Here is a 57,671-nt window from a genome sequence, read left to right on the forward strand (position 1 = left end):
CACAGAGTTTTTCCACCAGCCTGTCGCGCAACAAAACAATATTGACCCGCTTGAAGCGCTCGACGATACGTTCATCCTGGGCAACGTTCATCAACATGCCCTCGACAATGCGCTGAATACCGGCGCGCTGCCCGAGGTCTTGATAAAGGCTGTCATCCTTGGGTGGCTGTTGGGCACAGCCCACTAGCAAGGCAATCATCAGACCCATCAACAGACGTTTCATCAGAAACTCCCCTGAATAGACAGATAAGTGCCGTTCTGGTTATCCAGCGTGGCGATTTCGCCCAGTCGTGCGTAGGCAAGGACAATCGACAAGTGCTTGTTGGGGAAATAGCCGACAAAGATATCAGCCCAGTCGCTTTCTCCGGCAAACGACAGGTTGTCCGGTTTTTCGCGATACTCAACCCCCATGGCCCAGCGTGGATTGAACAGAACAGCCACCGAACCTTCCTTGAGGACGCTGCGACTGTCGCGACGGTCGCCACCAAAGCCCAGCAAACCGGTTTCATTGGCGCGGCTGTAACGCACGCCACCGTTGACCACGACGTTGTAACCAAAGGCCGCCCCCATCAACAGGCGGCTGGCGGTCAGATAACCCTCGACGTCAGAATCACGCTTTGAGCCGATGAGGCTCGGAATCAGGAAGTCGTTCTGGTGTTTGTACTGAACCCCCAGAGAAACCTGAGGTAGGGAATCGTAGATCAGGTCGCCGAACAAGCGCACTTTAATACCGAAGACATCCTGGGTCAGGTTGTCTTCAGGCAGACTCAACTTGTGCTGCAAGGTGCCCAGATCGAAACGCTGGTGGGCATAGGACAACTCGACACGGTTACCGTAGGCCACCGCCATACCGGCCACATCCAGGGTGTAGTCGGGCAAATCGATATGCGTGGCAAACGCGCTTGCGCCCCACTCACCCTGTTCGCCATAACCGGTAATCACCGCCCACGGCGTGATCCCGCCGCCCGCTGCACCTTCTATGCTGCTGGCGCCTCCCGTAGCGATCAAACGACCGTTATCGGCCATGGCAAGGGACGAGAAAGCCCCCAGAAAGCAACCCAACAACAACGAAATTCTGTAGGTCATAGCTCAATTAACCATCAGGCTGGGGGGAGTCAGAGACGTGGCAATCCATGCCTCGAACGCGGAGGCGGTCAAAGGGCGACTGATGAGGTAGCCCTGAGCCGTATCGCAATGCCAACGCTCAAGCAAATCCAGGCTGTGCTGATACTCGACACCCTCGGCAACCACCTTGAGTCCCAGGTTGTGACTCATCTCGATGGTGGAACGCACGATCACAGCGTCCTCACTGGTTTCATCCAGGTTGCGAACAAAGGACTGGTCGATTTTCAACTCCTGTACCGGCAATCGTTTGAGGTGTGCCAATGAAGAGTAGCCGGTGCCGAAGTCGTCCACCGAAAGACTGATGCCGCAATCGCGCAAACGGTTGAGCACGAGCAGGGCTTTCTCAGGCTCGCTCATCACGGCGCTTTCCGTGATCTCGAAAATCAGTTGCTCGGCCGGTACGCCATAAAGGTTGAGCAGCGTTACAACGTGTCCGACCAGATCGCCACTGAGCAGGTCATCGGCAGAAATATTGACCGACAGCTGGATGACCAGGCCACGCTTGTTCCACTCGGCCAACTGGCGCATGGCTTCCTCAATCACCCAGTTGGTCAGCAACTGGATGCTGCCGGTACGCTCGGCCAGCACGATGAACTCGGCAGGCGATACATTGCCGAACTGCGGATGACTCCAGCGCAACAAGGCTTCGGCCTGACACACATGACCTTTGCTGATATCCAGCTTGGGTTGGTAATGCAGCATCAGCTCGCCATTCTGCGCAGCCTTGCGCAAGTCGCGGATCAAGCTGATCTGGCGCTGGTGAGCCAGGTCGCGACCATCTTCATAGATCTGCATGCGCCCCGGCAGGCTTGCCGCATCTTTACGGGCAATTGCTGCACGGCTGAGCAGTTCTTTGGGGGCATCACCGTTTTCGGGATAGGTAGTGATACCGATACAGCACTCAAGGGAGACATCCTGGTTATCCACACGATGCGGTTCGCTGAGGATACGCTGCAGGGTATCGCCCATGGCCACGGCACCATCGCTGGTGGTGTTATCCAGCAACAACAGGAACTCATCGACCGCCAGGCGGGCCACGGTATCACCGGAGCCCAGGGCATCCTGCAGTTGCCTGCTCACCTGGCGCAACAATTGATCCACACCTTCGGCGCCACTGCTTTCGTTGATCGACGCCATGTTCTCGATGCCCAGGTACATCAAGGCCACCGGGCGCTCCGCAGCAATCGCACTGCCCAGACGCTCCATGACCAGCGCCCGGTTAGGCAGACCGGTCACCGCATCATGCAAGGCGTTGTGCGCCAGTTGCCCTTCACGCTCTGCAATACCCTGCTGCATGGCGTTGATGGCGCCTGCGAGCATGCCCAGTTCGTCGCTGCGCGTCATCACCACCGGCGTTTCATAATCACCATCACCGATACGCTGGGCCGCCAGTGCCAGTTCCCGAACCGGAGTGGACACGCTGCGCGCCAGTGCCAGCGTACCTAACAAAGAACCAAACAGTGCCGCCAGGGATATCCAGAAGATCTTTTCATCCAGAGGCGCAAAGGCCTGCAAGGCCTTGTCCAGCGGGCTTTGCAGCAAAGCGATCACTTGCCCGTCGCTGGCCTGGCCGGTGTTGGCCAGCATCAGTGACTGGCTGAGAAAGTTCTGATTCAACTGCTCGGTGACGCGCATCTGCCCCTCGGACAAACTACGCATCAACTCGACCATGCCGGGGCGCAACGCCTCAGGCTGGGTACTGATCAACTCGCCAGGCTGGCCGTGCTCCACGGTCAGGAACGACACTTCGAGTCCACTGAGGGAGCGCAGCTCCTGAGCGATATCGTTATCGATGGCAAACCCCATCACGACACGTCCGATGGGCAAGGGAGCCAGGACCGTACTCTCAACCAGCAAGTGCGGTATGCCGCCGCCCGGGACGATCAGCACCGACTGTTTATTGCGCTTGGCATTACGCAATGCCTGGTCGTAGACGAACTTCGAGCCTTCAGGCACGTTGGATTCGGTACTGGAGATCACCGTACCGTCCATGCCCAGCAGAAACATGTCGCTGGCATTGATCCGCGCACCATGGTTCAACAGCACCGAGCGGATGGTCGATGAGTCCTCGCTGGCTACCGCGTCGCGGAAGCCGAAATCGGCAGAGAGTAATTGCACCGTATCGCGCAAGCGCTTGCCACGCAGCTCGATCAGGCGTTCAAAAACCCGACTGCCCACTTCCAGTTGCGCCTGAGCCTGAGTACGGACCGCATCGCCCGTCGCGATCTTGACGGCAAAAAACACCGCGCTGACCACGATAAGCAACAAAGCGATCAATACGCAGGCAATGCGCGCCTGAAAGCTGTTACGAAAATTCATCAATGAGCAGCCTTGTGGAAAGCTTCGCCAAACGCTCCCGGAGCGGGCCTGGCAGGTTTGTCTTCATTCTTGACCTCGACATCGAGGTTGAAGCGCTGGGTCAGGCCCGAAGCAGGAATATCGAACTCGCCCCCCGAAACCGGCTGCATGTCTTCAGCCTGAGGATGCCAGAGCGTTGCCACGTAATGACCGGCAGGTAACAGGTCAAGCTTGAGGGTGCCATTGCTGTCGGTCACACCGAACCATGGTTCGTCAGTGACATAGATGTAGCCGACCATCCAGTCATGGATATTGCAGCCAAGCACCACGACACCCGCCTTGTCGAACAGCAACGGCTCGGAAGGTGTGCCTTCATAGAGACGCAGCTCGAAGCGTTTTGCGGGGGAGAAGGAATAGACCTGGTGACGAATGTTGTCACTGTTGGGGAATTTGACTTGCGCGCCGGTGTGCACAGCCAGCACGCGCGGCGAAAACTCCTGGTCGCGCTGGTCCATTTCAGCCTTGCCACCGCTGACAGCACCTGCGGCAGGTCCTTTGAGCGTCAGGACCGCATCGGCAAGCGGTTTGCCTTGCTTGTCGAATACCTGGGCAGTCAATGCCGCAGCAGATGCATGTGCAGCGGACAACGCCAATAATCCAGTCAGGACAACTGAAGAAAATACTCTGGTCATACTCGATTCAATCCAAAACGGCAGTACTGATAACAAGAACGCCAGCCTTGGCATGGTTTTGCATGCAGATGAACTGTCGACCCATTAAGAGCACGCAACATCAGGCATTTGCCATCAAGCAATCAAACCTTAAAAAACACAGGGCAATGCCCTGCATATCATTGACTGATTGCCTCCTACTCACGCTATCGACCGCCCCCATTGAAACCTGAGGGCACTTGCCCCATCTAAGCATCATGTTCAATTTCGCAGGTGCCCTATGAGTGACCAGCAGAAAGACTCACAAGATTTGCCTGATGACGCAGCCGAACACACGATTCATCTGAGCTCCGACAGCACGTCCCTTGCTCTTCCAGGCCAGAACCTGCCGGACAAGGTCTACATCATTCCGATCCACAACCGTCCCTTCTTTCCGGCACAGGTTCTGCCTGTGATCGTCAATGAAGAGCCGTGGGCCGAAACCCTGGAGCTGGTCAGCAAGTCCGAACATCACTCGCTTGCGCTGTTTTTCATGGACACTCCCCAGGAGGATCCTCGCCACTTCAATACCAAGGCGCTTCCCGAGTATGGCACTTTGGTCAAGGTTCACCATGCCAGCCGCGAAAATGGTCGATTACAGTTCGTGGCCCAGGGTTTGAGCCGCGTTCGTATCCGTACCTGGCTCAAGCACCATCGCCCGCCTTATCTGGTAGAAATCGAATATCCGCAGCAGCCCAACGAGCCCACCGACGAGGTCAAGGCCTACGGCATGGCCCTGATCAACGCGATCAAGGAACTGCTGCCCCTCAACCCGCTTTACAGCGAAGAGCTGAAGAATTACCTCAACCGTTTCAGCCCCAACGATCCCTCGCCCCTCACTGACTTCGCCGCCGCCCTGACATCAGCCACCGGCGTCGAACTGCAGGAAGTACTCGATTGCGTCCCCATGCTCAAGCGCATGGAGAAAGTCCTGCCGATGCTGCGCAAGGAAGTCGAAGTCGCGCGCCTGCAAAAAGAGATCTCCGCCGAGGTCAATCGCAAGATCGGCGAACATCAGCGCCAGTTCTTCCTGAAAGAACAACTCAAGGTCATCCAGCAGGAACTGGGGCTGAGCAAGGACGATCGCAGCGCCGATATCGAACAGTTCGAGCAGCGCCTGGAAGGCAAGACCCTGCCGCCCCAGGCCCGCAAGAAAATCGACGAGGAAATCGGCAAGCTCAAGGTCCTGGAAACCGGCTCCCCCGAATACGCCGTGACCCGCAACTATCTGGACTGGGCCAGCTCTTTGCCCTGGGGCGTCTACGGCGAAGACAAACTGGACCTCAAGCACGCCCGCAAGGTGCTCGACCAGCACCATGCCGGGCTCGACGACATCAAGGCACGTATTCTCGAATTTCTCGCCGTGGGAGCCTATAAAGGCGAAATCAGCGGCTCGATTGTCCTCCTGGTCGGCCCGCCGGGCGTGGGCAAGACCAGCGTCGGACGTTCGATTGCCGAATCCCTTGGCCGTCCTTTCTATCGCCTGAGCGTAGGCGGCATGCGCGACGAGGCCGAAATCAAGGGCCACCGCCGTACCTACATCGGCGCCCAACCGGGCAAGCTGGTGCAGGCACTCAAGGATGTGGAAGTGATGAACCCGGTCATCATGCTCGATGAAATCGACAAGATGGGCCAGAGCTACCAGGGCGACCCGGCTTCCGCGCTGCTGGAAACCCTGGATCCGGAACAGAACGTCGAATTCCTCGACCACTACCTGGACCTGCGCCTGGACCTGTCCAAGGTGCTGTTCGTCTGCACCGCCAACACACTGGACTCGATTCCAGGCCCCCTGCTGGACCGGATGGAAGTGATCCGCCTGTCCGGCTATATCACCGAAGAAAAACTCGCCATTGCCAAACGCCACCTGTGGCCCAAGCAACTGGACAAGGCCGGTGTCACCAAGAACAAACTGTCGATCAGCGACAGCGCCCTGCGCGCAGTCATCGAAGGCTACGCCCGCGAAGCCGGTGTGAGGCAACTGGAGAAGCAACTGGGCAAGCTGGTGCGCAAGGCGGTGGTCAAGCTGCTGGACGAACCCGACTCAGTCATCAAGATCGGCAACAAGGATCTGGAGGCTTCACTGGGCATGCCGGTGTTCCGCAGCGAACAGGTCTTGTCCGGCACCGGCGTCATTACAGGCCTGGCCTGGACCAGCATGGGCGGCGCCACTCTGCCTATCGAAGCGACACGCATCCACACCCTGAACCGCGGCTTCAAGCTGACCGGGCAACTGGGTGATGTGATGAAAGAGTCTGCAGAAATAGCCTACAGCTACGTCAGTTCCAACCTGAAAAGCTTCGGCGGCGATGCGAAGTTCTTCGACGAGGCCTTTGTCCATCTCCACGTTCCGGAAGGCGCAACGCCCAAGGACGGCCCGAGTGCCGGCGTGACCATGGCCAGTGCCCTGCTGTCTCTGGCACGCAATCAGCCACCTAAGAAAGGCGTGGCCATGACCGGCGAGCTGACACTGACAGGGCATGTCCTGCCGATTGGTGGCGTGCGTGAGAAGGTCATTGCGGCACGGCGCCAGAAGATCAACGAACTGATCCTGCCGGAACCCAATCGCGGAAACTTCGAGGAGCTACCCGATTACCTGAAGGAAGGACTGACCGTTCACTTCGCCAAGCGCTTTGCGGATGTGGCGAAAGTGTTGTTCTGAAGGTTTGCCTTCGTGAAGGGTTTGCCCCCTTCACGAAGCTCAACCCGCGCTATTGATTGGCGCGTTGTTCAATATGCTTCCAGTCGACAATCTCGCCCTCTGGGGTATAACCGGCGACCAGTTCGCCGAGCATTTGCCTGACGCGGGGATAGTCGTCCGAGGACACCGCATCCAGAAGCAACGCCAGCTTGTCCTTGAGAACCTCCCACGGCAGGAAGTCTTCGTCAGCGCTCATGATCATGGGGTGACGGGTTGGCACCACGTTATCGCCGATCAACAGCTCCTCATAGAGTTTTTCCCCAGGACGCAGGCCTGTGAACTCGATGGCGATATCGCCATGGGGATTGCGTTCGGAACGCATGCTCAGACCCGACAGATTGATCATGCGCTCTGCCAGTTCGACGATCTTGACCGGTGCGCCCATATCGAGCACGAAGACATCGCCGCCCTGCCCCATGGAACCCGCCTGAATCACCAGTTGAGCCGCCTCGGGGATAGTCATGAAGTAACGGGTGATATTCGGGTGTGTCACCGTCAGCGGGCCACCGCTCTTGATCTGCTTGTGGAACAGCGGAATCACCGAGCCGGAAGACCCCAGCACATTGCCGAAGCGCACCATCGTAAAGCGTGTCTTGTTGACGTGAGCAACCTTGTTGCTGCCACTGAACAGGACCGGTGCAACCTCGCGACTGAGCGCCTGCAGGATCATTTCCGCAAGTCGCTTGGTACTGCCCATGACGTTGGTGGGACGAACCGCCTTGTCAGTGGAGATCAATACGAAATTGGCCACGCCAACCTGAACCGCAGCCTGAGCGGTGTGCAAGGTTCCCATGACATTGTTCAGCACACCTTCGGCACTGTTGTGTTCGACGATCGGCACATGCTTGTAGGCGGCAGCGTGATAGACCGTCTCGACCTTCCAGGTCCGCATCAGATCGACCATCTTCTCGAAGTAGCGCACTGACCCGAGAATGGGCAGGACTTCAACCTCCAGTGCCTCTTGCTGAACCTGCTTTTCCAACTCGCCGAAAATGCTGTAGAGGTTGAACTCGCTGTGCTCGACCAGCAGCAGCCGGGAGGGCTTGAGCATCAGGATCTGACGGCACAGCTCGGAGCCGATCGAACCGCCTGCGCCGGTGACCATCACGACCTTGCCGGTAATGCAGTGCTCCAACAGGTCATCCTGAGCCGATACCGAATCGCGACCCAGCAAGTCGGCGATGCCCACTTCCTGGATGTCATCGACCTTGACCCTGCCGCTGGCCAGATCCATGAAGCCGGGAACGCTGCGCACATGCAGCGGATAGCCTTCCAGGTACTCGAGGATCTCGCGACGACGCGCACGGGTCGCTGACGGAATAGCCAGCAGAATCTCCTGGGCACCGGTGGCATCGATCATTTGCTGAATATGCCGGGGTTTGTAAACCACCAGCCCGGCGATGGTGCGCTTGGTCACGCTGCTGTCATCATCGATGAAAGCCACCGGACGCATCATGCGCCCCAGACGCAAGGCTGCGACCAGTTGATTGCCCGCTGCGCCAGCACCGTAGATGGCGACTTTGGGCAATCCGTTGTCTCGTGACGTAAAGGGTACATGCTGGGAAGCCATGAACCAGTCACCCAGAAAGTACTGGCGCATGATCAGGCGCAAGCCGCCGATCATGATCAGGCTCAACCACCAGTAATTGAAAATGACCGAACGCGGGACCACCACTTCATGGTCGCCATACCAATACACCACAAGCGATACCAGCAACGCAGACAGGCTGACGGCCTTGATGATGGTGATCAGCGCATCGTTGCCGAAAAAGCGCATGACGGCGCGGTACATGCCAAAGCGGATGAAGATGGGGATGGTCAACACCGGCGCTGCGGCGAACAACCAGAGGTGATCGAAGAGGGAGGAGAAGGTCGCGTCAAACCCCAGCCGCACGACAAAAGCGAGCAGCAAGGCGCCCCAGACCAGCACAATGTCGGCGCCGACCTGCACGATTCGCTTGTTCTTGCGCGAAAGACCCAGCATTCGCGAGCGTAATTTCATCATCATCCCTCTACCTCCACCTGACTCCATGTCGCAATGTGCGGACTTCATGGTGTGCGGCGTCGTTGAAAACCATTTATCGCAATTTGGCTACAAGGCGCTTTGCCTGCTACCGCACTGAATTTGAATACTACTCCCCGACAAAAGCCGGTACAGGGCTATTTGCCTTGATGTTCCTGATAGTGACGGGCGACCGCCGACAAGGCCTGATCAACGCTTGTCACAGGCGTCCAGCCCAGTAACGAGCGCGTTTTCTCGATATCGACCTGCAAGAAACCGCAAAGACGCTGGGACAACGCACGCTTGCCCAGCGATCTGGCGGCCAGCACGAGCAAGGCAGACGGTATGGGCAGCAGACGCGCCGACTTGCCGAGTGCACTGGCCATGCGCTTGAGCAGCATGGTCGTCGACAGGTCCTCGCCATCGCTGACCAGGAATGTCTGGTTGGCAGCGGCCGGATGCGATGTGCAGGTAACGATCAGATCGACCAGATTGTCGAGGGCGACCAGGCTGCGTCGATTGTCGATGGCTCCGAAAGGCAACGGAACGCCTTTGTCCAGCCAGCGCATCATCGACAGAAAGTTGGCCTTCACTCCAGGACCGTAGACCAGCACCGGCCGGATGATCACCACCTCCAGCCCCGTCTGCTCGGCCAGAGCCCGCAATCCCTGTTCGGCTTCCATCTTGGAGATCCCGTACGGATCGATCGGAGCAGGCGTATCGTCAGCCCGGTAAGGCTGGCCAGGCAAGGTGCCCTCACCGTTGACCTTGATGGAGCTGATGAAGACAAAACGGCGTACGCCTGCCTCTGCCGCCTGACGCGCAAGATTCAATGTCCCTTCAACATTGACCTTGCGAAATGCTGCCAGCGGATCGGCTTCGGTGTCGTTCATGACATGCACGCGGGCTGCAGCATGGATCACCACCTGCACGTCCCGGAGACTGTCCTGCCACTGCGTCTGTCCATCCAGGCTGGAAACCTGGCAAAGCGTGGCACGCGGATCGACCTGTGCCGAAGAATCGCGTACGGCGGCAGTCACTTTATCGCCTCGCGTGAGCAGACTGGCGAGCAGTGCCTTACCGACAAAACCGGTTGCACCTGTCAGTAACACAGAAGAGGAACTCATGACTGACTCACTTTGCGAAGGGTAGCTTGACGAAAAAGGGTTTCCAGACGCATCAGAAGGTTGCCCTTGGCGTAGTGCTGCTCATAATAGTTGCGCCCTGCACGGCCCATGCTTTCGCGCTGGGTCTGACCGGCATCTGCAAGTGCTCGGGTAATCGCTGCCAGCCCCTGGGCATCACCGGAATCACAGGCGAAACCGGCACCTGACTCGTTGATCACCCGTGCAGCTTCACCATTGATCATTCCCAGTATGGGTCTTCCTGACGCCAGGTATGCCTGAACCTTCCCCGGAATGGTCTTTTCAAACACATCATTGGTTTTCAGCGACACCAGCAAGGCATCGGCCTGGGCAAACAGCCCTGGCATGGCTTCCAGTGGATGACGTCCCAGAAGGTGCACATTGTCCAGTTGTCTGCTCGCAATCTGCTCGGCAATCCACTCGCTCATGCGGCCATCCCCGACAATGACCCAGCGCACGACATTACTGGCCCGTAGCGACTCGGCAGCATCCAGTACGGCAGGGAAATCCTGAGCCTCGCCCAGATTGCCGGCAAAGACGACCGTGAATACATTCGGGTCCGGCTTGATCAAATCACACAATGGCGGCGATGAAGATGAAAAATCGTCTTCGGCCCAGCTTGGAAAGTAAACCAGGCGATCATCGGTAATCGGTCGGGTGCAGTAGCGCCTGACATTGTCCAGAAAGCCATGGGATTGCAGCAACAGATAATCGGTGCGGTTGTAGATCCACGAAACGACCTTGCCGATCAACCCCAGCAGCAAAGGCTGCTTGAGCACACCGACTGCACGCAGGGTTTCGGGCCACAGATCCAGCACCCATACAAACACCGGCGCACGCTTCAACCGCCCAATCACCAGCGCCGGAATGGCGGCCATGACAGGCGAGACGGCATACACGAAGATCGTATCGAACTTGCGCCCACGCAGCTTGAAAGCACCCAGCGTCGAAGCGCTGATGAAGAACGACAGGTAGTTGAGCACCAGAGTCAGACTCCGCTTGCCACGCGGGACAAGCGGCACCCTGATGACTTCGGCACCGCAATACTGACTGAATCCTTCAGGCTTCTCGCGGTAGCTTTCAAATACCTTGCCTTCAGGGTAATTCGGCAACCCCGTCAAGACGGTGACTTCATGCCCCTTTGCCGAAAGATCGCGGACCAGATCATTGATCCGCATGTTCTCCGGCCAAAAATACTGCGTTACGACAAGAACTTTTAACGCTTTTTCAGCCATTTCTACCACTCGGATCAGTAACGCTTCCAGACAACACGGTTCACGTAGTCGGTGTAACTGTGCAGGATACGCACGACCTTGTCCGAGACGTTGGGCATGCTGTAATCGCCCACCAGACGCAGACTGCGTTCGTCACCACGAGACTGACTGTCGAGAATGTTCAAGCCCTGCAGTACGCGCTCGGTTTCCAGCCCGACCATCATGGCCGCAGCTTCTTCCATGCCTTCAGGACGCTCATGAGCTTCACGCAGGTTCAGTGCAGGGAAGTTCAGGATGGAAGCTTCTTCGTTGATCGTGCCGCTGTCGGACAGTACGGCTTTCGATTCGAGCTGGAGCTTGTTGTAATCCTTGAAGCCCAGTGGCTTGAGCAGGCGCACATTGGCATGGAAAGTCACACCCATGGCGTCAACCCGCTTCTGGGTACGCGGGTGGGTGGAGACAATCACCGGCAGGTCGAACTGCTCCGCCACGGTATTGAGCACGTCCACCAGCTTGAGGAAGTTCTTGTCCGAGTCGACGTTCTCTTCACGGTGCGCACTGACGACGAAGAACTTGCCAGGCTCAAGCCCCAGACGGGTAAGAACGTCCGAATTGTCGATACCTTCACGGTAATGACCCAGCACTTCGAACATCGGGCTGCCGGTCTTGATCACGCGATCCGCAGGCAGACCTTCGCGCAACAGGTAATCCCGGGCGATGGTGCTGTAAGTAAGGTTGATGTCGGCCGTATGGTCGACGATGCGACGGTTGATTTCTTCCGGAACCCGCATATCGAAGCAACGGTTGCCCGCTTCCATGTGGAATGTCGGGATCTTGCGACGCTTGGCTGGCAACACGGCCATGCAGCTGTTGGTATCACCCAGCACCAGCAGAGCTTCAGGCTGGATTTCAGCCAGCACGCGGTCGACAGCGATGATCACGTTACCGATGGTTTCTGCACCACTGGCACCGGCGGCATTCAGGAAGTGGTCCGGCTTGCGGATGCCCAGGTCCTGAAAGAAGATTTCGTTCAGTTCGTAATCGTAGTTCTGGCCCGTGTGGACCAGAATGTGATCGCAATGCTCGTCCAGTGCAGCCATGACCCGCGACAGACGAATGATCTCCGGCCGCGTACCCACGACAGTTACAATTTTCAGCTTTTTCATTTCAATATCCTGTCAACAGCGGCTCAGGCTTCAGTACCGACGGGGCGCGCATAAGTGTCCGGGTGTTCCCGGTCAAAGATTTCATTGGCCCAGAGCATGACGATCATCTCGTCCTCACCGACATTGGTGATGTCGTGGGTCCAGCCGGGTACGGTTTCAACGATCTGCGGCTGTTCACCGGTAGTGAACAACTCATAGAACTCGCCGGAAACAATATGGCGGAAGCGGAAACAGGCCTTGCCCTTGATGACCAGAAACTTCTCGGTCTTGGAGTGGTGGTAGTGACCGCCACGGGTAATGCCCGGATGCGCAGTGAAATAGGAAAACTGCCCGGAGTCCCGGGTCTTGAGCATTTCCACGAACACGCCACGCGGATCACCATGCTTGGGCACTTCATAAGTGAAGCGGTCCGGTGGCAGGTAGCTCAGGTAAGTCGAGTACAAGGCTCGCACCAGACCCGTGCCGACCGGCTCGGTGATCATCGTCTGGCGACTGTCGCGGAACACATGCAGCTGCTCGGCCAGTTCACCCACAGAGATCGCGTATTGCGGCTCGACATTCACAAAAGGCGTACCCGCCAGCTTGCCATCCATGACGGCCAGGAAATGCCTGACCACGTCATCGATGTAGACCAGACTGATACGCGCCTGTGGATCGTTGATGCTGATCGGCAAGCCGCGGGAAACGTTGTGGCAGAACGTTGCGACAGCCGAGTTATAGTTCGGTCGCGCCCATTTACCGAAAACGTTCGGCAGGCGAAACAGGTGAACCGGCACGCCATGGCTGGCATTCAGAGCCAGGAGTGCGTCTTCGGCACCGCGCTTGCTGCTGCCATAGGCATTGTCCAGCTCGGCCTGGCTCGAAGAGGTGTACAGAATCGGCACCTGACGACCACTGCTCACGATCGCATCGCACAAGGCACGAGTCAGGTCGGTATTGCCGGTCTGGAACTCCTGCGGATCCTGCGGACGATTGACGCCCGCCAGGTGAAAGATGAAATCCACCTGTGCAACCAGCGCTGGCAGGCTGTCCAGAGAGTCGTCACGGGTAAAGCGCAGAACCTGCACGTCGGCCCGTTCCCCGAGATGGGAAACAAGATTCTGGCCAACGAAACCATTGGCGCCCGTAATCAGAACCTTCATCTTCACTCCTCCGGCGTAGCGTGCTCGCCACGCTGGATGGCGCGCATGAAGTCCAGTTTGAGCAACAGACGCTGCATACCTTCGACATCCAGGCGCTCGGTATTGTGCGAGTTGTAGTCTTCGGTGCGAGAAATCTTGGTTTCGCCCTGCTCGACGAACTTGGCGTAGTTGAGGTCGCGCAAGTCTGGCGGAATGCGGAAATAGTCACCCTTGTCTTCGGCACAGGCCATTTCTTCGCGGCTCAGCAGTGCTTCATACAGTTTTTCGCCATGGCGAGTACCGATCACCTGAATCGGGTGATCCGGCTTGCCCACCAGTGCAGTCAGCGCCTTGGCCAGGACTTCGACGGTCGCCGCCGGAGCCTTCTGTACGAACAGATCACCGTTGTTGCCATGCTCGAACGCATAGAGCACCAGGTCGACAGCGTCGCCCAGGGTCATCATGAAGCGGGTCATGTTCGGGTCGGTCAGGGTCAGCTCTTTACCGGCACGAATCTGATCGATGAACAGAGGAATCACAGATCCGCGCGAAGCCATGACGTTGCCATAGCGGGTACCGCAGATGACGGTCTTGTTATCGTCGACATTGCGCGACTTGGCGACCATGACCTTTTCCATCATCGCCTTGGAAATACCCATGGCGTTGATTGGATAGACGGCCTTGTCGGTGCTGAGGCAGACAACGCGACGAACTTCGTTCTGGATAGCCGCTTCCAGCAGGTTTTCGGTACCGATGACGTTGGTCTTGACCGCTTCCATCGGGTGGAATTCGCAGGACGGAACCTGTTTCAGGGCGGCGGCGTGGAAAATATAATCGACACCGCGCGTAGCATTGAGCACGCTCTGGTAATCACGCACATCGCCAATATAGAACTTCAGCTTGCTATTGGCATAGCGCTTGCGCATGTCGTCCTGTTTCTTCTCGTCACGACTGAAAATACGGATTTCCGCAATATCACTGTCGAGGAAGCGCTTGAGGACAGCGTTGCCAAAAGAACCGGTACCGCCAGAGATGAGAAGTTTTTTTCCGCTAAACATAATAATTCCTGAAAATGAGGCAGGCTGTCCTGGGATTAACGAGACTTCAAGGTCGAAAAAACCAATTTGTCTTACTGCTGAGCGCCGGGATAACTGATCGATAAAGCCCGATCAACGCCCTGAAAACAAAAAAGCCGCCCGCAGCAACGCCTGCTACGTCCATGCTGCGACCATCCTGTGCATATTGTCCAACGAACCGTCGTCGAGAGTCGTGAGCCAGATCCAGTGCTCGCGGCCGCTCGAAACCGACTGGTTGCGGCTTGCAAGGCAGCCGCTGTCTGTGGTCGATAAAACCGCAAATGGACTGCCATACAAAAAATCTGGGCGATTGTGCCACTTCCCTATCGAAATGCCACCTCATTCTAGACTTTACGCTGCCTGCAAGCCCCTCCTTTTCCCATACACACATTCAAGGCAGATCTACTTCAGCCTGTATTGGCTGAAAAGCAGGCTAAAGGACATCAGCATTACCTGCCCGCAGCACTGGAATGGCGCAAAACAATGAGGCTCTCGACGGACTGCAATCTATTCGTAACTCCATGCTTTATATCGGGAGATTGGATACGTTATCAAGGGCAGGAACAAAACCAGCAATGCGCTACAAATGCTGTATGAATTTTCCGAAACCCACAAAACTTCCCACTTTGCCGGCCGTAACGTCAATTGCCAGGCAGCACAGCTCTTCATCGTGCCCACACGTCAATGCGTTATGCTCCAGCATCGTCACGCAAAACCGGAACTTGCCATGACCCATGCCCGTCTACTCGCCCCTTTGAGCCTTGCCCTGCTGACCGCCTGCGCGCAAACCCCGAAAACCATCGTTTCAGTGGAAGCCCAGAGCGACTGCCCGCTGACGCTCAAGAGCGGACAAACCCTGATCCTCACTCTGCCCAGCAACCCCACCACCGGCTTTCGCTGGCAGATCCAGAATCCGGCACAAAGCGTGCTGCGCAGTCTGGGGCCTGAGGTTTATAAAAACTCGCAAAGCACGGAAATGGTGGGCAGTGGCGGGCAATCGGTATGGCGCTACAAGGCGACCGAGACTGGCACGGGGCAACTGGTGATGATCTACCAGCAACCCTGGACACCAGAAGCGGCTCCCGAACAGACTTTCGAGTGTGCAATCACCGTGAACTGAGGCGTTTTACGCGCTCTGTCAGACAGCACGCTCTGCCTCATGCATCCCGGCGACAACTTGGCTAGAATGCCCGCCTTTCAAAGCCTTCGCCGGAACCGCCGTGAGCAAAGAACCCGACCGCATTTTCGCCCAGCCATTGGCTCAGGTGCCTGACTTCGCCTTCAACGAGGATGTGGTACGGGTCTTTCCTGACATGATCAAGCGCTCGGTGCCCGGCTACCCGACGATTGTCGAGAACCTGGGTGTGCTCGCAGCACAGTTCGCCAGACCCGACACGGTGCTGTATGACCTGGGCAGCTCCCTTGGGGCCGTGACTCAAGCCCTGCGTCGGCATGTGCGCAGCGAGGGCTGCAAGGTCATCGCCGTGGACAACTCGGCAGCGATGGTCGAGCGCTGCCGTGAATACCTCAATGCGCAGAACTCGATGTTTCAGGAGTTGCTGCCGGTCGAGGTGATCGAGGGCGACATTCTGGCGTTACAGTTCCAGCCCTCTTCGGTAGTGGCCCTGAACTTCACCCTGCAATTCATTGCCCCGGAACAGCGACTCACGCTGCTAACCCGCATTCGTCAGGCGCTGGTGCCTGGCGGCGCCTTGATCCTCTCGGAAAAGCTGCGCTTCAGCGACGAGCAGGAACATGCCCTGCTGACCGACCTGCATATCGCGTTCAAGCGCGCCAATGGCTACAGCGACCTGGAAATAGCCCAGAAGCGCAGCGCCATCGAAAACGTCATGAAACCCGACAGCCTCGAAGAACACCGCCAACGTCTGTTGGCCGCCGGTTTTTCAAAGGTCGTCCCCTGGTTCCAATGCCTTAACTTTGCCTCGTTGATTGCCCTGCCATGATTGATCTCGCTCCACTTGTCCGCCGCCTTGCAGGCACGCCACTCGCTGAATGGGCCAACGGCCTGCAAGCACAACTCGACACCAAGATGGCCAAGGGGCACGGCGACCTGCAACGCTGGCAAAGTGCGCTGGATGCCCTGCCCGAACTCACGCCGGAGCGCGTTGAGCTGGCCGACAGCTTTACTCTGGAGGTCGAGTGCGACGACGAGACCCGCACTCAAGTGCGCAAGGCCTTGATGGGGCTTTCACCCTGGCGAAAGGGGCCGTTCGATGTGTTCGGCGTGCATGTCGATACCGAATGGCGCTCGGACTGGAAGTGGTCCCGCGTCTCGCCACACCTGGATCTCAAGGGTAAACGCATACTGGATGTAGGCTGCGGCAACGGCTATTACCAGTGGCGCATGCTCGGTGCTGGAGCCGAGAGCGTGATTGGTGTCGACCCCAACTGGCTGTTCTTCTGTCAGTTCCAGGCCATGCAACGCTATCTGCCGGACCTGCCGGCCTGGCATTTGCCCTTTGCTCTGGAAGACTTGCCAGCCAACCTCGAAGGCTTCGATACCGTGTTCTCCATGGGTGTGCTGTATCACCGCAAATCGCCTATCGACCACTTGCTGGCCTTGAAGGACTGCCTGGTCAAAGGCGGCGAGCTGGTCATGGAAACACTGGTGGTGCCGGGTGATGCGCAACAAGTGCTGGTCCCGGAAGACCGCTACGCACAAATGCGCAACGTATGGTTCCTGCCATCGGTCCCGGCGCTGGAGTTATGGCTGCGTCGCGCCGGATTCGTCGATGTCCGCTGCGTCGATGTCAGCACCACGACCGTTCTGGAACAACGCAGCACCGAATGGATGCGCTACCAGTCGCTGGGCGATTTTCTCGACCCCGAGGATCACAGCCGCACCATTGAAGGCCTGCCCGCACCGATGCGTGCCGTGATTGTCGGGCGCAAGCCCTGATTACCTGGCAGCCGCCACAATCAATGCCTTCATTTCGGCCACAGCAGCCTTGAAGCCCACGAACAGGGCATGTGCAACCAGCGCATGCCCGATGTTCAGTTCATTGATCCCTTTGATCGCCGCCACCGCTTCGACGTTGTGATAATGCAGGCCATGACCGGCATTGACGATCAGCCCCTGAGCCACCCCGAACGCCACACCATCGGCAATGCGCTTGAGTTCTTCTGCGACTTCAGCTGGCGTCTGAGCATCGGCATAGCGGCCAGTATGCAGCTCGATGGCCGGAGCACCGATGCGCCTGGAAGCGGCGATCTGCTGTTCGTCCGCATCGATGAACAGCGAGACTTCGCAGCCGATCTTCGACAGCCGCTCGACCGCCGCCTTGATCCGCTCTTCCTGACCGGCGACATCAAGGCCGCCTTCGGTGGTGAGTTCCTGACGGGTTTCAGGAACCAGGCATACATGGGCCGGACGAATACGCTCGGCGAAGGCGAGCATTTCTTCGGTTACGCCCATCTCGAAATTCATGCGTGTCTGCAGCACGTCCTTGAGCAGCAAGACATCGCGCTCCTGGATATGCCGACGGTCTTCACGCAAATGCACGGTGATGCCATCCGCGCCCGCCTCTTCGGCATCCAATGCGGCTTTCACCGGATCCGGATAACGTGTACCGCGAGCCTGACGCAAGGTGGCAACGTGGTCGATGTTAACGCCAAGAAGGATGCGAGTGCTTTGGGTCACGGGTGTCTCCTGAGATTTGATCGAAGCAGGCCGCAGAGCATAAAGCCTGTTCACGGCTTGCGAAACAGTTCACGGCTTACTAATGGACGTCCGCCCAGATGCACGGCCAGTGCCTGACGCATCAGGCGCTTGGCAGCAGACAGCGCACCCGGAGCGCTCCAGTCGGCCTCGGCCATGGCCAGTAGCTCAACGCCTTGAAACAGTCCGGGCTGCAGCAGATAGACCCGCTCAAGCCCTGCATCCACTTGCAGGCGATACAAACCATCGGCAGCAAGCGGCTCGCCATTGATATCCACGTCCAGCGCAAAGCCATAGCCCAGATCGTCCAGCAGTCGCCATTCGAATGAACGCAACAGAGGCTCAAGAGGACGACCTTGCGCCAAGGCTGTCAGGGTCGCGGCATAGTGGTCGAAAACGGCGGGATGAGGATCTTCCGATGGCAACAGGCGAATCAGCAGTTCGTTGAGGTACATCCCACTGAACAAGGCCTCGCCGGACAACCAGATGGCTACGCCGGCACCTTCCATGCGCCCGACATTCTTGAGTTCGCCACGTCCGCGAAACTCGGCCTCAAGAGGTACGAAAGGACGAGCCAGCGTACCGGCCTTGCCACGAGCATTACGCAGCACGGCGCGTAAACGGCCTTGAGGCGTGAGGAAGTCGACCAGAGCGCTGTTTTCGCGATAGGCCCGGCTGTGAAGCACATAAGCAGGTTGGCCGGTTGGCGCGCTCATCGGGGTGGCTCGCAAGAAAGGAGATTCACCCGGTCACATTCATGACCGGGTGACAGGGCACTTACAGGTCGCCGTAGCCCAATGAACGCAAGGCGCGCTCATCATCGGACCAGCCGCCTTTGACCTTGACCCACAGGTTGAGCATGACCTTGGAATCGAACAGCAGCTCCATGTCGCGACGGGCATCGCTGCCGATGCGCTTGATCCGCTCACCCTTGTCGCCAATGATGATTTTCTTCTGGCCATCACGCTCCACAAGAATCAGGGCATGGATATGCAAGGTACGTCCCTGCTGCTTGAACTCTTCGATTTCGACGGTGATCTGGTACGGAAGCTCGGCACCCAGCTGGCGCATGATTTTCTCGCGAACCAGTTCGGCAGCCAGGAAGCGACTGCTGCGGTCGGTGATCTGGTCTTCCGGGAAGAAGTGATCGTTTTCCGGCAGGTGGGAAGCGATCAGGCCTTCCAGAGCATCGAGGTTATGCCCGTGCTGCGCGGAAATCGGCACGATGGACGCATTGGGCAACTGGCCTTGCAGCCATTCCAGATGCGGCATCAGATCGCCCTTGTCCTCGATACGATCAGTCTTGTTGATCGCCAGGATGACAGGGCCCTGCACGTACTGGACACGCTCGAGCACCATCTGGTCTTCGTCGGTCCAGCGGGTACGGTCAACCACGAAAATCACGACATCGACGTCTTTCAACGCAGCCGAAGCGGTCTTGTTCATGTAGCGGTTGAGGGCTTTTTCGCTGTTCTTGTGCATACCGGGGGTATCGACATAGATCGCCTGCACGGCGCCTTCGGTCTTGATACCCAGCATGTTGTGACGAGTAGTCTGAGGCTTGCGCGAGGTGATCGCCAGCTTCTGGCCAAGAATGTGGTTGAGCAGCGTGGACTTGCCTACGTTGGGGCGGCCGACGATGGCAACATAGCCACAGCGAGTTGCAGTTGTATCAGTCATGACCGTTCTCCACGCCCAGGGCAATGAGTGCTGCGGCCGCGGCTACCTGTTCGGCAATGCGACGGCTGACACCCTGACCTCGACTCTTTTCATTCAGTAAGGTGATCTCGCATTCGACGAAAAACGTCCGGCAATGCGGTTCGCCCTGGATATCCACCACTTCGTAACGCGGCAATTCACAGGCACGGGACTGAAGGAATTCCTGCAGTCGGGTTTTCGGGTCCTTGTTGGTATCGACCAGTGTCAGGCTGTCGAACTCGTTGGTCAGCCATGCCAGGACACGCTCACGCGCAACTTCCATGCCCGAATCGAGATAGATGGCACCGATCAACGCCTCAAGGGCATCGGCCAGGATCGACTCGCGACGGAAACCGCCGCTCTTCAATTCGCCGGAGCCCAGACGCAGATATTCGCCCAGATCGAAACCACGGGCCAGCAATGCCAGGGTTTCCCCTTTCACCAGACGTGCGCGCAAACGCGACAACTGGCCTTCGCGGGCCTGGGGAAAGCGCTCGAACAGTGCTTCACCGGCTACGAAGTTGAGGATCGCATCACCGAGAAACTCCAGACGCTCATTATTGCGGCCAGCAAAACTGCGGTGGGTCAGGGCCAGGATCATCAGTTCCTGATCCTTGAAGGTATAGCCGAGCTGACGCTCCAGGCGGCTCAAGGATACGCTCACAGTTTACCCACGCTGAATTGCTGATCGAACTTCATCACCAGATCGATATTCTGGATCAACGGCTCACGCTGTTCATAGTTCAAATGGGCGCTGAACTTGCCGTTCTGCACCGTCACCTTTAAAGCCTTGTTCAAATCCACATCCCGAATATTGTTGACCTGCATGTTTTTACCGACATAACTGTAAAAATCGTCGACCGTGGTGATTTCCAGGGCCTGATTGCTCTCGACCGACTCGATGATCTTCTTCATCGACATGTAGTCAAGATAGTGCGGGATCAGCTTGAAAGCCGTGCTCGTCACAAATGCGACAAGCGCCAGCGCAATCAGCCACCCCACGAACGACAAACCTTTCTGAGAAGCGGAAAACGTCATGTTTCGACCTCGACCCCAAGGATAGCCCGTTCACGCAACCGACATGACTTGTCGATCAGAAACGTTTCGGGCCAGCCCAAATGAGATACGGCGCTGCTCTAGCAGCGCCGCATTGATTACTTGATCAGTCCGACCCGTGAAAAGTTAGGGAAGTGACTGAGCTTGGGCTCCGGCCAGCTCATCCAGACAGCAAACGCCTTGCCGACGATGTTCTTGTCAGGAACCATGCCCAGTTCGTTCTTGGGAATGTTCGGATCGTCCCAGTAACGGCTGTCATTGGAGTTGTCGCGGTTGTCGCCCATCATGAAGTAATGCGCAGCCGGCACGGTCCACTCGCTGTCAGGCGGCGCACGGTAGCGGCTCATTTCCTGACGGATCTGGTGCTCGACATCGCCCAGCAGCTCTTCATAAAGCTCGGCACTGCCCAGAGTGCCCGGCTCGCTACCGATCAGCTTCTTGGCAACCAGCTCACCATTGACGAACAGACGCTTGTCGCTGGTGTAGCGGATATGGTCACCCGGCAGGCCCACTACACGCTTGATGTAGTTGACGCTCGGGTCGCTGGGGTAGCGAAACACCATGACGTCGCCACGCTTCGGGTCGCCGATCTGGATCACTTTCTGATCCAGCACCGGCAGACGGATGCCGTAGGAGAACTTGTTGACCAGGATGAAATCACCCACCTCCAGTGTCGGTTTCATGGAGCCCGAAGGAATCTGGAAGGGTTCGACCAGAAATGAACGGAGCACCAGCACGAGAAACAGCACCGGAAAGAACGATTTGCCGTATTCGACCAGCAAAGGCTCTTTGTTCAATTGCTCAACAACCGCGATGTCCGGCTGACTGACACTGCCCTGATAGGTCGAGATGGCAGCCCGGCGACGAGGCGCCAGGAAAACCAGATCGATCAGTGCGAGCACGCCACAGACAAAGACTGCGATGACCAACAACAGCGGGAAATTTAGTGACATAGGACCTGACTATTCCAACCTGAGCACTGCAAGGAAAGCTTCCTGTGGGATCTCCACGTTGCCGACCTGCTTCATGCGTTTCTTACCGGCCTTTTGCTTCTCCAGCAACTTGCGCTTACGGCTTACGTCGCCGCCATAACATTTGGCCAGTACGTTCTTTCTAAGTGCCTTGACGGTTGTACGCGCCACAATCTGACCACCAATGGCGGCCTGGATTGCCACATCGAACATCTGCCGCGGAATCAGCTCTTTCATTTTCTCGGTCAACGCACGCCCTTTGTAGTGCGCGTTGTCACGATGCACGATCAACGCCAGGGCGTCGACCTTCTCGCCGTTGATCAACACATCGAGTTTCACCAGATTGGCTGACTGGTAACGATCGAAATGATAATCCAGCGAAGCATAACCACGGCTGACAGACTTGAGACGATCGAAGAAGTCCAGGACCACTTCGTTCATCGGCAGGTCATAGCTCACCTGAACCTGGGTACCCAGGAACAACATGTCGTGCTGAACGCCACGCTTCTCGATGCACAGCGTAATGACGTTACCCAGGTGCTCCTGAGGCACAAGAATATTGGCCCGCACGATCGGCTCGCGCATGTCCTCGATAGCGGACAGGTCAGGAAGCTTGGACGGGTTGTCGACGTAAATCGTTTCACCGTTCTTGAGCAACAGCTCGAAAATTACCGTTGGCGCAGTGGTAATCAGGTCCAGATCGTATTCACGCTCCAGACGCTCCTGGATGATCTCCATGTGGAGCATGCCCAGGAAGCCACAGCGGAAGCCGAAGCCCAGGGCATCGGAGCTTTCCGGCAGGTATTGCAGCGAAGAGTCGTTGAGCGTCAGCTTTTGCAGCGCTTCACGGAAATCTTCGAAATCGTCCGAACTGACCGGGAACAGGCCGGCATAGACCTGAGGCTGAATGCGCTTGAAGCCTGGCAGCACATCGACATCGGGAGTGGAGCTCAGGGTCAGGGTGTCACCGACCGGAGCACCATGAATGTCCTTGATACCCGCGATGATGAAGCCTACTTCACCGGCCTTGAGGTCAACGGTCGCAGTGTGCTTGGGGTTGAACACACCCACGCTGTCGACCAGATGCACCTTGCCGGTGGATTTGACGAGGATCTTGTCGCCTTTCTTGACACGGCCATGGCGAACACGCACCAGGGAAACAACGCCCAGGTAGTTATCGAACCACGAGTCGATGATCAACGCCTGCAGCGGATCTTCGATATTGCCTTCGGGTGCTGGAATGGTCGCAACCAGGCGCTCCAGCACTTCGTCGACACCCATGCCGCTCTTGGCGCTGCATGCCACTGCATCGGTGGCGTCGATGCCGATGATCTTCTCGATCTCTTCCTTGACGCGGTCGGGATCGGCCTGCGGCAAGTCCATCTTGTTCAGTACCGGCATGACCTCAAGGCCCTGCTCGATAGCGGTGTAGCAGTTGGCAACCGACTGTGCCTCCACGCCCTGACCGGCATCGACAACCAGCAGCGCGCCTTCACAGGCTGCCAGGGAACGGCTGACTTCATAGGTGAAGTCCACGTGGCCCGGGGTGTCAATGAAGTTCAGCTGGTAGGTCTTACCGTCTTTGGCCTTGTAGTACAGGGTTACGCTGTGGGCCTTGATGGTGATCCCGCGCTCGCGCTCAAGATCCATGGAGTCGAGGACCTGCGCTTCCATTTCGCGCTCGGACAGGCCACCGCACATTTGAATGAAGCGGTCGGCCAGCGTCGACTTGCCATGGTCAATGTGGGCGATGATGGAGAAATTGCGGATATGACTCAAATCACTCACGGATCAACACTCAAAAAGGTTGCAGGCAGATTGCCCGCCGAAAAATAGCCGGGAATTGTACCTGAAGGAAGCAAGAGGCGTCACGCCCAGAGGGATACAGAACAATACCCATCCGGCAGACACCCACAAAAAAGGGCGGTATCGACCGCCCTTTTTCGTCAAACCTGCCGATTACTCAGCCAGTTTGAAGGTAATGAAACTTGCCCGCCCCTGACGCAGAACGCGCATGGAGACGGAACGATCCTTCGGAAGGCTCTTGGCGACTTCGGTGAATTGCTTCGCCGAAACGATGGCCTGATTGTTCAGGTGAGTGATGACATCACCCGCCTGCAGACCGATCAGTGCTGCCGGACCACCCTGCACTTCCTTGATGACCACGCCACCCTTGAGGTCGAAGCTCTTCTTCTGCTCGGCAGTCAGCTCGATCACCGAAACACCCAGGCGATTGCTGCTGCGCTCGGCTCCCGGGCCTGTAGCACCCATTTCCTGACCTTCGTCCGGCAGGGCGCCGACGGTGACGGTCAGATTCTGACGCTTGCCATCACGGATCACTTCAAGCTCGGCCTTGCTGCCATCCTTGAGATTGCCGATCAGGTGCGGAAGGTCTGCGGACATGACAATCGGCTGACCGTTGGCGCTGAGGATCACATCACCGACCTGCAGGCCACCTTTTGCTGCCGGGCCATCTTCAAGCACCTGCGCAACCAGGGCGCCAGCAGGCTTGTCGAGACCGAAGGATTCGGCCAGGTCCTTGTTGACCTCCTGGATCACTACACCCAGCCAGCCACGATTGACCTTGCCGCTGGCCTTGAGCTGATTGGCGACATCAATGGCCACATCGATAGGGATCGCGAACGACAGGCCCATGAACCCGCCGGAGCGGGTGAAGATCTGCGAGTTGATACCCACGACTTCACCGGCCATGTTGAACAGCGGACCACCCGAGTTACCCGGGTTGATCGCCACGTCGGTCTGGATGAACGGCACATAAGTATCGTTCGGCAGACTACGCCCCTTGGCGCTGACGATGCCTTTGGTCACCGAATGATCAAAGCCGAACGGCGAACCGATGGCCAGCACCCACTCACCCACTTTCAGCTTGTTGGAGTTACCCAACTTGGCGGTAGGCAGGTTCTTGCCATCGATCTTCAGGACAGCAACGTCGGTACGCGGATCGGTGCCGACCAGCTTGGCCTTCAATTCACTGCGATCGGAAAGGCGAACGATGATTTCATCGGCGCCATCGATCACATGGTTGTTGGTCAGGACATAGCCATCACCGGAAATGATGAAGCCCGAACCCAGGGACTGGGCTTCGCGCTGGCGATCCCCCTTCCCGGGAGCACGAGATCCAGGTGGCATGCTGCGTTCGAGAAACTCTCGCAACATGGGCGGCAGGCCTTCCATATCAGGAATCTGACCGGCGACCGCACGATCAGGCATTTTTTGACGGGTGCTGATATTCACTACCGCAGGCGAAGCCTGTTCAACCAGTCCGGTGAAATCCGGCAAGTCCTCGGCCTGAGCCACAGCGACCTGGCCGAGCATCATCACGGCGGCAATCAGCGAAACATAAGATTTCAAACGTGGTATCGACATACGGCTCCCGTTAACAACGAGCAAAGTTAAGCAGTACAGAGCGACTGGCTCAAAGACTCATGCGCCGCATAGGATGCGACACCTGGACCAGCTTTCCGGCCCCAGAAACGACAAAGGCCAGAGCTGCAAGGCTGTGACCTATAGAAAAAAACGAGAGTTTTTGCAACTTGCAAACCTCACCAAACATTTCAGTATCTCTGCCCAAGGCCAGGTGAACTGCGGTCTGGCGTGTTATCGAGCCCAAGATGAAACCTTTTATACATCCCGGGCATTGACATCATTTCCAACGTTACCTGTCAGGACAGGATTACTTGCTGGCCTGCATATCGGTGCTGCGCATGGACAGAGCCACATGCTCGGCGGTCCCCATGGGAATCTCGCCAACCACAGTCACCATCACGACACCACGCGGCGTGGTGAGCCTGCGCGACACGGCGACCGTAGGCCCAAGCTGGGTACGAATATCCGTCGTCGAGCCATCGCTCACCGACTCGATGAATACCGAGAAACGCGCCAGGCCATCGCTGTACATCAGGCTGGAGACCAGAGCCTTCGAGGCAGGATCCTTGCGGGCGGCACTGCTGCTGAGCTCGAAACCTGGCGGCAGCCATTCGGAGCGCCACGCAACAGGCGCGCTTGAAGGCTCAGCCTTGGCCTTGACGGCACTCACCGCCTTGCAATCGGAACTGGGCTGCAGCGACGCTGCGGAAGGTGCGACTGTATCGAGCTCGGTAAACTGGAAGCGCTCCAGCAACTGCCCTTTCTCGCTCAACAGAAGAGACTTCAGAGGCAGACCGGTTTCGTTGTCCACATGCAACTCGATCCCGTAGCGGTGCTGGTCCTTGGGCGTAATGGCCACAATAGTAGCCGCCCGACCTGCAACTCTGGACTTGCCGACAATCGTCATGTCGTACCAGGCCGAGAGTTTTTGGGTATCGAAAATACGCGCAGTAGAATCGGAGGGATTGGCAACGCCCGAAACAAGCGTGCCACTGACACATTGCGTCAGACCATCAACACGCAAGACTTCCTGGGCAGAGCCATCGAGCTGTAGCAGCCTCTCACTGACCTTACCGTTACCAACACTGTGCCAGATACGGTGAGTGGAGAAGCTGCCGTTACGTTCGTAAACGAAAGTACCCTGGTAGCTCTGTTGCTGATTGGCTTGCGCAAGACGCTTGAACATGTCTTGCGCATCATCGGCATGCGCGGGAAGGGCAAGCCATCCACCTAGCAGAAGCGGTAATAGCGGGACGGCTCGCATGCTCTTCCTTAACGGTTTTCCAGACTTGCAGCACGTGCGTATGGCAGCGCGCTTTCAGTGCCCTTCAACGCTGCTTCCTGAGCGTGCTGACGCAGATAACCTGGCAGACGCTGATCGCCTTCACCGGCCTGACCCTGCAAGACGCCATTGGCCATAGGGCCGGTCTGCTCGGTCGGTTCGGTATAGCCGGCCAGTACTGCCGGGCCTTTCACTTGCGGCACGGACAGGTTAGCTGGCTGCTGAACCTGCTGGGCCAACTGGGCACCGGCGATTTCGTCCTGGTTATAGAGACGAACACCTGCCAGAACGGCGACAGTTACCGAAGCGGCAACGGCCAGACGGCCCAGAGTGCGCCACGGGCCACGAGCGACCTTCAGCGGGCTGACTTCATCGGCGATTGCGGCAGATACAGCAGCCGAAATATCCAGATGAGGCACCAGCAACTCTTTATGCATGGCTGCACGGGCTACCTGATAACGCGACCACGTTGCACGTGTCTCGGCGTCGTCAATGGCATTCAGTACCCGACGTAATTCCAACTCATCCGCTTCGTTATCCATCACTGCGGACAGCGATTCCTGCAGGGCTTCACGACTCATGGCGGTTTCCTCTCTTGGCTATCGCCGCTGTCTCAGGATTCCTGCAACAACGGCTGCAGGGCTTTGTCGATGGCTTCCCGAGCGCGGAAGATCCGGGAGCGCACGGTACCAACGGGACATTGCATGACGCTCGCAATGTCTTCGTAACTCAGACCATCGAATTCACGCAAAGTTAGTGCAGTGCGCAAATCTTCCGGGAGAAGCTGGATGGTCCGATGGACAGTGCCCTCGATCTCATCCCTCAACAATGCACGCTCTGGCGATTCGATGTCCTTGAGGCCATGATCGCCATCGTAGAACTCCGCATCTTCAGACCTTACATCGCTATCTGGTGGTCGCCGACCGCGCGACACCAAATAGTTTTTCGCCGTGTTGATGGCGATGCGGTACAGCCATGTATAGAAAGCACTGTCACCGCGAAAATTGCCGAGTGCACGATAGGCCTTGATAAAGGCTTCCTGTGCAACGTCTTGAGCCTCATGGGTGTCGTGCACGAATCGCACGATCAACCCTAGAATCTTGTGCTGATACTTCAGCACCAACAGATCAAATGCTCGCGTGTCACCGCGCTGAACGCGCTCGACAAGCTGCTGATCCTCTTCCTGGGTTAGCATGAACACTCCTCGTTGAGCATGGAGGGGTGTTGCATCAGCCATTGTTCAGGCTTGCAAACATAGACTCGGGCTTTTCGCAAAAGTTCTCCCCTTCCAAGCAAGTTTCCTGCAGGCAGTGATTAGACCTGCACGAAAAACGCAGCTCGACCAGGGTCGGCTGCGTGAATAGTCTTGTCGCCGGTCCCACTGTCGATGATCGATCGACTTCGTGCAGACCGGCGCTGTTCCTTTATAGGCAACCCGCTATTGAGCATAGGCCCGATTAAAAGTTCCCATGCTCATTCACAGGCGCAAGACACCTTTCTCCCGGAATCAGGCCAATGCTGCAGCCCTGATAAGCGACTCAATGGAAAACGGTATGCATGACATCAGGGACTGGCGCACAATCCTGTGCCGCAATAGTCTCAGATTGCCATAAAGGCGAGGCTATTGTGCCGATACCCCCTTACTTATACTAGGGCCTGTTGCCGTTTCAGCACGAACTCCATGACTGCGCAAAACAAAGCATGTCCACCCGATCCGTGGCATAGCGCAAAACCATATTGAAATCACAGAACCTGATGGCCGCCAAAGGCAGAATTCATAGATGAGTCAACATTTTCAGCACGATGTACTGGTGATTGGCAGCGGCGCGGCAGGGTTGAGTCTGGCGCTGACCCTTCCCGGACATTTGCGCATTGCCGTCCTGAGCAAGGGCGACCTGTCCAATGGCTCTACATTCTGGGCCCAGGGCGGCGTCGCGGCCGTGCTCGACGACACCGACACCGTACAATCCCATGTCGAAGACACCCTCAATGCCGGCGGCGGCCTGTGCAATGAAGAAGCGGTGCGCTTCACGGTCGAACACAGCCGTGAATCCATCCAGTGGCTGATCGACCAGGGCGTACCCTTTACCCGTGGCGACCACTCGGACACCGAAGAAAGCGGTTTTGAATTCCACCTGACCCGCGAAGGCGGCCACAGCCATCGCCGGATCATCCACGCGGCCGACGCGACCGGTGCCGCCATTTTCAAGACCCTGTTCGAACAGGCCAGCAAGCGCCCGAATATCGAGCTATTGGATCAGCGCGCCGCCATCGACCTGATCACCGAGCGACGCCTGGGCCTGACAGGCCAGCGCTGCCTGGGCGCCTACGTACTCAACCGCAAGACCGGAGAAGTCGACACCTACGGCGCGCGCTTCACCATTCTGGCCTCCGGCGGCGCAGCAAAGGTTTACCTCTATACCAGCAACCCGGACGGCGCCTGTGGCGACGGCATTGCCATGGCATGGCGTTCCGGCTGCCGGGTCGCCAATCTGGAGTTCAACCAGTTCCACCCGACCTGCCTGTATCACCCGCAGGCCAAGAGCTTTCTGATTACCGAAGCATTACGTGGCGAAGGCGCATATCTCAAGCTGCCCAACGGCGAGCGCTTCATGCCCCGCTTCGATGAGCGCGCCGAACTGGCCCCACGGGACATCGTTGCCCGGGCCATCGACCATGAAATGAAGCGTCTGGGCATCGATTGCGTCTATCTGGACATCAGTCACAAGCCTGAAGCCTTCATCAAGACCCACTTCCCGACGGTCTACGAGCGCTGCCTGGAATTCTCCATCGACATCACCCGACAGCCGATTCCGGTGGTGCCGGCCGCGCATTACACATGCGGCGGCGTGATGGTCGACAACAAGGGGCGCACCGACGTACCCGGCCTGTACGCCATTGGCGAGACCAGCTTCACCGGCTTGCACGGCGCCAACCGCATGGCCAGTAACTCGCTGCTTGAATGCTTTGTCTACGCACGCTCGGCGGCTGCGGACATCAAGGAGCAACTGACCAATATCCCGATGCCGGACAACCTGCCCGCCTGGGACGCCAGCCAGGTCACCGACTCGGACGAAGACGTGATCATTGCGCACAACTGGGACGAACTACGGCGCTTCATGTGGGACTATGTCGGCATCGTGCGCACCAACAAGCGCTTGCAGCGCGCCCAGCACCGGGTTCGTCTGCTGCTCGATGAAATCGATGAGTTCTACAGTAACTACAAGGTCAGCCGCGACCTGATCGAGCTGCGCAATCTGGCGCAGGTGGCCGAATTGATGATCCGCTCGGCGATGGAGCGCAAGGAAAGCCGAGGCCTGCATTACACCCTGGATTACCCGGACATGTTGCCTCAGGCGCTGGACACTATTCTGGTACCGCCCACCTACGCGGGCTGAACTTCAGGCGGACACGCAGGCGTCGGTGGGTATCCGGCGTCAGCGCGTCGCGGGGAATGCAGATGCTTTTTATGCAGCGCCCGGCTCGCCCCTCTTTTACGGGACGAAAGCGCAAAATGACGATCCATGGCAAAGCCAGGCTGTCACGACAGAGCTGCACAGGCTGCCAGCTGCCCTGTTCGCTCCACACTTGCCAGCCCTTGCGATCACGCCGCAAGGCGGTGACTGCCGAACGGCGCGCAAGCAGGATCGATCCGGGAATGACCCAAAAACCATGAGCCAGGCAAAACAGGGCGCCGAGCGCAGACGCCCAGCCGGGGATATCAAGCCAATACAGGGCAATGAGCGCCAGTAACTGAACGCTCAGATACCCGACCAACAGCAGGCGCGAGGCCTGCCAGTGGCACTCGAAACCATCACTTGGGCTGGACACGGTCCAGAATCATGCGAACCATGCGCTGCAATTCGGGATCTTCGGACTCGGCGCGCTGCATGAACCAGCCGAACATGTCCTGATCCTCGCAAGTGAGCAGGCGACGATAAAGGTCACGATCTTCCTGATTCAATTGCGGGTAGACTTCCCGGACAAACGGCACCAGCAGCACGTCCAGTTCAAGCATGCCGCGGCGGCTGTGCCAATAAAGGCGGTTGAGTTCGACGTCTTCGACCATGGAGCGCTCCTCAAAGTAGGCCGCGAGTATACAGGCGCGAGCCGGTTGAGCGAATTGCCCAATGGTCGCAGCAGTTTTCATATACCCATATTCACGACTCGGCACTATGATGTGCCCCAGACTTTTTCCTCTTGCGATGACCATGGCCCACTCAGCTTTCTTCAGCACGCTATCCCATGAGGGCATTCTTGCCGTTCGCGGCGTGGATGCCAGCAAATTCCTGCAAGGTCAATTGACCTGCAACCTCAACTACCTGAACGACGGCAAATCCAGCCTGGGTGCCCGCTGCACACAAAAAGGCCGCATGCAGTCGAGTTTCCGCATCGTGCTTGAAGGCGATGGCTGCCTGCTGGCAATGGCCAGCGAGCTGATCGAACCGCAACTGCTGGACCTGAAAAAATATGCGGTCTTCTCCAAATCCAAGCTGACCGACGAGAGCGCCGCCTGGGTGCGTTTCGGCCTGCAGGATGGCGATGGCACCCTGGTCAGCCTCGGGCTGGACCTGCCTCAGGACACTGACGCACTGGTGCGCGCCAACGATTTGCTTGCCATTCGTGTCTCCCCTGCCCGGGCCGAACTCTGGGTTCGTGCCGAACAGGCAGAAGAGGTGAAGTCGCGACTGGCCGCCCAACTGCCTGAAGGCCCGCTCAATGACTGGCTGCTGGGCCAGATCCGCGCCGGTATCGGTCAGGTCGTGGGCACCACTCGCGAAGAATTCATCCCGCAGATGATCAATCTGCAGGCAGTCGGCGGCGTCAGCTTCAAGAAAGGCTGTTACACCGGCCAGGAAATCGTCGCCCGCATGCAGTATCTTGGCAAACTCAAGCGCAGGCTTTATCGCCTGACACTTGAAGCCAGCGAGCTTCCTGAACCCGGCACGTCGCTGTTCTCACCTGTACACAACAGCGCCGTGGGCAATGTCGTTATCGCGGCCAGTGCCGAACAAGGCATCGAGTTGCTAGCGGTGCTGCAGGCCGATGCTGCTGAAAGCGGCAACCTTCATCTCGGCTCGCCAGACGGACCCACCCTGCAATTGAGCGAACTGCCCTATACCCTGGACAGCAAGCTCGAAACCCAGCGTTAAGTCACGCAGCGAACACCCGCGCGCTACAACTGTCACAAAAGTTATCAGGCCTCCTGACGCTCACCCGGCGCCAGGCGGTCTGAACACCCCTAACGGCTGCGAGATGCAACATGAGCAAGATGGCTGACGAGGTGCAGAGAAACCTGATCAAGGCAATCGATAGAGATGCCTTGTTTCTGCCTACCCTGCCAGAGGTAGCCTTGAAGATCCGTATGGCTGCCGAGAACACCGAAATAAGCATTGCCGAACTGAGCAGAGTCATCGGCAGTGACACCGCCCTGTCCGCACGCCTGATCAAGGTTGCAAACAGCCCGCTGCTGCGTGCCAACTTTGAAGTCAGCGACGTGAACACCGCGATCCGTCGCCTGGGGGTCAATTACACCTGTAACCTGGCCATCGGGCTTGTGGTCGAGCAGATGTTTCACGCCAAGTCGGAAGTCGTCGAACAGAAGATGCGGGAAATCTGGAAACAGAGCCTGCAAGTGGCCGGGATCAGCTACACCCTCTGTCATCGTCACACCAACCTGAAGCCGGATCAGGCGACGCTCGCCGGACTGATTCACCTGATCGGCATCCTGCCGATCCTGACGTATGCCGAGGACCATTTCGACCTGCTGTCCGACGCAATCAGTCTCAACCATGTGATCGACAACATTCACCCGATCATTGGCGAGCGCCTGCTGCGCTCATGGGACTTCCCGGAACCGCTGGCGGCCGTCCCTGCGCAGTTCCAGGACTTCACACGCGTGTCCAAAAGTGCCGACTACATCGACCTGGTGCAGGTCGCGACTATCCATATCCACAAGAACACCACTCACCCCTTCAGCCAGATCGACATTGTCGACCTGCCAGCCTTTCATCAATTGGAACTGAATGTGGCAGGCGGACTGCTGAGTGCGGAAATGGACGAAGCCATGGGCATGCTTTACTGATAGGCCGCAAAGCTGACCCGGACCTTAAGACCACGCTGCGCCCCGTCATGCAGGGATATCTGCGCCAGATGGGCGCGGCAGATCTCACCGACTATCGCCAGCCCCAGGCCTGAACCGCTGCCCTGCTGATTGCGGCGGTAGAAACGCTCGAAGACCCGCTCACGGTCTTCTTGCGGAATGCCCGAGCCATCGTCTTCGACCTCAAGAACGCATGGCGCATAGACTCGCAGCACAACGTTGCCGCCCACCGGCGTATGCGCCAGGGCATTGTCGATCAGGTTACTCAGCAACTCATTGAGCAACGTCGGCTCGCCCCGTAACCAGACCGGCTCATCAGCCTCAAGCGCCAGCGCCACGCCACGGGAATGGGCCAGTGGGGCCATGGCCATGCCCAGTTCACGCGCCAGCTGGCTCAGATCCAGCTTCTGCACGCCGCCTTCGGCAATCGCACGAGCACCGTTCTCGATGCGCGCCAGCGACAACAACTGGTTGGCCAGAGACGTCAGTCGATCTGTGCCCTGAGCAGCCGCTTCAAGGGTTGAACGCCACTGCACCGGGTCGGAATCACGTAAACCCAACTCGACCCGCGCCTTGAGCGCAGCCAGTGGTGTGCGCAACTCATGGGCCGCATCGGCAATAAACTGCGCCTGACGCTCGAACTGCAAACGCAGGCGCTCAGTGAAGTGGTTGAGCGCACTCACCAGTGGACGCAGTTCACGCTGCACCTCAACCATGGGCAACGCGCGCAGGTCATCGGGTTGTCGCTCTTCCACTGCCGTACGCAATCGTTCCAGCGGACGCAAGGTAGAGCTGACCGTGATCCAGACTAACAGCAAGGCCCCACCGCCCAGCATGCCGAGGCGCAGCAAGGTGTCCGCCATCAGGCTTCGGGCCATGCGCACCCTGGCCTCCTGGGTTTCAGCCACGCGAATTTCCGCCATCCCGTTCATACCGGGTTCGCTGACCGGCTTGAGCAGGCTGACCACCCGCACATCCTGGCCCAGGTAAACCCCGTTGTAGAACTTGGCGAGTGCCGGGTAATCGTCGGTGCGCAAGGTTCCGGGAGGCGGAGAAGGCAGGTTTTCATAGCCTGAAATCAACGTCTTGTTGATGTCGTTGACCAGGTAATAAATACGACCTTCGCTGTCGTAGGCAAAGGTATCGAGGGCCACATAAGGCACATCGGCACTCAGCGTGCCGTCACGCTGGGTCAGGCCGGCCGCGATGGTTCTTGCCGAAGCCAGCAACGTGCGGTCGTAGGCCGTGTCGGCTACTTCCCGCCCATTCCAGTAGGCACTCATGCCGCTGGCCAGCATCAGCACGATCAGCAGCAATGCCAGGTTCCATAACAGTCGCCAACGCAGGCTGTCGTTATGCATCGCGATTTTCCAGCAGGTAACCCAGGCCACGGAAAGTCACGATCGCGATGGGATGGCCATCGAGTTTCTTGCGCAGGCGATGCACGTAGATTTCGATGGCATCCGGGCTGGCTTCTTCATCAAGACCAAACACCTGGGCCGCCAGTTGCTCCTTGCTCATCACCCGGCCCGGCCTGGCAATCAGCACTTCGAGCACGGCCTGCTCACGGGAGGTCAGCGTCAGCAGGTCGCTGCCCAGAGTGAAGCGTCTGGTGTCCAGGTCATAGGCCAGCACACCACAGCGCTGCTGCCGCTCACCACCCAGAACACTGCGACGCAGCAGAGCCTTGACCCGCGCCTCCAGCTCCGAAAGCTCGAATGGTTTGGCCAGATAGTCATCGGCCCCCAGATTGAGGCCGTGGACCCGATCCTTCACATCGCTGCGTGCGGTCAGCATCAGCACCGGCAGGTTCTTGCCCCGCGCCCGCAGACGACCCAGCACTTCAAACCCGTCCAGACGCGGCAGCCCTACATCGAGGATTGCCACTGCATATTCCTCACTGCTCAAGGCCAGGTCGGCGGCCACGCCATCGTGCAGTACATCAACGTTCAAACCCGCGTTCTTGAGCGCCTGGGCGATACTTTCAGCCAATTGCAGATGGTCTTCGACGAGAAGAACACGCATCGCCGTCTCCTGAATCATGAATGTTGTAATGAGGGCACGAAGACGAAGTGTACAGGCGTGCCACAACCTGTGAAGCATTGAAACAACTGGAGGCTATTGAGTAGACACCTGAAAGATAGTTGAAAGGTTTATGAAAGGTTCACCATTTAGCATCGCGATACGACCCGCAAAAATGGGTACGTAAATAAAGGCGCCCGGATGCGTCTGTAAAATAAAAACAATAAACGGAGTCAACAATGTCCAAGCCATCCCAGGCTTTGCAAACCGTCTACCGTGTAGAGCCCTCGACCACCTCACTCCAGCCCTGCGAACCCACATCCCGCTTGCGATGCACTCATTTGCGTCAACGATAAAACGTGTCGCTCAGCAGTACATTCGACACAAATCGTACTGAACAGCTTCTCTAATCCAAAAACAAAAAACGTTTCAGGAGACTGACCATGATTTTATCCTTGCGTCATTTGAGCCTGGCCGCCGGTTGCATGCTGGTTGCTACCCAATTGTTCGCCGCAGAGCCCAAGCGCCCGGAATGCATCGCGCCGGCCTCGCCGGGCGGTGGCTTCGACCTGACCTGCAAGCTGGTGCAAAGCGCCCTGATCAACGAAAAAATCCTGAGCACCCCGATGCGTGTGACGTACATGCCTGGCGGTGTTGGTGCCGTGGCCTACAACGCAGTGGTCGCCCAGCGTCCAGCCGATGCGGGAACACTGGTGGCATGGTCCAGCGGCTCGCTGCTCAATCTGGCACAAGGCAAGTTCGGCCGTTTCGATGAAAATGCCGTGCGCTGGCTCGCGGCAGTAGGCACCAGTTATGGCGCCATCGCGGTCAAGAGCGATTCGCCTTACAAAAACCTCGATGACTTGGTGCAAGCCCTCAAGACCGACCCGAGCAAAGTGGTGATCGGTTCCGGCGGCACCGTCGGCAGCCAGGACTGGATGCAGACCGCACTGATCGCCAAAGCCGCCGGCATCAACCCTCGCGCCCTGCGCTATGTTGCGCTGGAAGGCGGAGGTGAAATTGCGACCGCCCTGCTCGGCGGCCACATTCAGGTGGGCAGTACCGATATTTCCGACTCCATGCCCCACATCCTGAGCGGTGACATGCGCCTGCTGGCAGTGTTCGCCGAGAAGCGCATCGACGAGCCGGAAATGAAAGACATTCCGACCGCCAAGGAACAAGGCTACGACATCGTCTGGCCTGTTGTTCGCGGTTTCTATGTCGGCCCCAAAGTCAGCGATGAAGCCTACGAATGGTGGAAAGCCTCCTTCGACAAGATCCTGGCCTCGGAGGATTTCGCCAAGCTGCGCGACCAGCGCGAGCTGTTCCCCTTCGCCATGACCGGCGCGGAGCTGGACACCTACGTCAAGAAACAGGTTGCGGACTACAAGATGCTGGCCAAGGAATTCGGCCTGATTCAGTGATTGTTGAACTCAATTGACTGACGACCCGTTGCGCCTGCCCGGCAGGCGCAAAACAGGAGCTTCCCATGGTCTTGCAACGCATTTTCGCTGCTGCACTGTTACTGGTATGCGCAGGCCTGACGCTGATGGCCTGGCCGTATCAGGCCCCGTTTTCCTATGAACCTGTAGGCCCTCGCGCCTTCCCGCTGTTGATGCTCGGGCTGATGGGCCTGGCGTTGCTGTACCTGCTGTTTCGCCCGACGCCCATCGTGCATTCCGAAGACGAACCGCCTCTGGATCGCGAAACCCTGATCAAGATCGGCACCTGCATCGCACTGTTGCTGGTGTTCGCCGGTCTGTTCGAGCCTCTGGGTTTCATCCTCAGCAGCATCCTGATCGGCATTCCCATGGCGCGCCTGTATGGCGGTCGCTGGGTGCCCGGCATCGTCGTCGTGACCCTGATGAGCGTCGGCCTTTATCTGCTGTTCGATAAAGCCATGGACGTCCCCTTGCCTTTGGGCCTGCTCAGCGTTCTGGAGAATTGATATGGATACTTTCAGCTATCTGGGTCAGGGATTCGGTGTCGCCCTCACGCCTTACAACCTGATCACGGCACTGTCCGGCACCTTGATCGGCACCGTCGTCGGCCTGCTGCCGGGCCTTGGCCCGATCAACGGCGTCGCGCTGTTGATTCCCATCGCATTCGCACTGGGCCTGCCACCTGAATCGGCACTGATTCTCCTGGCTGCGGTGTATCTGGGTTGTGAATACGGCGGCCGCATCAGCTCGATCCTGCTGAACATCCCCGGCGAAGCCTCTACCGTGATGACCACGCTGGACGGTTATCCCATGGCCCGCAAGGGACTGGCAGGTGTCGCCTTGTCGCTGTCGGCCTGGAGTTCATTCATCGGGGCGTTCATCGCCACCTGCGGCATGGTGCTGTTTGCGCCATTGCTGGCCAAGTGGGCGATAGCCTTCGGCCCGGCGGAATACTTCGTGCTGATGGTCTTTGCGATTGTCTGCCTGGGCGGTATGGCGGGTGATAGGCCGCTCAAGACCTTTATTGCGGCACTGATCGGCCTGTTCCTGTCAGCCGTCGGTATCGATGCCAACAGCGGCGTGTACCGTTTCACCGGTGACAACATTCACCTGACTGACGGCATTCAGTTCGTGGTGCTGGTGCTGGGCCTGTTTTCCATCAGCGAGATTCTGTTGCTGCTGGAGAAAACCCATCGCGGCCAGGAAGCCGTGAAAGCCACCGGGCGCATGCTGTTCAACTTCAAGGAAGCTTCGGCGGTGTTCATCGTGAACATTCGTTGCGGCCTGCTCGGTTTCGGCCTGGGCGTATTGCCGGGCGCCGGTGCAACGCTGGCCAGCGCCGTGGCCTACATGACCGAAAAACGCATTGCCGGCCCAAGCGGCAAGTTCGGCCAGGGCGACATGCGCGGCCTCGCAGCCCCGGAAACCGCCATCGGTGCAACCGCTTGCGGCGCGCTGGTGCCGATGCTGACTCTGGGTGTTCCGGGTTCCGGCACCACGGCGGTGATGATCGGCGCCCTGTCGCTGTACAACATCACGCCCGGCCCGATGCTGTTCCAGCAGCAACCGGACATTGTCTGGGGCTTGATCGCCTCGTTGTTCATCGCCAACATCATGCTGGTGATTCTCAACATCCCGATGATCCGCATCTTCACCCGCATCCTTGCCGTACCGAACTGGGCGCTGGTGCCGGTGATCGCGATCATTACCGCGATTGGCGTCTATGCCGTGCATGCCACGACCTTCGACCTGTTCCTGATGGTGGGTATCGGTATCTTCGGCTACATCCTGCGCAAACTGGACTTCCCGCTGTCGCCGATCCTGCTCGGTTTCATTCTGGGTGGTTTGATGGAGCAGAATCTGCGACGTGCGCTGTCGATCTCCAATGGCGCGCTGGAAATCCTGTGGGCCAGCCCGATCAGCATCGGTGTCTGGATCGTGACGATTTTCATGCTGCTGTTCCCGCTGTACCGGATCTGGCGCAAGCGCTCCAGGCAGTCGCGCGCACTGGCCGATGTCTGACCGGTCCTTTCGTAGCTGGTGGGGAACCCCGCTGGTCGGCCTGCTTGGCGGATACCTCGCCAGCCAGGTCGGCTGGCCTTTGCCATGGATGATCGGCTCGTTGCTGGCGATCATCCTGGTCCGCTGTCTGACACCCTGGCAACTGACGCAAATCCCCGGCGGACGCAAAGTCGGGCAACTGATCATCGGCATCGGGATTGGCCTGCACTTTACCCCGGTAGTCATCGAGCAAGTACTGGAACACTTCGGTCTGATTGTGCTCGGGGCGCTGGTGACCAGTCTTTCCAGCGTGGTCAGCGTCTGGCTGATGCTACGTACCGGGGAAGATCGTCCTACGGCGTTTTTCTCAAGCATGCCGGGCGGCTCGGGGGAGATGGTCAATCTCGGCGCACGCAATGGTGCGACCCTCAGCAGTGTTGCTGCCGCTCAAAGCCTGCGGGTGCTGGCGGTGGTGCTGTGTGTACCGGCGATCTTCAAATACCTGCTGGGTGACGGCACTCCAGCGCTGCATGCCACAACGGTGGACTGGCGATGGTTGTTGTTTCTGCTGCCCGCGGGCGCGGTACTGGCTTTTCTCTGGCAACGCCTCAAACAACCCAATCCCTGGCTATTCGGGCCTCTGCTGCTCAGTTCAGTGGTCAGTGTCGCCTGGGACTTGAAAATCGGACTGCCCAACGGGGCCAGCCAGCTTGGTCAACTGCTGATCGGCAGCGGCCTGGGCTGTCACTTCAATCGTGAGTTCTTCAGGCGGGCACCGTCCTTTCTCGGACGCACGCTAGTGGGGACAGCCCTGACCATGCTGATCGCAGCCCTCGCCGCACTGGGCTTGAGCACCCTCACCCACCTGGACCTGCGCTCCCTGACCCTGGGCATGATGCCAGGCGGCATCGCCGAAATGAGCCTGACAGCCGAGGTGCTGCAACTCTCGGTGCCACTGGTGACAGCAATGCAGGTCATGCGGTTATTGTTTGTGATGTTTCTGGCAGAGCCGTTGTATCGGCGCTGGGATAGGAGATAGGAGCTGCAAGCTTTTGACTTGAGGCTTGCGGCCTTCCCTACTCAAATATCCGACAGCCTCCAATCAATCGGCGCCAGCCCATTCTGCTCCAGATACTTGTTGGCGCGACCAAAATGCCCGTTACCCAGGAAGCCTTTATAGGCCGACAACGGCGACGGGTGAACCGAAGTCAGTACCAGATGCTTGGTGGCGTCCACCAGCTTCTGCTTGCTCTGCGCATGGGAACCCCACAACAGGAAGACCAGATTCGGCTGATGGGCGCTGACGACTTCGATGACCTTGTCGGTGAAATGCTGCCAGCCCTTGCCAGCATGAGAAGCCGCATTGGCCCGCTGCACAGTCAGGGTGGTGTTGAGCATCAGCACGCCCTGATCGGCCCAGGCTTGCAGGCAGCCGTGGTTGGGGATATCAATGTTCAAGTCGCGCTTCAACTCCTTGAAGATATTCACCAGCGAAGGCGGCGCAGGCACGCCGGGTTGTACCGAAAAACACAAGCCATGGGCCTGACCCGGGCCGTGATACGGGTCCTGGCCGAGAATCACGACTTTCACCTGATCCAGCGGCGTCGAGTTGAGCGCATTGAAGATCAGCGGCCCCGGCGGATAGATTTCCTTGCCTTCGACATGTTCCTGGCGCAGGAACTCACGCAGTTGCGACATGTAAGGTTTTTCAAACTCATCGCGCAGCGCCTGCTTCCAGCTGGGCTCAAGTTTGATACGGTCATCGCTTGTCATGGTCATACCCGGTAAAAACACTGCGCGACACTAGGAAAGCTGGCTGCCAATGTCAAATGCGCAGCAGCAAACCAGCAGTTTTCTACACTGGATGGCAGAACGTCGTTTGTAACTGCCTACGAGAGAGTCATGATGAATCTGCAATTTGAAGAGCTGCACGGGCAAGATGGCGCCCGGATCGGCATCGCCAGCCTGGATGCCGAAACATCGCTCAATGCCCTGTCGCTGCCAATGATTCTAGCCCTTCAGGACAAGCTCGCGGCCTGGGCAGACGACCCGCAGATCGTGTGCGTCCTGCTGCGCGGCAACGGGCCGAAAGCCTTTTGTGCCGGCGGCGAGGTGCGCTCACTGGCCGAAGCCTGTCGCGAGGCTCCGGGCACCGTGCCACCTCTGGCGGCCAGCTTCTTTGCGGCGGAATATCGCCTGGACTACAGCCTCCACACCTACCCCAAACCCTTGATTTGCTGGGGCCATGGCTATGTTCTGGGGGGCGGCATGGGATTGCTGCAAGGTGCCAGCATTCGCATCGTAACCCCGAGCAGCCGTCTGGCGATGCCCGAAATCAGCATCGGCCTGTATCCGGATGTAGGTGCCAGCTGGTTTCTGTCTCAACTGCCAGGGAAGCTGGGCCTGTTTCTGGGACTGACCGGCGCTCACATCAATGGCCGTGACGCGCTGGATCTGGACCTGGCCGATCGTTTCCTGCTCGACGAACAGCAAGACGTGCTGATCGAAAGCCTGCTGCAACTGAACTGGCAGGAACAGACCGACGTACAGCTCAACAGCCTGCTCAAGGCCCTGCAACAGGAAGCCCTCCCCCGCTTGCCAGCCGCCCAGTGGCTGCCGCGCAGGGAACAGATCGATGAATTACTGGATGTCGGGAATCTGCCCGGTGCCTGGAATGCCATCGGACATCTGCAACATCAGGACGACGCGCTGCTGGCTCATTGCGCGAAAAACCTACTGGAGGGCTGCCCGTTGACCGCTCATCTGATCTGGGAACAGATCCGTCGAGGCAGGTATCTGTCACTGGCCCAGGTGTTCCAGATGGAATACGCCATGAGCCTCAACTGCTGCAGTCATCCGGAGTTCAACGAAGGTGTGCGGGCGCGACTGATCGACAAGGACCACGCGCCACATTGGCACTGGCAAGATGTGGCCAGGATACCGAGAGCAGTGATTGATGCTCACTTCTCAAAGGCTTGGGAGGGAAGGCATCCGCTGGCGGATTTGTCATAACTATCCAGGTATCGCCAGGCAGGAGCGAATTCATTCGCGAATGAATTCGCTCCTGGGGGGTTAGCAATCAATAACGGCCATCACCCCGGCCTCGATCCCATGACCGGCCGCCTCCGCGGTAGTCATTGCGATAGTCGTTACGGTAGTTGTTCCGGTAACCGTCATTGCCACGGAACCTGTTGTCACGCCATCCGTGGCCCGGTGGCCGACCGGGGTTGTAATAGCGCGGTTGCGGTGGAGGACCGTAGTAGCGCGGCTGAGGCGGTGGCGCGTAATAACGCGGTGGCTGGCTGTAGTAATAGCGTGGCTGAGGCGCTACATAAATGCGCCGCTCCTGATAATAGGAAGAGCGGTAACCGTTGTCATAAGCATACCCTCCAGCGACGACCGTCGTCGGTTGTGTGTACACCTCGGATTCGTAGTAACCAGGACCTGCATAGCAACCTGTCATGAACAGAGCCAGAAAAGCGATGAGCAAGGGTCTTCGATACATGGCGGCCTCCTTGGACCGCGATTGGGCACAACCAGCGACGCTGGTCGGCGTCTGCACATTGGGTCAGCAGACGATTAATCAGACAGCAAAAAGGCCATCTAGTGCGAGACTCCCCCTGTCCACCCGTCCCATCAGATAGTAGCAAAATGGCTCGCAAGCCCTTGATAAACAAGGCCACGGGGCCCCGCACCCCTTCGGCACAAAGATGCTACAAAACATTTCAACCCCGGACGCCTCATCACGGTGCAAACCCGCACCAGCACAAGGCAATCCCGGGCAGGAAAATCGTGTCCTTTTTCCAACACCCATGGAGAAACAAGGCTTGTAGCAAGTTGGCACAACTCTCGCTTAACGATTGATGTGCAGGAGTCAACACAGCTTCGCGGCACCACAATTTGCAATAGCCGACTAGGGTTCCGGCTTGCCGACAGGTAAGTGGCTGGTCCGAGAGTTGGCGACCTCCAGTAGAGGTTACACGGCGGGATAAAAGCCCGGGAGACAGGACACCAGTGGTGTCGAGTTGCTCCTGGCCGCCCCTTTCACTACTGGAGGTTTATTCAGCATGCACAAGCCCAAGTCCCGCCTGTCCGGTCTGCTCGCAGCAGGCCTCATCGCTGCATTGAGCCTCTCGGCACAAGCCGCCCCCAAAGATCACTTCAACGTCTGCTGGACCATTTACGCGGGCTGGATGCCGTGGGAATACGCCGGCACTCAAGGCATCGTCGACAAATGGGCGAAGAAATACGGCATCAAGATCGATATCACCCAGCTCAACGATTACGTCGAATCGATCAATCAGTACACCGCCGGTCAGTTCGACGGCTGCACCATGACCAACATGGATGCCCTGACCATTCCGGCTGCCGGAGGCGTTGAAAGCACAGCGCTGATCGTCAGCGACTTTTCAAACGGCAATGACGGCATCGTGATCAAGGGCGAAGGCAAGACCGTCGCCGACCTCAAAGGCATGGACGTCAATCTGGTCGAGCTGTCGGTTTCCCACTACCTGCTGGCCCGTGCGCTGGACAGCGCAAACCTCACCGAAAAAGACCTCAAGGTGGTCAACACCTCGGACGCCGATATCTCGGCAGCCTTCAACACCGATGAAGTGAAAGCCGTCACCACCTGGAACCCGATGCTTTCGGATATCAAGGCCAGGCCCGGCGTCACGCAAGTCTTCGATTCGAGCAAGATCCCTGGCGAAATCATGGACATGATGGTGGTCAACACCCAGACCCTGAAAGACAACCCGGCCCTGGGCAAAGCTCTGACCGGCGCATGGTTTGAAGTGGTTGCCCTGATGAACGCCAAGTCGGCGGCCAGCAAGGCGGCACTGGAGCACATGGCCAAGGCGTCGGGCACCGACCTGGCGGGCTTCCAGTCGCAGCTCGACACCACCCGGCTGTTTGCCACGCCACAGGAAGCACTGACGTTCGCCACCAGCGCGCAACTGCCAGACACCATGCGCAAGGTCGCCAGTTTCTCCTTCGATCATGGCTTGCTGGGCGAAGGTGCCCGAGATGCAGGCGCCGTGGGCATGTCGTTCGCCAATGGCGTGACTGAAGGCGACAAGGCCAACCTCAAGCTGCACTTCGACCCCAGCTACGTGCAGATGGCCGTCGACAACAAGCTGTAAAACGCACCCAGTCCAAAGGTCATTGCCATGCGCTTGATAAATCGACATCCGGATCGGGCAGGTCGCCTGATTCTGGTGATCCTGCCATTCGCCCTGCTGCTGTTCGCCTATTTCACAGGCTCGGCGACGCGGCTGATGGAAAACCCCAACGACAAACTGCTGCCCAGCGCGGTGCAGATGGCCGATGCGGTCAAGCGTATGGCCTTCACCGAGGACGCGCGCACCGGCAGCTACCTGCTTTGGCAGGACACCGGTTCCAGCCTGCAACGGCTGGCCATCGGGCTGGGAGTCAGCGCCTTGCTGGGCCTGTGCCTGGGGATTGCGTCGGGCATTCTGCCGCTCTTCGGCGCGCCACTCTCGCCGTTACTGACAGTGTTGTCGATGGTGCCGCCGCTGGCGATTCTACCGATTCTGTTCATTGTTTTCGGGCTGGGAGAGTTATCGAAAGTGATGCTGATTGTTATCGGCATCACGCCGATCCTGGCCCGGGATCTGGAACAGCGCGCACGGGAAATCCCCGTGGAATTGCTGATCAAAGCGCAAACCCTCGGCGCCTCGACCTGGACGCTGATCCTGAGGGTGATCCTGCCGCAACTGCTGCCACGCCTGTTGATCGCCTTGCGGCTGGTACTGGGATCTGCCTGGCTGTTCCTGATCGCGGCCGAAGCCATCGCGTCCACTGACGGGCTGGGCTACCGGATTTTCCTGGTGCGCCGCTATCTGGCCATGGACGTGATTCTGCCTTACGTGGTCTGGATCACTCTGCTCGCCTGGCTGATGGACTGGGGCCTGAAAGCACTGACCCGCCGTGCATTCCCCTGGTATGAAGGAGCACGAGGATGAGCTTCATTTGTGTACGCAATGTCTGGCAGCAATACGACGATCAGGTGGTACTCGAAGGCTTGAACCTGGACGTGGCCGAGGGTGAGTTCTGCACCCTGGTCGGAGCCTCGGGCTGTGGCAAGTCCACTTTTCTGCGCCTGCTGCTGGGCCAGGAAATCCCCAGTCGTGGCTCTATCACTATGGACGGCAAGGCTCTGGCCAGCGAGCCGGATCCAAGCCGTGGCGTGGTCTTCCAGCGCTACTCGGTGTTCCCGCACCTGAGCGTGCTGGACAACGTAGCGCTGGGTCTGGAACTGCCGAACGCACCTTTGCTCGGACGCTTGTTCGGCCAGGCCAAGCGCGATGCCCGGGAACAGGCGGCCGTGCTGCTGCACAAAGTCGGGCTGGGCCACGCGCTGGACAAATACCCGACCCAACTGTCCGGCGGCATGCAACAACGGCTGGCCATTGCTCAGGCGTTGATCATGAAGCCTCGTGTCCTGCTGCTGGACGAGCCGTTCGGCGCGCTGGACCCCGGCATTCGCAAGGACATGCACAACCTGCTGCTGGAGCTGTGGCAGGAAACGAAGCTGACCGTGTTCATGGTCACCCACGACCTGTCCGAAGGCTTCAACCTCGGCACCCGCCTGATGGTGTTCGACAAGGTGCGCCAAGACCCGCACGCCCCCGGCGCCTATGGCGCACGCATCACTTACGACATCCCCTTGAACAGCGACCGCCGTGCTGCACGCGCGGCCCTCGACTCGCTGCAAACGGCTTGAAAGGAGCCCGACTCATGACTGACTCAACCACCCTCTTTCCCGTGTTCGCCGAAGAACTTCTGCCTGGCGGAGCCCATCGCTCATTCGTGCTCAAGCGCGGCGAGCTGCTACGCCTTACAGACCTGAACGGCAATGCCAATGTCAGCCTGACGCTGCTCAATGCCCATGAAAAGACCGAACGCCTGAACCTGCCCGACAGCCTCAAGTGCCAACACACCGCCAAGCTCACCAGCGGCCACTGCCTGTACTCGGACATGGGTCGTGTGCTGGCAGCGATCACTGCTGACACCTGCGGCTGGAGCGACAGCCTCGGCGGCGTACTCAACGCGGCGGAAGTCGAAGAGAAATACGGCATGGGCCGCTATCAGGAACTGCGCAATGGTTTCTTCCGCAATGGCGTCGACAACCTGCTGGTAGAGCTGGGCAAATGGGGGTTGGGCCTGTCCGACCTGCTGATGACCCTGAACCTGTTCAGCAGGGTCAATGTGGACGAGGCTGGCAGCCTGCATTTCGTGCCGGACAACTCGAAAGCTGGCGACTACATCGAGCTGTATGCGCCGATGGACACCCTGGTGGTCCTCACTGCCCTGCAACACCCTATGGACCCCACCCCCAAGTACGCCCCGCAGCCTGTGAAGCTGAGCTGGATGAAAGCCGACGCCAGCGTGGCCGAACACTGCCGCACGTCGCGCCCGGAAAACGAGCGTGGCTTTATAAACACCGACCGTCTGTTCGCCTGAGGAGGCCTTGCCATGCATTCAACTCAACATTGCTGCGACGCCACCATCCCTGCTGGCGAGCCGTTTCTGGCCGAGGTCAAGGCCGGACAGACCGTGCGCATTCTCGACCTGGAAGGCAATCAGGCCGTCGATACCCTGTTCTACAGCCTGGCCAACCCACGCGAGCGCTATGACGTACAACGCACCTTGCGTCGCCAGAACAGCGTGTACCTGACCACCGGCAGCGTGCTGTATTCCAACCTCGGCCAGCCGATGCTGACCATCGTCGACGATACCTGCGGACGTCATGACACCCTTGGCGGGGCCTGCGCCCAGGAAAGCAATACCGTGCGCTATGCCCTGGACAAACTGCACATGCACAGTTGCCGGGACAACTACCTGCGTGCCTGCGCCCATGACGGTCGCCTGGGCAAAGGCGACATCGGCCCGAACATCAATTTCTTCATGAATGTCCCGGTGACCGCCGAGGGTGGCCTGACTTTCGAGGACGGCATTTCCGCGCCCGGCAAGTACGTCGAGCTGCGCGCCGAGATGGATGTGATCGTGCTGATCTCCAACTGCCCGCAACTGAACAACCCCTGCAACGGCTACAACCCGACTCCGGCCCGGCTGCTGATTCGCGACTGAATCCAGAAAATCGAGCCCTCCACAACGGACGACCGTTGTGCGCAACGACCCATAGCGGGACGGCCCGCTTCCCATTACGAAACCGAGCGAATCTGGGTTTCCGGGGTTTATGCCATGTTCGACAAACTGCTGATCGCCAACCGCGGCGCCATTGCCTGCCGCATCCTGCGAACCCTGCGCACCTTGAAGGTCAAAGGTGTTGCGGTCTATTCCGAAGCCGATGCCGCCAGCCTGCACCTGATGCAGGCCGACGAAGCCTACAGCCTGGGTGAAGGCGGCGCGGCAGGTACTTATCTGGCGGTAGACAAGATTCTCGCCATTGCCCAAAGCAGTGGTGCCAAAGCGATTCATCCCGGCTACGGTTTTCTTTCGGAAAACGCGGCGTTCGCCCAGGCCTGCGAAGAAGCCGGCATCGCCTTCGTCGGCCCGACGCCAGAACAACTGCGCGTCTTCGGCCTGAAGCACACGGCGCGAGCCTTGGCCAAACAGCATGGCGTACCGATGCTCGAAGGCACCGAGCTGCTCGACAGCCTTGAGTCGGCACTCACGGCGGCACGTGGCATCGGCTACCCGGTAATGCTCAAAAGCACCGCTGGCGGTGGCGGGATCGGCATGCGCGTATGCCGGAGCGCCGACGAACTGGCCGAATCCTTTGAGGCAGTAAAACGCCTGGGCCAGAACAACTTCAGCGATGCCGGCGTATTTATCGAAAAATACATCCAGCGTGCTCGTCACCTTGAAGTGCAGGTTTTCGGTGACGGCCAGGGCGAAGTGCTGGCCCTTGGCGTGCGCGATTGCTCGGTGCAGCGCCGTAACCAGAAAGTCCTGGAAGAAACCCCGGCCCCGAACCTGCCGGATGGCATGGCCGAAGAACTCTGCGCGGCGGCCATCAAGCTGGCCAAGGCGGTCAACTATCGCAGCGCGGGGACCGTAGAGTTTGTCTTCGACAGCGAAGATCAGCGTTTCTACTTTCTGGAAGTGAATACCCGCCTTCAGGTCGAGCATGGCGTTACCGAGCAAGTGTGGGGTGTCGATCTGGTCGGCTGGATGGTGCAACTGGCGGCCGGTGATCTGCCGCCGCTCAGCCAGTTGCAAGCCACGCTGAAGCCGAGCGGCCATGCCATTCAGGCGCGGCTGTATGCCGAAGATCCGGGACGCGACTTCCAGCCCTGCCCCGGCCTGCTGACCGCCGTGGACTTTCCGGCAGCCGATGGCAAAAGCCTGCGCATCGATACCTGGGTTGAAGCCGGTTGTGAGATTCCGCCGTTTTTCGATCCGATGATCGCCAAGCTCATCAGTTGGGCACCCGATCGTCAGCAAGCCAGTGACGCATTGGCCGAAGCCTTGAGCAACACGCGCCTGTATGGCGTGGAAACCAACCGCGGCTATTTACAGCAGATCATCGTCGATGCGCCCTTTGCCAGCGGCCAGCCGTGGACCCGTTGCCTGGAAAACCTGATCTATCACGCCGACACCTTTGAAGTGCTCAGCGGCGGCACCCAGACCACTGTGCAGGACTATCCGGGCCGTCTCGGTTACTGGGCCGTTGGTGTACCGCCTTCAGGGCCGATGGACAGCCGGGCCTTGCGCCAGGGCAATCGCCTGCTGGGTAATGCCGAAGGTTGCGCGGCACTGGAAATCACCATGAGCGGCCCGCTGCTACGGTTCAATACCGATGCGGTGGTGGCCATTACCGGCGCGCTGATCCCGATCACCCTTGATGGTGAATCGCAAAACATGAATACGGCGCTGCTGGTTGCTGCAGGTTCGACCCTGGCGCTGGGCACCATTGCCGGTGCCGGGGCACGCAGTTACCTGTGCGTACGCGGCGGGCTGGATGTGCCGGACTATCTGGGCAGCAAAAGCACCTTCACCCTCGGCCAGTTCGGCGGGCATGGTGGACGGGCATTGCGCGCTGGTGATGTGCTGCATATCACGGCCCTTGCTGATCGCAGCGCCGGGCAGCGTGTGCCGGATGAACAGATCGAGCCCCTGGCAGATGTGCGTCAGATTCGCGTGATTTATGGGCCGCATGGTGCGCCGGAGTATTTCACCGAGGGTTACATCAATACGTTCTTTGCCACCGACTGGGAAGTGCATTTCAACTCCAGCCGAACCGGCGTGCGCCTGATAGGACCAAAGCCGGAATGGGTGCGCGCCGATGGTGGCGAAGCGGGTTTGCACCCTTCCAATATCCATGACAATCCCTACGCCATCGGCGCGGTGGATTTTACCGGCGACATGCCTGTCATCCTCGGCCCCGACGGCCCGAGTCTTGGTGGATTCGTCTGCCCGGTGACCATCATCGAAGCGGATCTGTGGCAGTTGGGGCAGCTCAAGGCCGGAGATAAAGTGCGTTTCAGCCCGGTCAGCCTGGAAACAGCCCGCGCCCTAATCCGTAGGAGCGACTTCAGTCGCGAAAGCAATGGTCCAGACACACCCCCTTCGCGGATGAATCCACTCCTACAGAACCCGGTTGTGCTGGATATTGGTCAGGACGACAAACGACTGGTCGCCCGGCTATCAGGCGACACCCATGTGTTGCTGGAAATCGGGGCTCCCGAACTGGATCTGGTGCTGCGATTCCGCGGGCACGCCTTGATGCAGGCACTGGAAAGCAAGGCACTGCCGGGCGTGATCGATCTGACACCGGGCATTCGCTCCCTGCAAGTGCATTACCACCCCGAACAACTGCCTCTCACAACACTGCTGGATATCGTCGCCGGTGAATGGGATGCCGTCTGCGCCACCCAGGACCTGCAAGTCCCGTCGCGCATCGTGCATCTGCCCTTGTCCTGGGACGATCCGGCCTGTCAGTTGGCAATCGAGAAATACATGACCACCGTGCGCAAGGACGCGCCCTGGTGCCCGAGCAATCTGGAGTTCATCCGGCGCATCAATGACCTGCCCAATCTGGATGAAGTGCAACGCACGGTGTTCGACGCCAGCTATCTGGTCATGGGCCTGGGCGACGTCTATCTCGGCGCACCTGTGGCAACACCTCTGGACCCGCGTCATCGCCTGGTCACCACCAAGTACAACCCGGCACGTACCTGGACCGCCGAAAACTCGGTGGGCATCGGCGGGGCCTACATGTGCGTGTACGGCATGGAAGGCCCCGGCGGTTATCAGTTCGTGGGCCGTACGTTGCAGATGTGGAACCGCTATCGCGAAGTCGCCGCCTTTGACGGCAAGCCCTGGCTGCTGCGCTTCTTCGACCAGATCCGTTTTTACCCGGTCAGTGCCGATGAGTTACTGCGCATCCGCCGGGATTTCCCGCTGGGCCGTTACCCGCTGGAGATCGAACACAGCACCCTGAACCTGGCCGACTATCAAGCGTTTCTAGCCAAGGAAGCCGAGGGCATCGCCGCCTTTCGCGGCCAGCAGCAAGCTGCTTTCCAGGCCGAACGCGAGCGCTGGATCGCCAGCGGGCAAGCCAATTTCGAGAGTGAGGAAAGTGCGGCCCCGCTCACCGATGAACCCGCGCTCGAAACCGGCCAGCAAGGGGTCGACAGCCATATCGCCGGCAACCTCTGGCAAGTGCAGGTCCAGCCAGGTGAGCGAGTTTCGGCAGGAGATGTGCTGGTGATTCTGGAGTCCATGAAAATGGAAATCCCGCTGCTGGCTCCCGTGAGCGGCATTGTTCGCGATGTGCGGGTGCAACCTGGCTCGGCGGTGCGAGCCGGGCAACGTGTGGTCGTTCTGGAAACGGACTGAAACCTTGTGTCTTTAACTCTTTCGACGGAATTCGCCATGAACCACAACGCACTCCCAAGCGACCTGCAACTGGATACCCTGCGTGACGCGTACCAGGCCGGCAGACTGACACCCCGGCAACTGATCCTGGCCCTCCATGAAAAGGCCGCCGCGCTGAATCCTGACTTTCATCTGTACATCCACTTGCTCAGCCCGGCAGAACTGGAGCCTTACCTCGCTGCACTGGAAAACCGCGATATCAAAGACCTGCCGCTGTACGGCATCCCGTTTTCGATCAAGGACAATATCGACCTGGCAGGCATTGCTACTACCGCAGCCTGCCCGTCCTATGCGTATGTGCCACAACGTTCGGCAACCATTGTCGAGCAACTGATCGCCCTGGGTGCCGTGCCCATGGGCAAGACCAACCTCGATCAGTTCGCCACCGGCCTGAACGGCAGCCGTTCACCCTATGGCGCATGCCCCAACAGCGTACTCAAGGAGTACCCGTCCGGCGGGTCGAGCTCCGGTTCGTCACTGGCCGTGGCATTGGGTGTCAGCAGCTTCTCGCTGGGCACCGACACCGCAGGCTCGGGCCGGGTGCCTGCTGCGCTGAACAATCTGGTCGGCATGAAAGCCAGTAAAGGGCTGATCTCCACGGCTGGCGTGGTGCCGGCCTGCCGTACGCTGGATTGCGTCACCACCTTCACGGCCACAGCAAGGGAAGCCAGCCAGTTGCTGGGGCTGGTGGCCAGGCTGGACCCTCGCGACGAATACAGCCGCCGAAACCCGTTGTGGAACGACGCTTCGGCCTTCGGCGCGCCCCGCGCTTTCCGTTTCGGCGTGCCACGTGCCGAAGACCTGGAGTTTTTCGGGTGTGCCGAAGGACCGCAGTTGTTCGAGGCAGCGCTCGCTCATCTGAAAGCACTGGGCGGTGAAGCTGTCACCCTGGATCTTTCGCCCTTCCTGGAAGCGGCGCGTCTGCTGTATGAAGGCCCATGGGTCGCCGAACGCTACAGCGTGGCCGGGCAATTGATGCAGGAAGTTCCCGACGCCGTGCTGCCCGTTATCCGCGCTGTACTGGACAAGGCACCTGCGGTCACGGGTGTCGATACGTTCCGGGCGCACTATCGTTTGCAGGCACTCAAGGCAATCTGCGACAAGGCGCTTGAAGACCTGGACTTCGTGGTCACGCCCAGCATCGGTCGCCCGGTCACCTCGGCAGAACTGGAAGCAGAACCGGTGTTGCGTAACTCGGAGCTGGGTTACTACACCAACTTCGTCAACCTGCTGGATTACGCAGCCGTTGCAGTGCCCAGCGCCGTCATGAACAACAGCCTGCCCTGGGGCGTGACGCTGTTTGGTCGGGCCTTTACAGATCAATACCTGCTAAGCATCGCCGACGCCTTGCAACGCCAGACCGCACTGCCACTGATCGGTGGCCACATTCCAGATCTGCCTCAACCCAAGTCCGCCGCCCGCAATGACATGAGCCGCCTTGTGGTCTGTGGAGCCCATCTGGACGGCCTGGCACTGAACGGGCAACTCAAGCAGCGCGGTGCACGCTTGCTGGAAGTGACACAAAGCTCGCCCGACTATCAGTTATATGCTCTGGCAGGCGGCCCGCCGTTTCGTCCGGGCATGTTGCGTGTAGCGCAAGATGGCGTGGCGATAGAAGTGGAAGTCTGGGAACTGCCGAGCCGTGAGCTGGGTTCATTCCTGACCGGCATTCCCGCACCGCTGGGGCTGGGCAAGGTGCAACTGGCCGATGGACGCTGGGAAAGCGGCTTTATCTGCGAACCTTATGGCCTTGAAGGCGCGACCGATATCAGCCATCTGGGCGGCTGGCGTGCTTATCTGCAGCAGCGCTGAACCTATAAATAGATAGGCAACTGCGCAGCCTTGGCAGTGACATAGTAAGCGGCCACTCACTTCGCTATGTCACTGTCATGGATGAACTCTGGAAATCCCTCTCTGCTGCTTCCAATCTGGAGCATCCCGATTTCATCATATTGCCGGGTCCTGATTCGGAACGAAAAGACAGTCTCAATGGCTCGGGGGCATTTTCCCTTGCGCCGCTGCATTACCCGACTGACGAAAAACCGCTGCCGGAGATCGCCTCGCCATCACCTTCGGCATTACCCGATGCACAAGCCATACAGCGACTGAAAAAGCTCAGAAAAAGCCCCGGCTTCAAACTGCTTGCCGACTCGATCCTGCTGTTGAAAACCCTGCAACTGGACATGGACTACCCTCCTCCCCAGCGGGCGTATATCCGCGAGCAACTGAAAGCCCTGCTGCTGCAGAAGGCAGGCAAGCAACTGGACCCTGACACACTGCACATCACCTTCACGACCGAAAACCGGCCCTCGGTCGATGAGCGTGGGCGCGAGCGTTACAGCGCCCGACTCTCCCTGACCGAACTGGCCCTGATATCTGGCGACACGAGCCGGCTGGCAGACCTGCTGAACTGCACGATAACCGACACATTGCCGGACCCGGATACGCCATCACTAAGCTCCAGGACACTGTTTGACCTCATCATCAACGCCCCGTGGGTCGATGACTACATCAGCAAGGTCAATGCCTTCTGGCACAAACATGAAACGACTTACCGCACACTGGCCAGGCTTTCCTTTCTAGACGTGCTGGCACGAAAGTTCGCCCGGAAAAAGATCAGCCGCAACGGTTATTACCTGACGCTCGATGCACTGGGGCTCAAGCACTTTCCAGCCGACAGCCAGGCGCTGGAACAGACCACGCGCGCAGACAGCTCGGAGGTCCGCATGCTGTCTGTCAACGCTCAGCTCATACCCGGCATCTTTCAGGTCAGGTCGCTGAACACCTCGCATTGCTTCATTCATGTCCTGGGTGATACGGCAACCATCACCGAGTACATCAGTGACGAGCCGCGCCAGATGACCCAACGATTGCTCGACGCCCTTAATGCCTCAAGGCAGCATCGACTCTGGCTGAGCAAGTACATTGCCGATGAAAGCCTGGCACTCATGGTCGAGTCGGTAGTGCTTCAGGGTGACGTGTTCAGCCACCTGACAGATGCTCAGAAAACATTCGCACTCGACCTGCTGGAAAGCGTGGATGGCGCCCACGATATCGACCTGCTCAAACCCATTGCACGTGGCCTGACCCTGGCAGGAGCGGTAGACCTCTGGCAGACAAAGGCCCCCATCCTCGGGCAAATCCCCGCACCGCTGAAAATAGCGGCGCAGCTCATGGCTGAAGTCATCCTCACCCTGCATGGCGCAGAGCTAAACCCTGATCACGTCTTCATTGCCTATCGACGCGGGCACTCGGTCACGCCGCTGGGCAGCATTCTGCGACCTACCGTTCATGTACACGTACCCGACGAGAAACCCGTCAGCCTCAGTGAAGCCCTGATGAGCAATTATCGGGTGCAATACCCTGCCGGCTATATCGACCATGGCGGTCGGTCGGTGGTGTATCTGGACACGACCGGCAAAGGCGTCTGGTCAGCCGACAAGGAGCTTGCGGTTGCGGCCCTGGATATCGAAGAACGGATAAAAGCCATCGACTTTCTGCACCTGATGTCCCGCCGCCTCGATGAATTCTGGGAACAACAGGCGCAGAGGATCGAGCAGATATTTCAGGCCATGTTGATCAGCCAGGCCGTGATCTGCCTGAAACAGGGCAGCCTGCTGCGCAGCGGCTTCGACAGCATCGTGAAGTCATTGACGGACCCCGCTGCGCAATGGCTCACCCTGGGCTTTGAAGTGCAGAACTCATTTGTTGAAGGTGTAGAGCACCAGTATTGCGCTGGCCTGCTGGTGCTTGAGGAGCCCGACAAGCCGCAAAGGGTGCTTTATCAAGCCGGGCTGCCCAAGGCGCTCATTGAATTCAAGAACGATGAGGCCCTTCAGGAATACCTCAGGCAAGCCACCGGGGACGAGAAGTGGCGCACGGCCGTACTGAATTACGTACCGGGCCGCAATCAGGAGCGCTTGAACTATCTGTTCAGGTTATGGGGCGGAGTCCAGGCACCAGACCCGCCTGCTTCGATACTGCGCCCCTGGACAGACGCGATATACAACCCCGATGTGCGCAAGGCATTAAGCCATTCGCTGCATAGATATCTGCTGCCGGGCTCGCCGTTCGCTTTCATGCGCCAGACACTGAAACAGAACACCCTGGAAGAGACCCAACAACAGATCGTGACTTCGACCCAGCTTTCGCTGCGCTACTGGACACAGCGTCTGAGTCATCTGCAATGGGTGCTGGCCCCCATGTCTTTTCTGCTGACCCCTGCGTTCATTGCGGTACTGGCCATCGACATCGGCATCACGTCCCTGAACATCGTAGCGGCCAATCAGCCCGGCAGTGGTCGCGAGGAAAAGAAGCAGGCGATCCTGTCTGCACTGTCATTGGGGTTGTTCAGCCTGATGCCTTTCACGCCAAGGTTGCTGGGGGCGCTCAAGAAAGTCGTGACGCCTGCAAGAAACATCGTGCGCACACAACGCGCCACAGCCGTTCGCCCCTTGAGCCCCGCGTCACTGTTTGGCCACTCAATGCAACCTCGGCAAACCCGTCTGGAGAAGTTCTTTCACACCGACAGCCTGCTCAAGGTCTGGACCGTGCCGGGGCATCCACGCTATGGCAACCTGCCTATCCATGCCTGGAAACTGGGACGCAAGTTTCTGCTCTGGACATCCAGCAAAGGTCAGGCCCGCACCCTGGTGGTCAGCACCCATGGCCAGTATCTGCCCTGGAGTTCGACGGTCAAAATCCCCAACGGCACAGAAATACACACCTATGCACCTCATGGTTATCTTCTTGCCGATCCAAAGCTGCATCGCGTCGTCAGTAAAAAAGTCGGCCCATTTGCCATATCGAATACGGCGGGCAATACCCTGGCGATACCGCCATCTTCACTGCCCTCTCTGGTAGTGACCGACACACTCATGGCGGGCACCTCGGTTCACGGCAGATTGAAGAATTACACCTTGTCAAAGTTTCAGACTCTGGCCGATGAAAGCTATCAGGACATTGCCAATATTGTGCGTAATTCAAATATCTCGCCTTTCAAAGGGCACCTCCCGCCCGTCCCCATGGATATATTGACGGTGCGTAACCGTTTTGCAATGTCCGTCCCCTCGCTGGAAGATCTGTTCAAGACATTATCGGCGCAGGGTATTCATTATGACCGGATTCTTTTGGTGCATTGTCGATGTTCCGCCATTGACGCCTTCCTGCGTCGAAGTCCGGTTTATCTGGCCCCGGCGCTTATCAATGCGCCCTGACTGAAAGTGGCCAGAGACTTGCTTTATATATCCGGTTATTAATGAATCCATGATTCATCTAATATGCAAATTCTCAAGGATATTCAAGAAAGCGGATTTTTCATGCCCCATCAGTCTGCAATTACCTCTCACCGTTCATTATTGATGACCTTGCTTTTTTTGCTGGGAAGCGGTTTTCTGGCAACCACACTGTTGAGTTATTACGTATCACGAGAATCCATTCGCGACGGTATTATCAACACTGAGTTGCCATTGACGTCGGATACGGTCTATTCAGAAATCCAGAAAGACCTGGTCCGGCCCGTTCTCATTTCCTCGATGATGTCGCGCGATACTTTCATGCGCGACTGGGTTGTCGATGGCGAACGCAACCCGGAACAAATGACCCGTTACCTCAAGGAAGTCATGGATCATTACGGAGCCTACACGTCCTTTTTCATCTCCGATTCCACCCATATCTATTACCACGCCAAAGGCATTCTGAAAAAAATCAGCGCCCTTGAACCACGAGACGCCTGGTATTACCGGGTGCGGGACATGGACGTGCCTTACGAAATCAGCTTCGACCCCGATATGGCCAACAAAGACAACCTGACCTTTTTCATCAACTACAAAGTATTCGACTACAACAACCGGTTTATCGGGATAGCCGGAGTAGGTCTTACCGTCGATGCCGTCACCCAACTGATCGACCGCTACCGACAACGCTATGAGCGCAACGTCTACCTTGTCGACACCTTCGGGCGCATCGTGCTGACCGGAGCCGAGGGTGGACCCCAAGGCGCAACCATCGGGCAACGGCTGCAAGACCTGCCCAGCATGAAGGACCTGCAGGACAAACTACCCAAACCTCACAGCGGTACCTTTGAATACAGCAACCACGGCGAAGGCCACTTTCTCAATGTGCGCCTCATACCTGAACTCGAGTGGTACCTGATCGTCGACAAGCAGGAAGACACCGCCCTGAGCGACATTCGCCATTCGCTGTACCTGAACCTGTTCATCTGCCTGATCGTGACGCTGGTGATTGTGCTGCTCCTGCATCGAATCATCATCAGCTACCAACGCAAGCTTGAAGCCCAGGCCACCCTCGACAGCCTGACCGGCCTGCCCACGCGCCGGGGCTTCAACCTGCTGGCCCTCAATACCCTCAAGGATACCCAGCGCGAAGCCATCCCCTTGACCGCACTGTTGCTGGATCTGGATCGCTTCAAGCGGCTCAATGATACGCACGGCCATCTGGCGGGCGATGAAGTGCTGGCCGGTTTTGCCAATGACCTTAAAAGCTGTCTGCGCCAGTCAGACATCATTTGCCGCTGGGGAGGCGAAGAGTTCATCATTCTGCTCAAGGGCAGCGACACCCAGGGTGCCCAACGCATTGCCGAAAAAATCCGCGAACTGGCCGAGCAGCATGTGTATGTCTTTTCCGGCATACCGTTGCAGATTACGGTCAGTGTCGGGCTAGCCGAACTGCAAAGCGATGATAACCTGCAAAGCCTGATCGCCCGTGCCGACCTGGCGCTCTATCGCGCCAAGCTCAACGGCCGCAATCAAGTCTGTATCGAGAAACCGGTCCCAGCATGAACACAACAGCGACAAAACCAGACTCCAGCCTGTGCCCGGTATGCGGCCTGGGCAACACCTGCACACTGGCCGACCCGCGCACGGTCGATCAGGCATGCTGGTGCTTTTCGCAAAGTATCGACCCGGCCGTGCTCCAGGCCCTACCCGTCGAACTCCGCAATCAGGCCTGCCTGTGCCCGCACTGCGCCGGCGTCGCAAACAGTGTGCAGGCCAAACCGGAGCGATAGGCGTACCATGCGCGCTCCTTGCCCATCGCCCTGTCACCCTCATGCGTCTTGACCGTTTTCTCAGCAACCTGCCCCGCTTCAACCGCCAGCATGTCCGCCTGGCGCTGGCCAGCGGGCGAGTCAAAGTCGATGGCCTGGTGATTGGCGATCCGCATCATGAAGTGCGCGAGTTCAGCCGCGTGGAATTCGACAGCGAATTACTGCAGGCCGGCAAGGCAGCGCGTTATTTCATGCTGCACAAGCCGCGTGGTTATGTGAGTGCAACAGTCGATGCACAACACCCGACCGTGCTCGACTTGCTGGATGAACCCGACAAACATGAACTGCACATCGCCGGTCGGCTGGATTTCAATACCACCGGCCTGATGCTGATCACCAACGACGGACAGTGGTCACGTCGACTGACCCAGCCGCAAACCAAACTGCCCAAAGTGTATTACGTCGAGACAGAGCAAGTTATCGACGAACGGTACATAGCAAAGTTTGCCGAGGGTTTTTACTTTGCCTACGAGAACATCACCACCCAACCTGCCACGCTGACCCTGCTCGGACCTCGCCGTGCAAGGCTCAGTATCGTGGA

50 protein-coding genes and 1 riboswitch (2 of these 51 running past the window's edge) are annotated in these 57,671 nt (G+C 58.4%); of the genes, 23 read left to right on the forward strand and 27 right to left on the reverse strand.

Annotated elements, in window-relative coordinates; genetic code table 11:
- The 4 genes in view from KGD89_RS20070 to KGD89_RS20085 are tightly spaced (at most 3 nt apart) and all read right to left on the reverse strand, a layout consistent with a single transcriptional unit that may run on beyond the window.
- On the reverse strand, nt 1-223 hold the 5' portion of the coding sequence (locus KGD89_RS20070; RefSeq protein ID WP_025261555.1) for a group I truncated hemoglobin. Its footprint begins 200 nt before the window's first position; only the first 223 of its 423 coding nucleotides appear in the window; its start codon is at nt 221-223; its stop codon lies off the left edge, out of view.
- Nucleotides 223-1,086, reverse strand: a complete 864-nt coding sequence (locus tag KGD89_RS20075) for a DUF3034 family protein (RefSeq protein ID WP_025261556.1) — start codon at nt 1,084-1,086, stop codon at nt 223-225. The genes KGD89_RS20070 and KGD89_RS20075 overlap by 1 nt, the downstream gene beginning before the upstream one ends.
- Before the next feature lie 3 nt (nt 1,087-1,089).
- The gene (locus tag KGD89_RS20080) at nt 1,090-3,444 is read right to left on the reverse strand and encodes a bifunctional diguanylate cyclase/phosphodiesterase (RefSeq protein ID WP_025261557.1); all 2,355 of its coding nucleotides are present in this window, start codon (nt 3,442-3,444) and stop codon (nt 1,090-1,092) included.
- Entirely contained in the window at nt 3,444-4,115 is a 672-nt protein-coding gene (locus KGD89_RS20085) for a methylamine utilization protein (RefSeq protein ID WP_025261558.1), read from the reverse strand. The genes KGD89_RS20080 and KGD89_RS20085 overlap by 1 nt, the downstream gene beginning before the upstream one ends.
- Before the next feature lie 259 nt (nt 4,116-4,374).
- Between KGD89_RS20085 and lon the strand changes: the two genes are divergently transcribed.
- On the forward strand, nt 4,375-6,792 hold the full coding sequence (lon, locus tag KGD89_RS20090; protein ID WP_025261559.1) for an endopeptidase La: 2,418 nt from the start codon (nt 4,375-4,377) through the stop codon (nt 6,790-6,792).
- A 49-nt stretch (nt 6,793-6,841) separates the two neighbouring features.
- On the opposite strand, the gene KGD89_RS20095 is transcribed toward lon, so the two are convergent.
- The 6 genes from KGD89_RS20095 to KGD89_RS20120 form a co-directional block, all read right to left on the reverse strand.
- Nucleotides 6,842-8,836 carry a polysaccharide biosynthesis protein gene (locus KGD89_RS20095; RefSeq protein WP_025261560.1) on the reverse strand — a complete coding sequence of 665 codons (1,995 nt, stop codon included), beginning with the start codon at nt 8,834-8,836 and terminating at the stop codon, nt 6,842-6,844.
- Between the two features lie 155 nt (nt 8,837-8,991).
- Complete coding sequence (locus KGD89_RS20100) at nt 8,992-9,960, reverse strand: UDP-glucose 4-epimerase family protein (protein ID WP_025261561.1); 969 nt, start codon at nt 9,958-9,960, stop codon at nt 8,992-8,994.
- Nucleotides 9,957-11,213: a glycosyltransferase family 4 protein gene (locus tag KGD89_RS20105; protein ID WP_025261562.1), complete on the reverse strand. Its 1,257-nt coding sequence runs from the start codon at nt 11,211-11,213 to the stop codon at nt 9,957-9,959. The genes KGD89_RS20100 and KGD89_RS20105 overlap by 4 nt, the downstream gene beginning before the upstream one ends.
- A gap of 14 nt (nt 11,214-11,227) precedes the next feature.
- A complete protein-coding gene (wecB, locus tag KGD89_RS20110; protein WP_025261563.1) occupies nt 11,228-12,358 on the reverse strand; it encodes a non-hydrolyzing UDP-N-acetylglucosamine 2-epimerase in 1,131 nt (376 codons plus the stop codon).
- 23 nt (nt 12,359-12,381) lie between these two features.
- The gene (wbjC, locus tag KGD89_RS20115) at nt 12,382-13,500 is read right to left on the reverse strand and encodes a UDP-2-acetamido-2,6-beta-L-arabino-hexul-4-ose reductase (protein WP_025261564.1); all 1,119 of its coding nucleotides are present in this window, start codon (nt 13,498-13,500) and stop codon (nt 12,382-12,384) included.
- A gap of 2 nt (nt 13,501-13,502) precedes the next feature.
- Entirely contained in the window at nt 13,503-14,537 is a 1,035-nt protein-coding gene (locus tag KGD89_RS20120) for a polysaccharide biosynthesis protein (protein WP_025261565.1), read from the reverse strand.
- Between the two features lie 745 nt (nt 14,538-15,282).
- Between KGD89_RS20120 and KGD89_RS20125 the strand changes: the two genes are divergently transcribed.
- From KGD89_RS20125 to cmoB, 3 genes are all read left to right on the forward strand, one after another.
- Nucleotides 15,283-15,675: a protease inhibitor I42 family protein gene (locus tag KGD89_RS20125; protein ID WP_025261566.1), complete on the forward strand. Its 393-nt coding sequence runs from the start codon at nt 15,283-15,285 to the stop codon at nt 15,673-15,675.
- Between the two features lie 100 nt (nt 15,676-15,775).
- The gene (gene cmoA, locus KGD89_RS20130) at nt 15,776-16,519 is read left to right on the forward strand and encodes a carboxy-S-adenosyl-L-methionine synthase CmoA (protein ID WP_025261567.1); all 744 of its coding nucleotides are present in this window, start codon (nt 15,776-15,778) and stop codon (nt 16,517-16,519) included.
- Nucleotides 16,516-17,475: a tRNA 5-methoxyuridine(34)/uridine 5-oxyacetic acid(34) synthase CmoB gene (gene cmoB, locus KGD89_RS20135; RefSeq protein WP_025261568.1), complete on the forward strand. Its 960-nt coding sequence runs from the start codon at nt 16,516-16,518 to the stop codon at nt 17,473-17,475. The genes cmoA and cmoB overlap by 4 nt, the downstream gene beginning before the upstream one ends.
- Here the strand turns inward: cmoB and pdxJ are convergent, their stop codons facing one another.
- From pdxJ to rpoE, 11 genes are all read right to left on the reverse strand, one after another.
- Nucleotides 17,476-18,216 (reverse strand): pyridoxine 5'-phosphate synthase, encoded by a 741-nt coding sequence (pdxJ, locus tag KGD89_RS20140; protein ID WP_025261569.1) that lies wholly within the window; start codon nt 18,214-18,216, stop codon nt 17,476-17,478.
- 50 nt (nt 18,217-18,266) lie between these two features.
- Nucleotides 18,267-18,950 (reverse strand): DNA repair protein RecO, encoded by a 684-nt coding sequence (recO, locus tag KGD89_RS20145; protein WP_025261570.1) that lies wholly within the window; start codon nt 18,948-18,950, stop codon nt 18,267-18,269.
- A gap of 61 nt (nt 18,951-19,011) precedes the next feature.
- Nucleotides 19,012-19,914 (reverse strand): GTPase Era, encoded by a 903-nt coding sequence (era, locus tag KGD89_RS20150; RefSeq protein WP_025261571.1) that lies wholly within the window; start codon nt 19,912-19,914, stop codon nt 19,012-19,014.
- Nucleotides 19,907-20,596 (reverse strand): ribonuclease III, encoded by a 690-nt coding sequence (gene rnc, locus KGD89_RS20155; protein WP_025261572.1) that lies wholly within the window; start codon nt 20,594-20,596, stop codon nt 19,907-19,909. Before rnc ends, era begins: the two co-directional genes overlap by 8 nt.
- Nucleotides 20,593-20,970 carry a DUF4845 domain-containing protein gene (locus KGD89_RS20160; RefSeq protein ID WP_025261573.1) on the reverse strand — a complete coding sequence of 126 codons (378 nt, stop codon included), beginning with the start codon at nt 20,968-20,970 and terminating at the stop codon, nt 20,593-20,595. The genes rnc and KGD89_RS20160 overlap by 4 nt, the downstream gene beginning before the upstream one ends.
- 116 nt (nt 20,971-21,086) lie before the next feature.
- Nucleotides 21,087-21,941 (reverse strand): signal peptidase I, encoded by an 855-nt coding sequence (gene lepB / locus KGD89_RS20165; RefSeq protein WP_025261574.1) that lies wholly within the window; start codon nt 21,939-21,941, stop codon nt 21,087-21,089.
- 9 nt (nt 21,942-21,950) lie between these two features.
- Nucleotides 21,951-23,747: a translation elongation factor 4 gene (gene lepA / locus KGD89_RS20170; RefSeq protein ID WP_025261575.1), complete on the reverse strand. Its 1,797-nt coding sequence runs from the start codon at nt 23,745-23,747 to the stop codon at nt 21,951-21,953.
- Nucleotides 23,748-23,918: 171 nt separating this feature from the next.
- Nucleotides 23,919-25,298, reverse strand: coding sequence for a DegQ family serine endoprotease (locus KGD89_RS20175; RefSeq protein WP_236250079.1), 1,380 nt, complete (start codon nt 25,296-25,298; stop codon nt 23,919-23,921).
- Nucleotides 25,299-25,653: 355 nt separating this feature from the next.
- Nucleotides 25,654-26,610, reverse strand: a complete 957-nt coding sequence (locus KGD89_RS20180; RefSeq protein WP_025261577.1) for a MucB/RseB C-terminal domain-containing protein — start codon at nt 26,608-26,610, stop codon at nt 25,654-25,656.
- 8 nt (nt 26,611-26,618) lie between these two features.
- Nucleotides 26,619-27,209 (reverse strand): RseA family anti-sigma factor, encoded by a 591-nt coding sequence (locus KGD89_RS20185; protein ID WP_025261578.1) that lies wholly within the window; start codon nt 27,207-27,209, stop codon nt 26,619-26,621.
- 32 nt (nt 27,210-27,241) lie between these two features.
- Nucleotides 27,242-27,823 carry an RNA polymerase sigma factor RpoE gene (gene rpoE, locus KGD89_RS20190; RefSeq protein ID WP_002554912.1) on the reverse strand — a complete coding sequence of 194 codons (582 nt, stop codon included), beginning with the start codon at nt 27,821-27,823 and terminating at the stop codon, nt 27,242-27,244.
- A 586-nt stretch (nt 27,824-28,409) separates the two neighbouring features.
- Here rpoE and nadB point away from each other — a divergent pair.
- Nucleotides 28,410-30,026 (forward strand): L-aspartate oxidase, encoded by a 1,617-nt coding sequence (gene nadB / locus KGD89_RS20195; RefSeq protein WP_025261579.1) that lies wholly within the window; start codon nt 28,410-28,412, stop codon nt 30,024-30,026.
- On the opposite strand, the gene KGD89_RS20200 is transcribed toward nadB, so the two are convergent.
- The gene (locus KGD89_RS20200; RefSeq protein WP_025261580.1) at nt 29,995-30,459 is read right to left on the reverse strand and encodes a protein YgfX; all 465 of its coding nucleotides are present in this window, start codon (nt 30,457-30,459) and stop codon (nt 29,995-29,997) included. The two genes, nadB and KGD89_RS20200, sit on opposite strands and share 32 nt — an antisense overlap.
- Nucleotides 30,443-30,697 (reverse strand): FAD assembly factor SdhE, encoded by a 255-nt coding sequence (locus KGD89_RS20205; RefSeq protein ID WP_025261581.1) that lies wholly within the window; start codon nt 30,695-30,697, stop codon nt 30,443-30,445. The genes KGD89_RS20200 and KGD89_RS20205 overlap by 17 nt, the downstream gene beginning before the upstream one ends.
- Nucleotides 30,698-30,839: 142 nt before the next feature.
- Between KGD89_RS20205 and ygfZ the strand changes: the two genes are divergently transcribed.
- On the forward strand, nt 30,840-31,781 hold the full coding sequence (ygfZ, locus tag KGD89_RS20210) for a CAF17-like 4Fe-4S cluster assembly/insertion protein YgfZ (RefSeq protein ID WP_038400011.1): 942 nt from the start codon (nt 30,840-30,842) through the stop codon (nt 31,779-31,781).
- Between the two features lie 110 nt (nt 31,782-31,891).
- A complete protein-coding gene (locus tag KGD89_RS20215) occupies nt 31,892-32,713 on the forward strand; it encodes an HDOD domain-containing protein (RefSeq protein ID WP_025261583.1) in 822 nt (273 codons plus the stop codon).
- Here the strand turns inward: KGD89_RS20215 and KGD89_RS20220 are convergent.
- Nucleotides 32,707-34,092, reverse strand: coding sequence for a sensor histidine kinase (locus KGD89_RS20220; protein WP_025261584.1), 1,386 nt, complete (start codon nt 34,090-34,092; stop codon nt 32,707-32,709). The two genes, KGD89_RS20215 and KGD89_RS20220, sit on opposite strands and share 7 nt — an antisense overlap.
- Nucleotides 34,085-34,756: a response regulator gene (locus tag KGD89_RS20225; protein ID WP_025261585.1), complete on the reverse strand. Its 672-nt coding sequence runs from the start codon at nt 34,754-34,756 to the stop codon at nt 34,085-34,087. Before KGD89_RS20225 ends, KGD89_RS20220 begins: the two co-directional genes overlap by 8 nt.
- A 434-nt stretch (nt 34,757-35,190) precedes the next feature.
- Between KGD89_RS20225 and KGD89_RS20230 the strand changes: the two genes are divergently transcribed.
- From KGD89_RS20230 to KGD89_RS20245, 4 genes are all read left to right on the forward strand, one after another.
- Nucleotides 35,191-36,177, forward strand: coding sequence for a Bug family tripartite tricarboxylate transporter substrate binding protein (locus tag KGD89_RS20230; protein ID WP_162883702.1), 987 nt, complete (start codon nt 35,191-35,193; stop codon nt 36,175-36,177).
- Between the two features lie 65 nt (nt 36,178-36,242).
- Entirely contained in the window at nt 36,243-36,701 is a 459-nt protein-coding gene (locus KGD89_RS20235) for a tripartite tricarboxylate transporter TctB family protein (protein ID WP_025261587.1), read from the forward strand.
- A gap of 1 nt (nt 36,702) precedes the next feature.
- Nucleotides 36,703-38,217 carry a tripartite tricarboxylate transporter permease gene (locus KGD89_RS20240; protein ID WP_025261588.1) on the forward strand — a complete coding sequence of 505 codons (1,515 nt, stop codon included), beginning with the start codon at nt 36,703-36,705 and terminating at the stop codon, nt 38,215-38,217.
- On the forward strand, nt 38,210-39,235 hold the full coding sequence (locus KGD89_RS20245) for an AbrB family transcriptional regulator (RefSeq protein ID WP_038400013.1): 1,026 nt from the start codon (nt 38,210-38,212) through the stop codon (nt 39,233-39,235). Before KGD89_RS20240 ends, KGD89_RS20245 begins: the two co-directional genes overlap by 8 nt.
- A 41-nt stretch (nt 39,236-39,276) precedes the next feature.
- Here the strand turns inward: KGD89_RS20245 and ung are convergent, their stop codons facing one another.
- Nucleotides 39,277-39,969 (reverse strand): uracil-DNA glycosylase, encoded by a 693-nt coding sequence (gene ung / locus KGD89_RS20250; RefSeq protein WP_025261589.1) that lies wholly within the window; start codon nt 39,967-39,969, stop codon nt 39,277-39,279.
- A 132-nt stretch (nt 39,970-40,101) separates the two neighbouring features.
- Between ung and KGD89_RS20255 the strand changes: the two genes are divergently transcribed.
- Nucleotides 40,102-41,208, forward strand: a complete 1,107-nt coding sequence (locus KGD89_RS20255) for an enoyl-CoA hydratase/isomerase family protein (RefSeq protein WP_025261590.1) — start codon at nt 40,102-40,104, stop codon at nt 41,206-41,208.
- A 67-nt stretch (nt 41,209-41,275) separates the two neighbouring features.
- Here KGD89_RS20255 and KGD89_RS20260 read toward each other — a convergent pair whose 3' ends face one another.
- Nucleotides 41,276-41,617, reverse strand: coding sequence for a hypothetical protein (locus tag KGD89_RS20260; protein ID WP_025261591.1), 342 nt, complete (start codon nt 41,615-41,617; stop codon nt 41,276-41,278).
- Between the two features lie 481 nt (nt 41,618-42,098).
- A riboswitch (guanidine-I (ykkC/yxkD leader) is annotated at nt 42,099-42,201 on the forward strand.
- A 62-nt stretch (nt 42,202-42,263) separates the two neighbouring features.
- Here KGD89_RS20260 and KGD89_RS20265 point away from each other — a divergent pair.
- From KGD89_RS20265 to KGD89_RS20315, 11 genes are all read left to right on the forward strand, one after another.
- Complete coding sequence (locus KGD89_RS20265; RefSeq protein WP_025261592.1) at nt 42,264-43,337, forward strand: putative urea ABC transporter substrate-binding protein; 1,074 nt, start codon at nt 42,264-42,266, stop codon at nt 43,335-43,337.
- A 27-nt stretch (nt 43,338-43,364) separates the two neighbouring features.
- Entirely contained in the window at nt 43,365-44,180 is an 816-nt protein-coding gene (locus tag KGD89_RS20270) for an ABC transporter permease (RefSeq protein ID WP_025261593.1), read from the forward strand.
- A complete protein-coding gene (locus KGD89_RS20275) occupies nt 44,177-44,941 on the forward strand; it encodes an ABC transporter ATP-binding protein (protein ID WP_025261594.1) in 765 nt (254 codons plus the stop codon). Before KGD89_RS20270 ends, KGD89_RS20275 begins: the two co-directional genes overlap by 4 nt.
- Before the next feature lie 14 nt (nt 44,942-44,955).
- Nucleotides 44,956-45,681: an urea amidolyase associated protein UAAP1 gene (locus tag KGD89_RS20280; RefSeq protein ID WP_025261595.1), complete on the forward strand. Its 726-nt coding sequence runs from the start codon at nt 44,956-44,958 to the stop codon at nt 45,679-45,681.
- A gap of 12 nt (nt 45,682-45,693) precedes the next feature.
- On the forward strand, nt 45,694-46,308 hold the full coding sequence (locus KGD89_RS20285) for an urea amidolyase associated protein UAAP2 (protein ID WP_025261596.1): 615 nt from the start codon (nt 45,694-45,696) through the stop codon (nt 46,306-46,308).
- Between the two features lie 114 nt (nt 46,309-46,422).
- Nucleotides 46,423-50,025, forward strand: a complete 3,603-nt coding sequence (uca, locus tag KGD89_RS20290; RefSeq protein ID WP_025261597.1) for an urea carboxylase — start codon at nt 46,423-46,425, stop codon at nt 50,023-50,025.
- Between the two features lie 36 nt (nt 50,026-50,061).
- Entirely contained in the window at nt 50,062-51,876 is a 1,815-nt protein-coding gene (gene atzF / locus KGD89_RS20295; RefSeq protein ID WP_025261598.1) for an allophanate hydrolase, read from the forward strand.
- A 77-nt stretch (nt 51,877-51,953) separates the two neighbouring features.
- Complete coding sequence (locus tag KGD89_RS20300) at nt 51,954-55,280, forward strand: dermonecrotic toxin domain-containing protein (RefSeq protein ID WP_025261599.1); 3,327 nt, start codon at nt 51,954-51,956, stop codon at nt 55,278-55,280.
- A gap of 102 nt (nt 55,281-55,382) precedes the next feature.
- Complete coding sequence (locus KGD89_RS20305; RefSeq protein WP_025261600.1) at nt 55,383-56,864, forward strand: sensor domain-containing diguanylate cyclase; 1,482 nt, start codon at nt 55,383-55,385, stop codon at nt 56,862-56,864.
- Complete coding sequence (locus KGD89_RS20310; RefSeq protein ID WP_074568801.1) at nt 56,861-57,091, forward strand: cysteine-rich CWC family protein; 231 nt, start codon at nt 56,861-56,863, stop codon at nt 57,089-57,091. Before KGD89_RS20305 ends, KGD89_RS20310 begins: the two co-directional genes overlap by 4 nt.
- 41 nt (nt 57,092-57,132) lie before the next feature.
- On the forward strand, nt 57,133-57,671 hold the 5' portion of the coding sequence (locus KGD89_RS20315) for a pseudouridine synthase (RefSeq protein WP_025261601.1). It continues 154 nt past the right edge of the window; only the first 539 of its 693 coding nucleotides appear in the window; it begins with the start codon at nt 57,133-57,135; its stop codon lies beyond the right edge, outside the window.

It is taken from the genome of Pseudomonas cichorii (assembly GCF_018343775.1).
Taxonomy (GTDB): domain Bacteria; phylum Pseudomonadota; class Gammaproteobacteria; order Pseudomonadales; family Pseudomonadaceae; genus Aquipseudomonas; species Aquipseudomonas cichorii.

Coding starts and splice junctions, on each gene's coding strand:
- KGD89_RS20075 (WP_025261556.1), bottom strand. CDS start 1,086: ATGACCTACAGAATTTCGTTGTTGTTGGGTTGCTTTCTGGGGGCTTTC.
- KGD89_RS20080 (WP_025261557.1), bottom strand. CDS start 3,444: ATGAATTTTCGTAACAGCTTTCAGGCGCGCATTGCCTGCGTATTGATC.
- KGD89_RS20085 (WP_025261558.1), bottom strand. CDS start 4,115: ATGACCAGAGTATTTTCTTCAGTTGTCCTGACTGGATTATTGGCGTTG.
- lon (WP_025261559.1), top strand. CDS start 4,375: ATGAGTGACCAGCAGAAAGACTCACAAGATTTGCCTGATGACGCAGCC.
- KGD89_RS20095 (WP_025261560.1), bottom strand. CDS start 8,836: ATGATGAAATTACGCTCGCGAATGCTGGGTCTTTCGCGCAAGAACAAG.
- KGD89_RS20100 (WP_025261561.1), bottom strand. CDS start 9,960: ATGAGTTCCTCTTCTGTGTTACTGACAGGTGCAACCGGTTTTGTCGGT.
- KGD89_RS20105 (WP_025261562.1), bottom strand. CDS start 11,213: ATGGCTGAAAAAGCGTTAAAAGTTCTTGTCGTAACGCAGTATTTTTGG.
- wecB (WP_025261563.1), bottom strand. CDS start 12,358: ATGAAAAAGCTGAAAATTGTAACTGTCGTGGGTACGCGGCCGGAGATC.
- wbjC (WP_025261564.1), bottom strand. CDS start 13,500: ATGAAGGTTCTGATTACGGGCGCCAATGGTTTCGTTGGCCAGAATCTT.
- KGD89_RS20120 (WP_025261565.1), bottom strand. CDS start 14,537: ATGTTTAGCGGAAAAAAACTTCTCATCTCTGGCGGTACCGGTTCTTTT.
- KGD89_RS20125 (WP_025261566.1), top strand. CDS start 15,283: ATGACCCATGCCCGTCTACTCGCCCCTTTGAGCCTTGCCCTGCTGACC.
- cmoB (WP_025261568.1), top strand. CDS start 16,516: ATGATTGATCTCGCTCCACTTGTCCGCCGCCTTGCAGGCACGCCACTC.
- recO (WP_025261570.1), bottom strand. CDS start 18,950: ATGAGCGCGCCAACCGGCCAACCTGCTTATGTGCTTCACAGCCGGGCC.
- era (WP_025261571.1), bottom strand. CDS start 19,914: ATGACTGATACAACTGCAACTCGCTGTGGCTATGTTGCCATCGTCGGC.
- KGD89_RS20160 (WP_025261573.1), bottom strand. CDS start 20,970: ATGACGTTTTCCGCTTCTCAGAAAGGTTTGTCGTTCGTGGGGTGGCTG.
- lepB (WP_025261574.1), bottom strand. CDS start 21,941: ATGTCACTAAATTTCCCGCTGTTGTTGGTCATCGCAGTCTTTGTCTGT.
- KGD89_RS20175 (WP_236250079.1), bottom strand. CDS start 25,298: ATGATGCTCGGCCAGGTCGCTGTGGCTCAGGCCGAGGACTTGCCGGAT.
- KGD89_RS20180 (WP_025261577.1), bottom strand. CDS start 26,610: ATGCGAGCCGTCCCGCTATTACCGCTTCTGCTAGGTGGATGGCTTGCC.
- KGD89_RS20185 (WP_025261578.1), bottom strand. CDS start 27,209: ATGAGTCGTGAAGCCCTGCAGGAATCGCTGTCCGCAGTGATGGATAAC.
- rpoE (WP_002554912.1), bottom strand. CDS start 27,823: ATGCTAACCCAGGAAGAGGATCAGCAGCTTGTCGAGCGCGTTCAGCGC.
- nadB (WP_025261579.1), top strand. CDS start 28,410: ATGAGTCAACATTTTCAGCACGATGTACTGGTGATTGGCAGCGGCGCG.
- KGD89_RS20205 (WP_025261581.1), bottom strand. CDS start 30,697: ATGGTCGAAGACGTCGAACTCAACCGCCTTTATTGGCACAGCCGCCGC.
- ygfZ (WP_038400011.1), top strand. CDS start 30,840: ATGGCCCACTCAGCTTTCTTCAGCACGCTATCCCATGAGGGCATTCTT.
- KGD89_RS20215 (WP_025261583.1), top strand. CDS start 31,892: ATGAGCAAGATGGCTGACGAGGTGCAGAGAAACCTGATCAAGGCAATC.
- KGD89_RS20220 (WP_025261584.1), bottom strand. CDS start 34,092: ATGCATAACGACAGCCTGCGTTGGCGACTGTTATGGAACCTGGCATTG.
- KGD89_RS20225 (WP_025261585.1), bottom strand. CDS start 34,756: ATGCGTGTTCTTCTCGTCGAAGACCATCTGCAATTGGCTGAAAGTATC.
- KGD89_RS20235 (WP_025261587.1), top strand. CDS start 36,243: ATGGTCTTGCAACGCATTTTCGCTGCTGCACTGTTACTGGTATGCGCA.
- KGD89_RS20240 (WP_025261588.1), top strand. CDS start 36,703: ATGGATACTTTCAGCTATCTGGGTCAGGGATTCGGTGTCGCCCTCACG.
- KGD89_RS20245 (WP_038400013.1), top strand. CDS start 38,210: ATGTCTGACCGGTCCTTTCGTAGCTGGTGGGGAACCCCGCTGGTCGGC.
- ung (WP_025261589.1), bottom strand. CDS start 39,969: ATGACAAGCGATGACCGTATCAAACTTGAGCCCAGCTGGAAGCAGGCG.
- KGD89_RS20255 (WP_025261590.1), top strand. CDS start 40,102: ATGAATCTGCAATTTGAAGAGCTGCACGGGCAAGATGGCGCCCGGATC.
- KGD89_RS20265 (WP_025261592.1), top strand. CDS start 42,264: ATGCACAAGCCCAAGTCCCGCCTGTCCGGTCTGCTCGCAGCAGGCCTC.
- KGD89_RS20270 (WP_025261593.1), top strand. CDS start 43,365: ATGCGCTTGATAAATCGACATCCGGATCGGGCAGGTCGCCTGATTCTG.
- KGD89_RS20275 (WP_025261594.1), top strand. CDS start 44,177: ATGAGCTTCATTTGTGTACGCAATGTCTGGCAGCAATACGACGATCAG.
- KGD89_RS20280 (WP_025261595.1), top strand. CDS start 44,956: ATGACTGACTCAACCACCCTCTTTCCCGTGTTCGCCGAAGAACTTCTG.
- KGD89_RS20285 (WP_025261596.1), top strand. CDS start 45,694: ATGCATTCAACTCAACATTGCTGCGACGCCACCATCCCTGCTGGCGAG.
- uca (WP_025261597.1), top strand. CDS start 46,423: ATGTTCGACAAACTGCTGATCGCCAACCGCGGCGCCATTGCCTGCCGC.
- atzF (WP_025261598.1), top strand. CDS start 50,062: ATGAACCACAACGCACTCCCAAGCGACCTGCAACTGGATACCCTGCGT.
- KGD89_RS20300 (WP_025261599.1), top strand. CDS start 51,954: ATGGATGAACTCTGGAAATCCCTCTCTGCTGCTTCCAATCTGGAGCAT.
- KGD89_RS20305 (WP_025261600.1), top strand. CDS start 55,383: ATGCCCCATCAGTCTGCAATTACCTCTCACCGTTCATTATTGATGACC.
- KGD89_RS20310 (WP_074568801.1), top strand. CDS start 56,861: ATGAACACAACAGCGACAAAACCAGACTCCAGCCTGTGCCCGGTATGC.